This is a genomic window from Pseudomonas koreensis (assembly GCF_025447595.1).
GTDB classification, from domain to species: domain Bacteria; phylum Pseudomonadota; class Gammaproteobacteria; order Pseudomonadales; family Pseudomonadaceae; genus Aquipseudomonas; species Aquipseudomonas koreensis_H.
Window position 1 is genome coordinate 57,672 of sequence record NZ_JAOEJU010000008.1, and the last position, 56,349, is coordinate 114,020.

Below are 56,349 nucleotides of genomic sequence, written 5' to 3' on the forward strand. Positions count from 1 at the left end.
CCTGGCACAGCGCCGGCACCTATCGCACCGCTGACGGACGTGGCGGCGCCGGCTCCGGCCAGCAACGTTTCGCCCCGCTCAACAGCTGGCCGGACAACGTCAGCCTCGACAAGGCCCGCCGCCTGCTATGGCCGATCAAACAGAAATACGGCCGCAACATTTCCTGGGCCGACCTGATCGTTCTCACCGGCAACGTCGCGCTGGAATCCATGGGCTTCAAGACCTTCGGTTTCTCTGGTGGTCGCGCGGACGTCTGGGAACCGGACGAAGACGTCTACTGGGGCTCGGAAAACAAATGGCTGGGCGGCGACAATCGCTACGGCAAGGATCCGGAATCCATGCAGCCGCCGGGCGAAGGCACACTAGTGGCCGAGCCCGCCGAACACGGCAATGAGGAAAGCCGTACCAATCAGGGCGAACGCAACCTGGAAAACCCGCTCGCCGCCGTGCAGATGGGCCTGATTTACGTGAACCCGGAAGGCCCGGAAGGCAATCCCGATCCGGTAGCCTCAGCCAAGGACATCCGCGAAACCTTCGGCCGCATGGCCATGAATGACGAGGAAACCGTTGCCCTGATCGCCGGCGGCCACGCCTTCGGCAAGACCCACGGCGCCGGCCCGGCCGATAACGTCGGCCCGGAACCGGAAGCCGCCGGCCTCGAAGAACAAGGCCTGGGCTGGAAAAGCACCTTCGGCACCGGTAAAGGTGCGGACACCATCACCAGCGGCCTGGAAGTGACCTGGACCACCACCCCGACGAAGTGGAGCAACAATTACCTGGAAAACCTGTTCGGCTTCGAGTGGGAATTGACCAAGAGCCCGGCCGGCGCCCATCAGTGGAAACCGAAAAACGGCGCCGGGGCCGGCACCATTCCCCACGCCCACGACCCGAACAAACGCATCGACCCGACCATGCTCACCTCTGACCTGGCCCTGCGTTTCGACCCGGCCTACGAGAAGATTTCGCGGCGTTTCCTGGCCAATCCCGATCAACTGGCTGATGCCTTCGCTCGCGCCTGGTACAAACTGATCCACCGCGACATGGGCCCGCTCTCGCGTTATCTCGGCCCGGAATTGCCGCAGGAAGAACTGCTGTGGCAAGACCCGATTCCCGAGGCCAATCATCCATTGGTAGGCGACGCTGATGTAACCGCGCTGAAAAGCAAAGTACTGGCGTCGGGGCTGTCCGTTTCGGAACTGGTCTCCACCGCCTGGGCGGCCGCATCGACCTTCCGGGGTTCGGACAAACGCGGCGGCGCCAATGGCGGGCGTCTGCGTCTGGCACCGCAAAAGTTCTGGCAAGCCAACCAGCCGGAGCAACTGGACAAGGTGCTGAAAGTCCTCGAAGGCATTCAGAACGAGTTCAACGCCGGGGCGGCAGGCAAGCAAGTCTCGCTGGCGGACCTGATCGTGCTTGCGGGTAATGCCGGTGTCGAACAAGCGGCGAAAAACGCCGGGCACACGGTGACCGTGCCGTTCAATCCAGGGCGCACGGATGCAACTCAGGAACAAACCGACGTCGAGTCGTTCGGCTTCCTTGAACCGCACACTGATGGCTTCCGCAACTACGCTGCCAGCACCTATCGCGTGCCGGCCGAAGCATTGCTGATCGACAAGGCGCAACTGCTGACACTTTCAGCGCCAGAGCTCACCGTGCTGGTTGGCGGCCTGCGCGTGCTGGACACCAATGTCGGCAAGACGAAACACGGGGTGTTCACCGACAAACCCGGTTCATTGACCAACGACTTCTTCCGCAACCTGCTGGACATGGGCGTGGAATGGAAACCGACGTCGAAAACCGAGTTCGAAGGTCGTGACCGTAAAACCGGCAGCGTGAAATGGACGGCGACCCGGGTCGATCTGGTGTTCGGTTCCAACGCGATACTGCGGGCGCTGGCCGAGGTGTATGCCAGTTCCGATGCGAAGGAACAGTTCGTCACGGACTTCGTTGCGGCTTGGGCGAAGGTGATGGATCTGGATCGGTTTGATCTGAAGTAACTGAGGAAACGCATAACAACTGTGGGAGCGAGCTTGCTCGCGAAGAGGGAGTATCAGACACGGAGATGTCGTCTGAACTACCGCATTCGCGAGCAAGTCGAATCGTCGCACCGTCGCCCCCACAGTTTTAAGCGGTGCTATCCCGGCTTACGCAAGGCTTTTGCTGACCACTTCATACACATCACTGGACAGCTGACCGGACGCCAGAATCCGCTCCAGCTCCGCCTTCATCAACGCCTGACGAGCACCGTCATACTTGCGCCAGCGAGTCAGCGGCGCCAGTTGACGCGAAGCGATCTGCGGGTTGAAGCCGTTCAGCTCGATCACCAGATCCGCGAGGAAGCGATAGCCCGAACCGTCCGCCGCATGGAAGTTGATCAGGTTCTGCCCGGCGAACGCACCGACCAGCGCACGCACCTTGTTCGGATTCTTGATGTTGAACGCCGGGTGCTGCATCAACGCCTTCACGCGTTCCAGACCGCCCGGCAATGTGCTGCCGGCCTGCACGCTGAACCACTGATCCATGACCAGCGGATTGTCCTTGAAGTGCTCGGCAAAACTGGCCAGGGCCTTGGCCTTCTCGTCTTCAAACGGCGAGTTGACCAGCACCGCGAGTGCGGTCAGGCGTTCGGTCATATTGTCGGCGCTGTCGAATTGCTCCAGCGTCGCCGCCAACACTTCCGGTTTGCCGCTGAGCATCAGGTACGACAAGGCAATGTTCTGCAATGCGCGACGGGCGAAGTGCTCGGCCTCGGCCACGTACGCGGTTTGCTTGGACAGGTCACGGTTGGCCTGGTAACGCAACCACAGCGCTTCGAACAGATCTTCCGAAAGTTGCTTGCGGGCGAACTCGCGGGCGTTGTGGATCGCATCGACGTCAGCCGTTTCGCTGATTTCCGTCAGATAGGCTTCACCCGGCAGCGAGAGCATTTCCGCAACCATCGCCTGATCCAGCGACTCGTCCGACAGCACAGTGCGCAGAGCGGAAACCAGACGTGGGTCGAGCACCAGGCTTTCGCCCTTCTGCTGCTGGCCGATCAACTCTTGCAGCACCTGCACCGACAGTTGCTGGCCGGCATCCCATCGGTTGAAACCGTCGGTGTCGTGCTGCATCAGGAACATCAACTGATCGCGGTTGTACGGGAAGCTCAGCTTCACCGGCGCCGAGAAACCGCGCAGCAGCGATGGCAGCGGCTGTTCGGCAATGTCGACGAAGGTGAACGTCTGCTCGGCTTCGGTCACCGAGATCACTCGGCTAGTGCCTTGGGCCGAGGCTTCGCCGGCCAGACGCAGGGCAATCTCGTTGCCCTGGCTGTCGAGCAGGCCCAGCTCCACCGGGATCACGAACGGCAGCTTTTCAACCTTGTCCGGGGTTTCCGGGCAGCTCTGGCGGAAGGTCAGGCTGTAGGTTTTCGCGGCGGCATCGTAAGACTCGCTCACCGCCAGACGCGGTGTACCGGCCTGGCTGTACCAGCGCTTGAACTGGGTCAGGTCGACGCCGTTGGCATCTTCCATGGCCTTGATGAAGTCATCGCAGGTCACGGCCTGGCCGTCGTGGCGTTCAAAGTACAGGTCGCTGCCCTTGCGGAAGCCTTCGGCGCCCAGCAGGGTGTGGATCATGCCGACCACTTCCGAACCCTTTTCGTACACGGTCAGGGTGTAGAAGTTGGAAATCTCGATGAAGCTGTCCGGGCGCACGGCGTGGGCCATCGGGCCGGCATCTTCGGCGAACTGGTGGGTACGCAGGTACGCCACGTCCTGAATGCGCTTGAGCGTGGCCGAATTCATGTCGGCGGAGAAGCCGGAATCGCGGAAGACGGTGAAACCTTCTTTGAGCGACAACTGGAACCAGTCGCGGCAGGTCACGCGGTTGCCCGACCAGTTGTGGAAGTATTCGTGAGCGACGATCGCTTCAACGCGCTGGTGCGCGGCGTCGGTGGCGGTTTCGGCACGGGCCAGCACGGCGCTGGAGTTGAAGATGTTGAGGCCCTTGTTCTCCATCGCGCCCATGTTGAAGTCGTTCACGGCGACGATCATGAAGATGTCCAGATCGTACTCGCGACCGTAGACCTCTTCGTCCCAGCGCATCGACTTCTTCAGGCTGTTCATGGCGTGCTGGCACTTGTCGATGTTTTCCGGCTCGACGTAAATGCGCAGCGCCACGTTGCGATTGGTCATGGTGGTGAAGCTGTCTTCAACGCACCACAGGTCACCGGCCACCAGCGCGAACAGATACGCCGGTTTCATGAACGGATCTTCCCAGGTCGCCCAGTGCCGGCCGTCTTCGCCGGGGCCGCTGGCGATCGGGTTGCCGTTGGACAGCAGCACCGGATAGCTGTGCTGCTCGGCGACCACGGTGGTGGTGAATTTGCTCATCACGTCCGGGCGGTCGAGGTAATAAGTGATCTTGCGGAAACCTTCGGCCTCGCACTGGGTGCAGAACATCGTGCCGGACTTGTACAAGCCTTCCAGTGCGGTGTTGGTTTCCGGGTGGATCTTGACGCTGGTGTCGACCGTGAAGGTTTCGCTGGCCGGTTGCAGGGTCAGGTGGTTCTCGGTCAGTTGATAATGGTCGGCGCTCAGTTCCTGGTCTGCCAGGGTCACCGAGAGCAATTCCAGCTGCTGGCCATCGAGCACCAGCGGCGGCAGGCCCGGGCCACGGGCCGGGTTGCGGCGCATCACCAGTTGCGCGTGGACCAGACTGTGGTCCTCGAACAACTCGAAGGTCAGGTGTGTTTCATCGATCAGGTACTCGGGCGCCTGATAGTCCTTCAGGTAAATCATCTTCGGTTGTTCGGTGCGCATGCTGAAGTCCTTATTGATGCACGGCGAGCTGATAGGCCGTGTACTTGCGAATGTTGATCACGCCGGTGTCGAAGATCAGGTACTGGCCCTTGATCCCCAGCAGCGTGCCTTCGGCAATCGGGTTCTTGTCCAGGTTGAAGCTGACGATCTTGGCCGGGTACTGCTCGACCGGGTAACGGATTTCCAGCGGCTCGACATCGGTGAGCGGCTGAATCGCCTGCAAGCCGAAACGTTCCTGCAAGCCCTGCAAACCTTCGGCGCAGCTGGCGAACAGCTGATCGCGCACTTGTGCCAGATCCACCGCCGCCGCATCGCCCTTGAGCAGCGCGCGCCAGTTGGTCTTGTCCGCCACCTGACTGCGGAACAGGTCTTCGACGAACCCCGACTGCTGCCGCGTGGAAACGCGCATGATCGGCAACGCCTGACTGGCGCCCTGATCGAGCCAGCGAGTCGGCAACTGGGTGGCGCGGGTGATGCCGACCTTGATGCCTGACGAATTGGCCAGGTAGACGACGTGGTCGGTCATGCAGAACTTCTCGCCCCACTCAGGTTCCCGGCAGGTGCCGGCCTCGAAGTGGCAGCGTTCCGGGCTCATGATGCAGAGGTCGCACTGGGCCAGTTTGGTCATGCACGGGTAGCAATAACCCTGACTGAAACTGGTCTTGGTCTTGCGCCCGCAATGGGTGCAGTGGATCGCCCCCAGGTATTCCAGACGCACCGTCGTGCCGATCAACGGGTTGACCGGCACCTCGACGTCATCCAGACGAAACGCGTATTGCACGTTCGGCCCGTCCAGGCGCGCCGACATTTTGCTGATTGCACCGCGGCCGATCTCGATCAATGGATGGCGTCCGACTTGAACAGGATGTTCGGCACTTCGATCGACTTCGACGCACATTCCTGCGGGCCCATGTAACCGGTGCGCTCTTCCTCGGGCAGGTTTTGCATTTCCCAGGCGATCATCGCCTGCAACGACAGTTCACGCTGTTCGGCGGTGAGTTTGCCACCGTCCGACCATTTGCCGATCTCTACGGCCAGTTTCAGGCTCAGGTAGATGTCCGGGGTGATGTTCTTGATCAAATCGTTAAAAGAGGACATCAGGGTCTCCGTGCTCTTTATTCAAAAAATTCAGGCGGCCAGTTTACGGCGGTTGTACAAACCGCCCAACAAACCGGTGAAGCATCCGATGAGTAACCCGCCGACGTGGGCGGCGTTGGCGATTTCGCCGAAACCGATCATCGAGATCAGCCCCGACATGCACACCAGCAACCACACCAGCATCATCACCAGCACGCCGCGCGGCAGGCGATAGGCCGGGTTCGGCGCCAGCAGCTGGAAGATCCAGCAGTGACCGAGCAATCCGTAAAGTACGCCAGACAGGCCGCCGAACAGGCTCGGGCCGCCCCACGCGAACTGCGCATAGTTGGAAACGAGGCCGAACAGCAGCGTCAGGCCGATCAGGTTGACGCTGCCCTGGCGCGACTCGATGCGCCGCCCCAGTTCCCAGTACCACATGCCGTTCATGGCCAGGTGCAGGATGCCGAAGTGAATCAGCATCGGCGTGAACAGGCGCCACCACTGCCCCGCCGCCAGGCTGTCGGCCAATGGCGTGAAGTGGATGTAGTCGCCGACCACGCGAAAATCGAGGAAGGTCAGCCAACGCATGGTTTCGAGGTTATCGCCAAGAAAGGTCAACCCGCCGACGATCAGGCTCAGCAGCAGAATCAACCCGGTGGCCTTCGCGTGCTTCAGTTGCTCGGCGAAGCTTGGACGCTTGAACGTCGGCGCTACGGGAATTTCCAGTTGCTGATCCGGGTCGCCCGCCGGGAAACGCTCGTACAGCGAACGCACGTCTTCGCTGATCTCTGACGGCACCCACAGCACCTGTTCCCCAGACTCTTCGCTGACACGGTGCGGCACCTGCATGCGTTGCAACAGTTTGACGAAACCACTCAGGTCCGCTGCCAACGGCACACGCAAGACGGCTATGGCACTCATCGCAGCACCTCCGGCCGCTCGACGTCGACCCAGACAAATTTATGCGGATCGAGGCGGGTTTCCTGATCCAGACGATAGGCCACCAGTTTGCCGTACAACACCGCGCTGTAATCCAGGCACGCGAGGTTCGGGCGGATCGGCGCCGGTTTGCCGCTGCGCCAGTAATGGCCGACGAACAGCAACGGCTCATCGACGCCGTAGCGCAGCAGGGAATTCTTTTCACTGGAGGTCAGCGGCTTCTGCGCCACCGGCTCCGGCAAGGCATCGGGCTGGAACACAATGTCGCCGTAGGTCTGCGGATCGTCTTCCCAGAACTTGGTGCGGAAGAACGAACGCACCAGGCCGTCACCGCTGGTCATGGTCAGACCATCCGGCAGACGCATGTCGGTGCCGCGCAGCAGGCGATCGAACACCGTGCAGGCAAAGCTGCCCGGTACGGCGGAAGCCTGGAGAAAGTGTTCATCGATGCAGCCATCGGGAAACAGCGCGCGCAGCGGCTCGATCAGACCGGCATCCCAGCAGGCATGCACGACCCGGAAGCGTCCCGCGTCGACGAACAACGGCAGTTCATAGAACCAGCGCTGGAAGTCGTGCCAGTCACCTGGATGGTTTTCGAACTGGGTCAGGGTTTCATGCAGCAGACGGGCATGGCGCGGCGTGTGTTCACGGACGAACTGCTTGCCGCTGCCCGGAGGCGCCGGGGTGCTCCAGCCGAGCGCGTTGAATTCGTGGTTGCCCATGATGCACAACGCCTGACCTGCCTCGACCATGTCATGGACGATGTGCAGCGCCTCGCGAATCCGCGGGCCACGGTCGATGATGTCGCCGACAAACACGGCCATGCGCGATGGATGCCGCCAGACCCCGCCCTGCTTGTGATAACCGAGACGGTCCAGCAGGTGTTCCAGGGTCAGGGCGCATCCGTGCACGTCACCAATCAGGTCATAACTGCGCGCGGGATCGAGCATCAGTCGCCTCCACCACCCAACTTGCTGCCCCAGCCGAGCTTGGTGCGGCAGACTTCGTAGTAGTTGTGGTCGAGCGGATGGATCAGCCGCAGCTTCTGCGCTTTCTTGCTGACGGTGATGGTGTCGCCCGGCGCGCAGGTGAAGTGGTTCTGCCCGTCGCAGGACACCTGCGGGTAGATCTGCATATCTTTGGACACGACGATTTTCAGCTCACTGTTGCCATCGACCACGATCGGTCTGCCCGACAAGGTATGGGGGTACATCGGCACAATCACAATAGCGTCAAGCTTGGGATGCATGATCGGGCCACCGGCGGACAGCGCGTACGCAGTGGAACCGGTCGGGGTCGACACGATCAGGCCGTCGGCCTTCTGGCTGCAGACGAACTGGCCGTCGATGTACAGCTCGAACTCGATCATCCGCGTCGATTTGCCCGGGTGCAGCACCACGTCGTTGAGCGCATCGCCCTGGCCGATGGCCTCGGCGTGGCGACGGACTTCGGCCTGCAGCAGGAAGCGGTTTTCCACCAGATAGTGGCCGTCGAGCACCTCGGCGACCTTGATTTCCAGCTCGTCGGGGCGGATGTCGGTGAGAAAGCCGAGGCTGCCACGGTTGATCCCGAGCACCGGAATATTGTGCTTGGCCAGTGCCCGCGCCGCGCCGAGCAGGCTGCCGTCACCGCCGACCACGATGACCATGTCGCAGACTTCGCCGAGCATCTTGCGCGACGAGGTCTGCAGGCCATGGCCCGGCAGGACTTCGGCGATGGTGTCTTCGAGAATCACATGCAGGTGACGATCGAGCAGGAAGCGTTTCAGTCGGCGGACGGTATCCAGCACCTGGGAGCTGCCCAGGCGACCGATGATGCCGATATTACGAAATTGCTCCATGGGACTCCTGCGGGGGACTGAGACGGCGAAGAGCACGATTATGGGCGAAAGCGCCGGATAGACAAAATCCTTTCAGCCCCGAGGATGCACCGGTGTTTGAGGCTATGCTCGCAAGATGATCCTATTTCCCGATTTGCTCCAGTTGCCCCACCAGTTACGCCACCCCGAGGTGCGTGATCTGGCGTGGGTGATCCTTGCCCCGCCGATGCTCGCCGCCACCCCGTGGCCGCAGCGCCATCCGCTGGCGGGCAGCGACTGGGTCAGCGACCCCGAGCGCCTGGAACACTGGCTGCGCCAACTCGACCGCGACAGTTATGGCCTGCTGCACTGGCTGTCCCAGGCCCGCACCCGGCGCCTGGGTCTGTATTACGAGCGGTTGTGGCAATTTGCGGTAGAACACGCGCCGGGCATCGAACTGATCGCCGCGAATCTGCCGATCCGCCGCGAAGGCCACACCCTCGGCGAGCTGGACATGCTGATGCGCGACCGCGACGGCGTGCATCACCTGGAACTGGCGATCAAGCTCTACCTCGGCCCGCAGAATGGCGGCGGGCATGATCCGGCGTCGTGGCTGGGGCCGGGTTGTCATGATCGGCTGGATCGCAAACTGGCGCACCTGAGCGAACATCAGCTGCCGATCTCCGCGCGCCCGGAAAGCCGCGAAGTACTGGCGGCGCTGGATGTCGGATCGTTCAGTGCGCAACTGTGGCTTGGCGGGTACCTGTTGTATCCATGGCCCGGCCAATCCGTGCCACCCAGCGGCGCCCACCCGCAGCATTTGCGTGGCAGCTGGCTGCATCAGAAAGACTGGCCGGCGTTTGTCGCCCAGCGCCCGGACGGACGCTGGCAACCCCTGCCCCGCCACGCCTGGCTGGCGCCGGCGCACTACCCGGCGGACCAGACCTGGAGCAACGGCCACTTGCAGGCCTGGCTCGATGAACTCGAACCGCTGGCCCCGGCGCAACTGATGGTGCGCCTGACCGAAAACGCCCGGGGTGAGTGGGAAGAAGCCGAGCGGCTGTTTCTGGTGTCGGATCTTTGGCCGAATGTGCCCGGCCAATCCTGATTTCTGTGGCGCCTGATCTGGCCCCTTCGCGAGCAAGCTCGCTTCCACAGTGGAATATGTTTCAAATGTGGGAGCGAGCCTGCTCGCGAAGGGGCCGACTCGGTCTAAATGGAAAGTCTCACAGCGAGTGCCGCCAGGGTAACCAACAGAACCGGCACCGTCAGAACGATCCCGACCTTGAAGTAATACCCCCAGCCGATCCGGATGTCCTTGCGCTCCAGCACATGCAGCCAAAGCAAGGTCGCGAGACTGCCGATCGGGGTGATTTTCGGCCCCAGGTCGCTGCCGATCACGTTGGCGTAGATCATCGTTTCTTTCACCACACCGCTGGCCTGACTGGCATCGATCGACAGCAGGCCGACCAGCACCGTCGGCAGGTTGTTCATGATCGACGACAACAAGGCCGTCAGCACCCCGGTGCCCATCGCCGCGCCCCACACACCGTAACCGGCGAACACATCGAGCCACCCCGCCAGATAATCGGTGAGCCCGGCATTGCGCAGTCCGTAGACCACCAGGTACATGCCCAGCGAGAAAATCACGATCTGCCACGGCGCCTCTTTCATGACTTTGCGCGTGGAGATCTTGTGCCCGCGCGCGGCAATTGCCAGCAACAGCGCCGCGCACACCGCCGAGATCGCACTGATCGGAATCCCCAGCGGTTCCAGCGCGAAGCAACCGATCAACAGAATCAGCAGCACCGCCCAACCGGCATAGAACGTGGCCTTGTCGTGAATGGCGGTTTCCGGATGTTCAAGCTGTTCCGGGTCGTAACTCTTGGGAATGTCACGGTGGAAGAACCACAGCAACATGCCCAGCGTGGCCGCGACGCTGACGAAGTTGACCGGCACCATCACCGCCGCATAGCGGTTGAATCCGATGTGGAAGAAGTCGGCCGAGACGATGTTCACCAGGTTCGACACCACCAGCGGCAGGCTCGCGGTGTCTGCAATGAACCCCGCGCCCATGACGAACGCCAAAGTCGCCGCCGGGGAAAAACGCAGGGCCAGCAACATTGAGATCACGATTGGCGTGAGGATCAGCGCCGCGCCATCATTGGCGAACAGCGCCGACACCAGCGCGCCGAGCAGCACCATGAAGGCAAACAGCTTGCGCCCGCTGCCCCGCCCCCAACGCGCTACGTGCAAAGCAGCCCAGGCGAAAAATCCGGCCTCGTCGAGCAGCAGACTGATGATGATCAGCGCCACGAACGTGCCAGTGGCGTTCCAGATGATTTGCCACACCAGCGGGATGTCACTCAGGTGCACCACACCGAAAATCAGCGCGACGATGGCGCCGAACGTTGCACTCCAGCCGACCCCGAGGCCTTTGGGTTGCCAGATCACCAGGGTAATGGTCAGCAGGAAAATCAGTGACGCAGCGAGCATTCGCGACAGCCTTCAATAAAAGAGAAAAATTGAGCCACACCACAAAACCTGTGGGAGCGAGCTTGCTCGCGAAGAGGCCATCAGCCATACATCATGGGTGACTGATAGTCCGTCTTCGCGAGCAAGCTCGCTCCCACAGGGTATCGATTTTTGTCAGTAAAACCGCTGGTTCACTTCTTGTGCTGCGCCACCCACTCACCAAAGGCATTGATGAAACTTTGCAGGAACGGCTTCACCGACTCATTCAGTTTGCCCGACTCATCGAACGCCGTGCCCGCGCCGCCCAGGTAGGCTTCCGGCTGCTGCATGCAAGGCACGTTGAGGAAAACAAAGGACTGACGCAGATGCTGGTTGGCGCCGAAACCACCGATGGCACCCGGCGAAACGCTGATCACCGCGCCCGGTTTGCCGCTCCAGACACTCTTGCCATACGGTCGCGAACCGACGTCGATCGCGTTCTTCAGAGGCGCCGGCACCGAGCGGTTGTACTCCGGGGTGACAAACAGCAGAGCGTCGGATGAACCCACTTTTTGCCGGAAAGTGCTGTAGGCTGCCGGCGGTGAATCGCCGTCGATGTCTTCGTTGTAGAGTGGCAGATCGCCAATTTCGACAATGTTCAGCTTGAGATTGGCCGGTGCCAGTTCCGCCAGCGCCAGGGCGACCTTGCGGTTGATGGACGCCTTGCGCAGGCTGCCGACCACTACTGCGACGTTATAGACATTGCTCATTGGAAGACTCTCGACTGTCCGTGGGAGGAGCCAGTAGTTATAGATGATCCGGCGACGATTCCACCAGACGCTGAAGGTAATTTCCCGCGTCTGGAATATTTTTTTCCTGTAGGAAAACTTACCAAGCTCGATGACGGTCTACCAAGCCGCAAATCAAGCGTTTTATCTCCAGAGGTTCTAAGCAGATGGCAGCAGTACTCGTCGGTCAGTTCCATGCAAGAGATGCGGAAGGCCGCGTTTATTCCGTGCATGAGTTCCAGGAATCCAATCCGTCGGCAGACGGTTTCACCGGCACGGAGCCCGTTACCACCTACAAACTGGCGATTGGCGACCGCATCAATAAAATCGACGAAAACGAGTTTCTGCTGGTTCAGTCGGGCATTACCCTGATCCGCGAGCCCGAGCCGAGCGTTGCTTCATAACTGATCGTTATGAGCAGAAGTCATGCGCGCCGAGTTGGGGTAGGATTCAGCCACTGACCCCAACGGCCGGACATGGATTTCACGCATGCGTTTACGTCATATCGAGGTGATTCAGGCGCTTTTGCAGACCGGTCACGTCGGCACCGCTGCCGAATGGCTGCAACTACAGGCATCCGAGGTCGAAGATCGTTTGCGCGAAGCCGAGAGTCAGCTCGGTTTCATGCTGTTCGCCAGCGTACGCGGCCGGCTTCAAGCCACCCCGGAGGCCCGGGCGCTGCAAGTCGAAATCGGCCACATCTATGAAGCGCTGGAGCCGGTGCAACGGCTGGCCAGCAGCCTCAAGCAATACCTCGCTCCTCCCCTGCGGATCATCGGCACCCCGCCGCTGGCCCAGCAACTTTTGCCGCAAAGTCTCGCCGCCCTGCGCCGACGCCTGCCCGACGTTCCCTGCACCCTGCTCAGCGAACCGACCCGCGACATCGTCCGCCACCTGTTGCTGCGCGACAGCGATCTGGGGCTGAGCCTGCACGATCCACAACACCCCGACATTCACTGCCAGCCGCTGGCCCAGGGCAAATTGCAGTTGCTCGCGCCCCACGGCTGGCTGCAGCCGAAGCAGAAGTACATTTCCCTGCAGGATCTGGCCGGCCAGGCCATGGTCGGACTCGAAGGCCAGGACCCGCTGAGCCCGGCCCTGGAAAACAAACTGCATGCCCTGCGCCCCGCGCCGACTATCCAGACCCGGGTGCAGACCCATCAGATGATGCGCAGCATGGTCGAGGCAGGCGAAGGCCTGGCGATCGTCGACCCGTTCACCGCCCTTGGCGCACGGGCGGGCGGTCTCGATGTCTGCCCTCTGTCGCCGGCGGTACCGATCAGCCTCTATGCCCTGACCTTCAGACACGCCACGCCGTCAGCGGCGATTCAGACGCTGCTCGGGATCGTCACGGAACAAGCCGAGGCGATGCTGGCGAACTGATCGGATGCTCCAGCGGGTTATCGAACAATCGATACCAGAACAACGCCACTTCGGCGGTGTTCGGATCGATGCCGCGATAACGCAGGTGGTCGATGCCGCCAATCACGTAGCCGCAACGCTCATACAGGCGACAAGCGCCGAGATTGTTGTTCTGGGTTTCCAGCATGATCCCCGGCAGCTTTTTCTTGCGACTCCAGAACTGCGCCACGTCGAGCAAAGCCCTGGCCACACCATGGCGCCGCGCCGGGGCGTGTACCGCCAGTTCATCGATATGGGCGAAGCCGTTCCAGTTAGTGCTGATCACCAGATGACCGACCGGTTCGTCCTCCAGATACGCCATGAAAATCGCGCTGTCGGCAGCATCGCGAAAACTGCTGAACTCCTCCGGATCGATACCGTAGCACTTGCGATACGGCACGATGGGCGTCACAACCCACTGCGCCACGGGTTTGCCGATGTCGGCCGCGCCGTAGGCGGCCACCTCGAAACTGAAATCGCTGCCCCAGATATACGCGGCAAAACCGTCATCGGCGACCCGCACCGACAACCCTGGGTATTTCGGATTCATGACCGGTTGCATACTCGGAAAAGCCCTCATTCCTTGACGCAATCGACGGTGTATTGCCGCCCATTGCCCTCATCTTCATGTTGCAAACCGTGCACATCGACCACGAACCCCGGAAACGTTGCGTCGAACGTGCGGGCAAACCTGAGGTATTCGATGATCGAGCGCGTGGATTCGGTAAAGCGTTCGCCAGGCATGATCAACGGAATGCCCGGCGGGTACGGCACCAGCATCACCGCCGCCACCCGGCCTTCCAGCTCATCGATCGGCACCGCTTCGACCTCGCCGCGCACCAGTTGGTCGTAGGCATGGGCCGGTTTCATGGCGATTTCCGGCAGTACGGTGTACATGCGCTTGAGGTGTTTGGCGGTGGCGTTGCTGCGATAGCAGACGTGGAGCTGATCGCACAGATCGCGCAGGCCCATGCCGCGATAACGCACAGGATCTTCCTGGGCGACACACTTCAGGCAGGTGTCGAGGCTGACGTTGGCGTCGTAGCTGCGCTTGAACTCCAGCAGTTCGGTCAGCAGCGTGCTCCACTTGCCCTTGGTGATGCCCATGGAAAACAGCACCAGAAATGAATACAGACCGGTTTTCTCCACCACCAGTCCGCGCTCCCAGAGGAAGCGGCTGACGACAGCCGCCGGAATGCCCTTGTCGCTTAAAGCGCCGCCGGCGGTCAGGCCCGGCATGACCAGGGTGACCTTGATCGGGTCGAGCAATACGTAGTCGTCACTGACCTCGCCGAAACCGTGCCAGTCCGCATCCGGTTGCAGCAGCCAGTCCTCGGTCTGCACCCGGTCGATACCCTCGACACCCGGCGGCTGCCAGATCGAGAACCACCAATCGTCAGCGGCGATGTGCTGGCGCAGATTGGCCAGTGCCCGGCGAAAGCTCAGGGCTTCGTCGAAGGTCTCCTGTAGCAGCGAGCGTCCAGCCGGCCCTTCCATCATCGCCGACGCCACGTCCAGCGAGGCGATGATGCTGTACTGCGGCGACGTCGAGATGTGCATCATGAACGCTTCGTTGAACCGGTCGCGATCTAACTGCCGCGCGCCGCCGTCCTGCACATGAATCATCGAAGCCTGGCTGAACGCCGCGAGCAGTTTGTGGGTGGAATGGGTGGTGAACACCAGCGGACTGTCCTCGCTGCGCGAGGTGGCCATGCCGTAACGGCCGGCAAAGAATTCGTGAAACGCCGCGTAGGCGTACCAGGCCTCGTCGAAATGCAGGACTTCGACGCTGTTGCCCAGACTCTGCTTGATCAGTTCGGCGTTGTAGCAGAGGCCGTCGTAGGTCGAGTTGGTGATCACCGCCAGTTTGACTTTCGGCTCGCGGCCCTTGGTCAGCGGACTGGCATCGATCTTGGCCTGGATCGATTCGCGGCTGAATTCACTCAACGGGATCGGACCAATGATCCCCAGCTCATTGCGCTCCGGACACAGGTAGAGCGGAATCGCGCCGGTCATGATGATCGCGTGCAACACCGACTTGTGGCAGTTGCGGTCCACCAACACCAGATCATCGCGGCCGACCATCGAATGCCAAACGATCTTGTTGGCGGTCGAGGTGCCATTGATCACGAAAAAGGTATGATCAGCGCCGAAATTGCGCGCAGCTCGCGCTTCCGCCTCGGCCAGTGGCCCGGTGTGGTCAAGCAACGAACCCAGCTCCGGCACCGACACCGACAGATCCGAACGCAGGGTGTTTTCACCGAAAAACTGGTGAAACGCCTGCCCCACCGGACTCTTGTGATAAGCCACCCCGCCGCCATGACCGGGGGTGTGCCAGGAATAGTTGGAATCGGCCGTGTGCTGCACCAGCGCCTTGAAGAATGGCGGCAACAGGCCGTCCAGGTATTTGCGCGCCGCCCGCGCCACTTGCCGGGCGAGAAACGGCACGGTGTCTTCGAACAGGTAGAGAATGCCGCGCAGCTGGTTAAGCTCGGCCATCGCATCGGCCGGGGCGTTTTCCAGGGTGACTTGTTCGCCGAGGGCAAAGATCGGCAGATCCGGCGCCCGCACCCGGGCCAGACCGATCAGTTCGGCCATGTTCTGCAACAGGTGGGAGTTGGTGCTGGCGTCTTCGGCGGCGATCAGCATGCACGCCAGACCATGATGGGTCGACGCCACCAGCCGGCCTTCGGTGTAGTCCGTGGCCGAAACGATACTGAAACCTTCCAGCTCCAGCTCTCGGGCGATTCCGCGGATGCGGTCACCGGCAACCGTGTCGGCCTTGATGTCGCGGTGAACGATCAATACCGGGAACTTCAGATCTTTGTACATGAGGCTCAGTGTCCTGAGGCGGCGGAGAATGATCTGCCAATGTCCTCAGGGTAGAGGGTCGGAGCGGATGTGGCGAGGGTGGCCAGTTGTCAGTACTTCCAAAAACAAAGGATCGTCCGGACACGGCTTGGGTGTCCGGACGATCCTTGTTTGTATTACGCCTGGGCTTCGGCTTCCAGCAGCTGAGTCCACAGCGCCGGGGCGCCGGCCGACTTGGCGATGATTTCCAGACGCACCTGGTGTTCGGCCAGCTCGGATTCGGTAGCACGAATGATCCGCCCCGGTTGACGATCCGCCGGCAGACGGCGGATTTCGGTAGCCGAGTTGTCCGCGCCCTCGCCCGTACCGTTGCCGTCCGAGGCATTGCCGGCCAGCGACAGGCTGGTCTGGCCACCAGTCATGGTCAGGTAGACGTCGGCGAGAATCTCCGAGTCGAGCAACGCGCCGTGCAGCTCACGACCGGAGTTGTCGACGCCGTAGCGTTTGCACAAGGCATCGAGGCTGTTGCGCTGACCCGGGTGACGTTCACGGGCCATCATCAGGGTGTCGAGGATCGTGCAGTGCTGCGTGATGTCCGCGCGATCCTGCTGGCCCATCAGGGCGAATTCGTTGTTGATAAAGCCAACGTCGAACGCCGCGTTATGGATGATCAGTTGCGCGCCGTTGATGAACTCGAAGAACTCGTCGGCCACTTCGGCGAAACGCGGCTTGCCGACCAGGAATTCGTTGGTGATACCGTGAACGCCGATCGCGCCCTCGTCACTTTCGCGATCCGGCTGCAGATAAACGTGAAAGTGCCGGCCCGTCAGGCGCCGACCGATCAACTCGACACAACCGATTTCGATAATCCGGTGGCCGTCGGTCACCGGCATGCCGGTGGTTTCGGTATCGAGTACAACGGATCTGGTGGCCATCAGTGTTCAGCTCTCAACGGGGTCAATCGTACAAAAGCGGCGATGTTAACACGCTCATCACAGACGTCGTCCTTTTGACTTTCAGGATGCTCAGCAGGCAATCATCAAATTTGAACCGTCGGAGGCTTTGGCTTCGGAGGATTGTTGTCCAGCCAAGCCTTCAATGATTGCAAGGTCGTAAAAGTCAAAGCCTTCACTACATCGTCATCTGGATGCTCCATAAGCAGCTCAAAGCGTCCATTATTATCACCAGCAAGCTCTTTCAACCACTGTATGTAGGAGCTAAACGCCGAATACTTTAGCCCTAACTTTGCGCTGAGCAAGTCATGAATAAATTCTACATCTTTGATTCGGCCTTGCTTATCCGGTGCCGACGCAGCCAGCCCACTCTCTTTCCAGATTTCGGCATTACATACCTCATCACAGTACTTATTGAGCAAAACGTCTGGATCATCTTCAGCGGTAGACCAGGCAATGAGATGGCATCCAACATGTTGCTTCATCCGAAACGAATCCGCTGATAGCGCCTTGCAGAGCTCCAGTCGCAATGGCTTATCAGCTTCATTGGCGATCTGAGGCTCTTGATACTTGAATTCTACAATCAGAAACTTGGTGCTTGCCGTTACAAACAAATCCGCCCCAAGTTCACGATCCTGGCCATCAAGAGGTGAAGACATGAAACGCTTATTTCTAGTGCGGGCGAGTTTTTCTGCACGCTTTCTGAAAATATCGATGACTGAATCTTCGTGTTTCCGTTCCAGAAACAAGTCAACATCCATGATCTATTCACTCCAAGAAAAAATAAAATTCAGAAAATTTTAATTGTTTTAACTGCTACGTAAAAGCCGTCCGAAAATCAAAACGCTCAAATGCAAACCCCGAAGGTCCCCATGGACATTCAAAATCGAGATCACAAAAAAACATGTTATCAGCGTCCTGAAAAGCCCCCGTACGTACGCGCGACTGTTTATCCGCCAGCAAAGGTTCTCCTAGCCATGTCATCTTTGCCAACGCCCCAGCCACATAGTCGGGCAAGCGCACAAACGGATCATACCAAACACCTTTTTGCGTACTTTGTCTGGACTGAGCAACCGTTCTGACTTTAAACCCCGCTTTATCTATTCCACGAGCGGCAATGTCATGCCGGACCATGTGATTCACTAAATCTCCATATAGCCCATCAAGCCAATCCGTCATTTTGTCTCTGTCGGGATAAAGATCTATTCGCTGAGCGCCAGTATCCCGAGCCAATAGCAATACAATAAAAGTAAACAGACTGCACAGCACCATCATGTCCATGTAAAGACGGGTATTGAAAGCTTTGGCTTGCGCGGCAACGCCCAGCGACTCGAAATTTTTCAACAACGCTTCAGTCGCATTTCCCTTGCGAAAAAAACGAACCATTTGGTCAATCTGGGCTTTTACATCTGAAGCACTGGCGTTGCGATGCTTATCGACGACAAATCCGAAATGGAAAAAACTTTCACTTCGTAGAAAGCTCAACATTTCTTCTGTGACATTCCGAGTCTTTTTAAGATCTCTAGGGAGTTTCTGAGTTATCTCATCCATGATTGTGAGTTCGGCTTTATTGAGCGGAATCACAGTAAACGCATAGGTCTGATTCGGCAGGCTCTTGTCAAAACAAAAATCTGCCGATATTGCCCACTCCTTGATATGGGCATGACGAGCAATGAACGTGTCGAATGTCTTCGACTTGCAACCGAACCATTCAATCAGATCATCAACCAGCGACTTGGTCATATCTCACGTCCCTGCGAAAATTACTCGTTTACGGAAATTGAACTCGAACCGTCATGTCTCAAAATGTCCTGTGCACCGAATATCTCAGTCCTGCTTGTAACCGCGAACCTCATCCACCCCACGATTGGCCAACTGGTCGGCCCGTTCGTTGCCGTGGTGGCCAATGTGGCCGCGAACCCACTTCCAGGTGACCTTGTGGCGGTTGACCTGCTCGTCGAGTTCCTTCCACAGGTCGGCGTTTTTTACCGGTTCCTTGGCGGCGGTTTTCCAGCCGCGCTTCTTCCAGTTGGCCATCCACTCGTTGATGCCTTTCATCACGTATTGCGAGTCGGTCACCAGCAGCACTTCGCACGGACGCTTGAGGGCTTCCAGGCCGCGAATCGCGCCGAGCAGCTCCATGCGGTTGTTGGTGGTGTTGGCTTCGCCGCCCCACAGTTCCTTTTCCACGCCCTTGCACACCAGCAAGGCGCCCCAGCCGCCCGGGCCGGGGTTGCCCTTGCAGGCGCCGTCAGTGAACAGTTCTACGCTATCGACGCTTTCGCTCATGCCAGTCTATCCAGAAAAATGCTTGGCCTTGCCGATCACGGATCGACAATGGCCGAGGCCGGGATTGACCCGGCCACAAATAAAAGAAGGTTTACGGTTCGATGCGCCGGCGGTTGACCTTGGCCATCGGCAGCGGAATCAGCTTGCCCATCGGCTCGCGGCGTTCCTGCCGCACCGGGCGCAGGCCGACCACGATCTTGCGCGCGACCAGTAAATAGAAGCCGCCGCCCGACAGTTGCCAGTCGCCGGCCTTGCGTTCCCAGCCGGCCAGACGGGCCTGCCACTTGGGTGACGCGAGCGGCGGACGATAGCACCCGAAGCGGCGTTTCTCCAGCGCGAAGCCCAGCAGGTTGAGCCAGTCGGCCACCCGTGACGGCGAGATGCAGCGGGCCTGACGCAAGGCGTCATGGGCGAACACATGTCGCAGGCCCCACGTGCTCCAGGGATTGATGCCGACAATGAGCAGATGCCCGCCGGGGCGCACGCTGCTGGCCGCCTCACGCAAAAGACCGTGGGGCGACAGGCAAAAATCCAGACCGTGCTGCAACACCACCACGTCGGCGGCGTGCTCGCTCAACGGCCAGGCTTGCTCTTCGCAGACGATCTCCACCCCCGGCAACGGCGCGCCGAGCCGCACGTTGCGCTGTACCTGCGGCGCCGACGGCGGCGTTTCGGCGGACGGCCCGTAATGCACCAGATAGCCGCCGAAGAACCGGCCCAGCTCGTCTTCGAGCATGCGGCGTTCTTCGTCCAGCAGAAATTGCCCGAGGGGGCCGGACAGCCATTCACGGGCCGCCCCGATCAGGGCCAGCCAGTCAGGATCGGCCTGAGCGAACGCTTTATCGATCATTGCATTCTCCAACACGCCAGGAACCTCTAAGATGCGCCAATGTTACCCGCTTGGCGAATCCGAAGATGATACAGATCAGTGCCCTGCCCGCCTTCACCGACAACTACATCTGGTTGTTACAGGATCATGCCACGCAGCGCTGCGCGGTGGTCGATCCGGGCGACGCCGCGCCCGTGCAGGCGTGGCTCGACGCGCATCCGGGCTGGGTGCTCGGCGACATCCTCATCACTCACCATCACCACGACCATGTCGGCGGCGTCGAAGCGCTGAAAAAGGCCACCGGCGCCACAGTCTACGGACCGGCCAGCGAGAGCATCCCGGCGCGGGACGTGGCCCTCAAGGATAACGACACGGTGCGCGTGCTCGGCTGGGACTTCGACGTCTATGCCGTGCCCGGCCACACCCTGGGACACATCGCCTACTACCATCACGGCCTGCTGTTCTGTGGCGACACCCTGTTCGCTGCCGGCTGCGGCCGACTATTCGAAGGGACGCCGCAACAAATGCACGCTTCGTTGAGCCGTCTGGCCGCACTGCCCGAAGACACGCTGGTCTACTGCACTCACGAATACACCCTGAGCAATCTGAAATTCGCTGCCGCCGTGGAGCCGGGCAACCCGGACATCGCCGCCCGTCTGGAAAAAGTTGCCCGGCAACGGGAGCACGGCGTCATGACGCTGCCCTCGACCCTCGCCCTGGAAAAACTCACCAATCCGTTTTTGCGTACCGCTGAAACATTAGTTACACAAAAAGTGGACGAACGGAACGGGCCTCAAAACCGGGCGCCGAGTGAGGTTTTTGCGGCTCTGCGGGCATGGAAAGATACGTTCTAAGTGGCTTACTGCCTGGTACAAAAATTCTGAATGGTTGACCGCAGGGGGTCCGCTTTCTAGAATCGCCCGACATTTTTGCCCGGAACTTACTTCCAGCCAATGTCGTCATCCATACGTAAGTCCGTCAATTCAGATGCGTTGACCCGCCTGGCACAAGCCATCGCGGTGGCTGTGTCCGCCACGCTGGCGGGCTGCTCCAGCCATGCTCCGCAGACTGAGGCGACACATACGCCGAACATTGCTGCGCGAGCCAAGCAGAAGCCCATCTGGTTATCGGAAAAGCCTAGCCCGCAAGTGCCCCAGGACATCTGGGAACGCATGCGCAGCGGTTTCCAGTTGCAGGAAGGTCTGGGCGTGAACCCGCGCATCGAGCAACAGCGCCTGTGGTTTGCGAGCAATCCGTCCTTTCTCGAGAACGCCGGCGAACGTGGCAGCCTCTACATTCATTACATCGTCGAGCGCCTCGAAGAACGCAACATGCCACTGGAGCTGGCGCTGCTGCCGGTCATCGAAAGCGCTTACAACCCGATGGCCTACTCCCGTGCCGACGCTTCGGGCCTGTGGCAGTTCATTCCGTCCACCGGGCGCTACTTCAACCTGCGCCAGACCCGTTTCTACGATGGCCGTCGCGACATTACTGCTTCGACCACCGCAGCGATGGACTACCTGACCCGCCTGCACGACATGTTCAACGGTGACTGGCTGTTGGCCCTGGCCGCGTACAACGCCGGGGAAGGCACGGTCAGCCGCGCCATCGAGCGTAACGAAAAACTCGGCCTGCCGACCGATTACTGGAACCTGCCGCTGCCCGCGGAAACCCAGGCTTATGTGCCGAAACTGCTGGCGCTCTCGCAAGTGGTACTGACGCCGGAAGCCTATGGCGTAAACCTCAACCCGATCGCCAACGAACCGTATTTCCAGGTCGTCGAAATCAACCAGCGCATGGACCTGTCCAAAGTCGCGGCGGTGGCCAACATCGACGAAGACGAACTGTTCCAGCTCAACCCGGCGTTCAAGCAGCGCACCACCATCGACGGCCCGCAGCACCTGCTGGTGCCGACCTCGAAGGCGCAACTGCTGACCGCCAGCCTGCAGACCATGCGTCCTGAAGAGCTGATCAGCCCGCGTTCGCTGAAACCGGTGTTCGAAGGCGCCGACCCGAGCGAGATCGCACAGGCCAAGCGTGCCTATCGGGTCAAGCGGGGCGACAACCTCGGTTCTATCGCCAAGGCCAACAAGGTCGAGGTCAAGGACCTGCAACGCTGGAACAAGCTGACCGGCAAGAACCTCAAGGTCGGCCAGACTCTGGTCATGCGCGACAACACCCAGCGCACGCCAACCCGCAAGAATGGCGGGCGCATCAATACGGTCGTTGCTGCCAACAGCAAGACCAGCAGCAAGGCCAAAGACAAGGACGACACCAAGCAGCAGACCCAGTACAAGGTCAAACGCGGCGACACCCTGTACGTGGTGGCCAAGCGTTTCAATGTCGAGATGCAGCACCTCAAGCGCTGGAATCCGGGCGCCGGCAAGGCGCTCAAGCCTGGGCAGATGCTCACGGTCTATCAGCCGCACTGACAAGGAGCCCCTGAATTTCAGGGGCTTTTTTTTTCGCCTGTCACTTTTCGCCTTCGGTGCAGACAACGCCCACAATTAACGGTGCATTAAGTCCCTGTCTTTTTCCTGTCCATACAAGCTGTTACTGTACGGCCCACAAAGCCCAAGCCGCCTGGATCGGATCTGACTTGAAGCGTCCCCTCCTCCTGCTCCTGATCAGCCTGGCCTTGAGCTCCCCCGTCAGCGCGACGATCACCGAAAGCCACGGTTATGCGCAGTTCGGCACGCTCAAGTACCCGGCCAGATTTACCCACTTCGACTGGGTCAACCCGCAAGCGCCCAAGGGTGGTACCTTGCGGGTGATGGCGTTTGGCACCTTCGATACGCTCAACCCCTATACCTTCAAGGGCACCAGCCCGGTTACGACGCCTAATTTCCTGCAGTACGGCATCAATGAGCTGAACGAGCCGCTGATGGTCGGCACCGGCCAGTATTCGCCGTCCGGGGACGAACCGGCGTCCAGTTACGGCCTGATCGCCCAATCGGTGGAGTACAGCGAAGATCGCAGCTGGGTGGTGTTCAATCTGCGCCCGCAAGCGCGCTTCCACGACGGTACGCCGATCACCGCATACGACGTGGCGTTCTCCTATCGCCTGCTGCTCAAGGAAGGTCATCCGCTGTACCGCACCGCCCTTCAGGAAGTGCTCCGCGTCGATATTCTCAACCCGCAGCGCATCCGGTTTGTGCTCAAGCGCAGCGGCAATCCGTTGCTGATCCTGCGTCTGGGCGAATTGCCGGTGCTGCCCCAGCATTACTGGAAAGGCCGCGACTTCAAGGCCACCACCTTCGAGCCGCCGCTGGGCAGCGGGCCGTACCGCATCACCTCGGTCACGCCGGGCCGGCAGCTGATTTTCGAGCGGGTCAAGGACTACTGGGGCAAGGACCTGCCGGTCAATCGCGGCAAGTACAACGTCGACCGTATGGAAGTCGAGTTCTACCGCGACAGCGATGTGGCGTTCGAAGCGTTCAAGGCCGGCGAGTTCGACATCTATATCGAGCATCAGGCCAAGAACTGGGCCAACGGTTACAACTTCCCGGCGATCCGTCGCGGCGACGTGATCAAGGCGCAGATCCCGCACCAGATCCCGACCCAGAGTCAGGGTCTGTTCATGAACACCCGGCGCCCGGCCTTTGCCGATATCAAGGTGCGCGAAGCGTTGGGCCTGATGTTCGACTTCGAGTGGACCAATCGCGCGCTGTTCAGCGACGCTTACAAACGCACCACCAGCTACTACCCCAACAGCGAATTCAGCGCCGTCGGCCTGCCGGTCGGTCATGAATGGCTGATGCTCAAGCCGTACAAGGATCAACTGCCGGCGCGCCTCTTCACCGAACCGTTCACGCTGCCGCAGACCGATGGGCGCGGCATTCCCCGGGAAACCATGCGCAAAGCCCTGGCGCTGCTGGCCGAGGCCGGCTGGAAGCTCAACGGCCAGCGCCTGCAGAACGCCGCCGGCCAGCCATTGCGTTTCGAGCTGCTGCTGGTCAATCCGAACCTGGAGCGGATCCTCCAGCCGTACATCGAGAACCTCAACAGCATCGGCATCGACGCGCGCCTGCGCACGGTGGATCGCGCCCAGTACAAACAGCGTCTGGACCAGTTCGATTTCGACATGATCCTGATGACCCTCAACCAGACCCTCAGCCCGGGGCTTGAACAGTGGCAGTACTTCCACTCCAGCCAGGTCGGGGTCAAGGGCAGCAAAAATTACGCGGGCATCGCCAACCCGGTGGTCGACCACCTGCTCGAGCAACTGCTCGCCGCCCGCACGCGCGATGAACAGGTCGCCGCCGGCAAGGCGCTGGACCGCGTGCTGCTCTGGCAGCACTACAGCATTCCCAACTGGTACCTCAATTATCACCGTCTGGCGTACCGCAACCGGTTCGCCTTCGTCACCACGCCGCCCTACACCCTGGGCCTGAGCGCGTGGTGGCTGAAATCTTCGGAGAAAGATCGATGAAGCCTATCCGCGCCCTGCTCGTGCAGGCCAGCGGTCTGCTGTTCGCCGGGCTGGCCTTTGCCGCCCCGCAACACGCCGTGACCCTGTACAACGAACCGCCGAAATACCCCGCCGACTTCAAGCATTTCGACTACGTGAACCCCGACGCGCCCAAGGGCGGAATCTTCCGCCAGGCCGGCTTCGGCGGTTTCGACAGCCTCAACCCGTTCATCAGCAAAGGCGTGCCGGCGGACGATATCGGCCTGATCTACGACACCCTGGCCAAACAGGGCCTGGACGAGCCGTTCACCGAATACGGCCTGATCGCCGCCAAGATCGAAAAGGCCCCGGACAACAGCTGGGTACGCTTCTACCTGCGTCCCGAAGCGAAGTTTCACGACGGCCACCCAGTACGTGCCGACGATGTGGTGTTCAGCTTCCAGACGCTGACCAAGGAAGGCGCACCGATGTATCGCGGCTACTACGCCGATGTTGAAGAGGTGATCGCCGAAGATCCGCTCAAGGTGCTGTTCAAGTTCAAGCACACCAACAACCGCGAATTACCGCTGATCCTCGGCCAGTTGCCGGTGCTGCCGAAACACTGGTGGGCCGAGCGTGATTTCAACAAGGGTAATCTGGAAATCCCGCTGGGCAGCGGCCCGTACAAGGTCACCGAAGTGAAGGCCGGACGCTCGGTGCGTTATGAGCGGGTCAAGGATTACTGGGGCAAGGACCTGCCGGCCAACCGTGGCTTCTACAACTTCGACGTGATGACCACCGACTATTACCGCGACAACACCGTCGCGCTGGAAGCGTTGAAAGCCGGGCAGTTCGACTATTGGCTGGAAATGGCCGCGAAAAACTGGGCCAACGCCTACAACGTACCGGCAGTGACCGAAGGGCGGCTGATCAAGGAACAGATTGCCAACAGCAACCCGACCGGCATGCAGGGTTTTGTCTTCAACCTGCGCCGCCCGGTGTTTCAGGACGTGCGGGTACGCCAGGCTCTCGGCCTGCTGTTCGACTTCGAATGGACCAACAAGCAACTGTTCAACGGTGCTTATGCCCGCACCCGCAGTTACTTCGAAAACTCGGAAATGGCCGCCACCGGCCTGCCTGATGCAGAACAGGTGACGATCCTCGATCCGTTTCGCAGCAAGCTGCCGGCGCAAGTGTTCAGCGAAGCCTTCGAGAATCCGAAAACCGACGCCAGCGGCATGATCCGCACGCAACAGCGCGAGGCGTATCAGTTGCTGCAAGAGGCTGGCTGGAAGATCGTCGACGACAAAATGGTCGACGCGACCGGCAAACCGGTGGTCATCGAATTCCTGCTGGCGCAGACCGAATTCGAACGCGTGTTGTTGCCATTCAAGCGCAACCTCGCTGACCTTGGCATCGATCTGGTGATCCGTCGCGTCGACGTCTCGCAATACGTCAACCGCGTACGTTCGCGGGACTTCGACATGATCGTCGGCAGCTTCCCGCAGTCCAACTCACCCGGCAACGAACAACGGGAATTCTGGATGAGCGCCGCCGCCGACAAGGCCAGCAGCCGCAACTCCATGGGCCTGAAAGATCCTATTGTCGATCACTTGGTGGAAAACCTGATCAACGCCGATTCGCGCAAAAGCCTGGTGGCCCACGCCCGCGCCCTCGACCGTGTGCTGCAATGGGGTTACTACGTGATCCCGAACTGGCACATCAAGACCTGGCGCGTGGCGTACTGGAACCACATCGGCCACCCGAAAGTCTCTCCCAAGTACGACATCGGCATTAACACCTGGTGGATCAAACCCGATGCGAAACCGGCAGTAGAAGTCGAAACCCAACTGCAAGCCGACCCTGCGGGCACGGAGTAATCAGATGCTGGCGTACATTTTTCGGCGACTGCTGCTGATCATCCCGACCCTGTTCGGCATTCTGCTGATCAACTTTGTGATCATCCAGGCCGCGCCCGGCGGGCCGGTGGAACAGATGATCGCCAAGCTCGAAGGCTTCGAAGGCGCCACCAGCCGCATCGCCGGTGGCGGTGCCGAAGTGTCGGTGGCCGGTTCGTCCTATCGCGGCGCGCAGGGCCTGGACCCGGCGCTGATCAAGGAAATCGAGAAGATGTACGGGTTCGACAAGTCGGCCCCGGAACGTCTGTGGATCATGGTCAAGAACTACGCCCGGCTGGATTTCGGCGACAGCTTCTTCCGCGACGCCAAGGTCATCGACCTGATCAAGGAAAAGATGCCGGTGTCGATCTCCCTCGGGCTGTGGAGCACGCTGATCATGTACCTGGTGTCGATCCCGCTGGGGATCGCCAAGGCCACGCGGCACGGCAGTCATTTCGACGTCTGGACCAGTTCGGCGATCATCGTCGGTTATGCGATTCCGGCGTTCCTGTTTGCGATTCTGCTGATCGTGGTGTTTGCCGGCGGCAGTTATCTGGACTGGTTCCCGTTGCGCGGGCTGACCTCGAACAACTTCGATGAGCTGAGCCTGGGTGGCAAGATACTCGATTACTTCTGGCACCTGGCGCTGCCGGTGACGGCGCTGGTGATCGGCAACTTCGCGACCATGACCCTGCTGACCAAAAACAGCTTCCTCGACGAGATCAACAAGCAGTACGTGGTCACCGCCAAGGCCAAGGGTCTGACCCGCAATCGCGTGCTCTACGGCCATGTGTTTCGCAATGCGATGCTGCTGGTGATCGCGGGGTTCCCGTCGGCGTTCATCGGCATCTTTTTCACCGGTTCGTTGCTGGTGGAAGTGATCTTCTCCCTCGACGGCCTCGGCCTGATGAGCTTCGAAGCGGCGATCAACCGCGATTACCCGGTGGTGTTCGGCACCCTGTTCATCTTCACCCTGCTGGGGCTGGTGGTGAAACTGATCGGCGACCTCACCTACACCCTCGTCGATCCGCGCATCGACTTTGCCAGCCGGGAGCATTGAGATGAACCTGTCCCCTCTCAACCGCCGGCGCTTCGAGCTGTTCAAGGCTAACAAGCGAGGCTGGTGGTCGCTGTGGCTGTTCCTGATCCTGTTCGGCCTGAGCCTGGGCGCTGAACTGATCGCCAACGACAAGCCGCTGGTGGTGCACTACGACAACAACTGGTACTTCCCGGCGATCAAGCGCTACCCGGAAACCACTTTCGGCGGCGAATTCCCGCTGGAAGCCAACTACAAGAGCCCGTACATCCGCGAACTGCTCAAGGCCAAGGACGCGTGGGTGCTGTGGGCGCCGATTCCGTTCAGCTACCAGAGCATCAACTACGACCTGAAAGTCCCGGCCCCCGCCCCGCCGTCGGCGGACAACCTGCTGGGCACCGACGATCAGGGCCGCGATGTGCTGGCGCGGGTCATCTACGGCTTCCGAGTGTCGGTGCTGTTCGCCCTGACCCTGACCCTGCTCAGCTCGATCATCGGCGTGATCGCCGGTGCCTTGCAGGGCTTCTACGGCGGCTGGGTCGATCTGGCCGGCCAGCGTTTTCTGGAGATCTGGTCGGGCTTGCCGGTGTTGTACCTGCTGATTATTCTCGCCAGTTTCGTCCAGCCGAACTTCTGGTGGCTGCTGGGGATCATGCTGCTGTTCTCGTGGATGAGCCTGGTGGATGTGGTGCGCGCCGAGTTCCTGCGCGGGCGCAACCTGGAATACGTGCGTGCAGCCAGAGCGCTGGGCATGCAGAACGGCGCGATCATGTTCCGCCACATTCTGCCCAACGCCATGGTTTCGACCATGACCTTCATGCCGTTCATTCTGACCGGCGCCATCGGCACCCTCACCGCCCTGGACTTCCTCGGTTTCGGCTTGCCGGCCGGCAGTCCGTCGCTGGGTGAACTGGTGGCCCAGGGCAAATCCAACCTGCAAGCGCCGTGGCTGGGCATGAGTGCGTTTGCGGTGCTGGCACTGATGTTGAGTCTGCTGGTGTTCATCGGCGAGTCCGCTCGCGATGCCTTCGACCCGAGGAAGTGACATGAATCAGGACAATCTGATCGAAATCCGCGACCTGGCCGTCGAATTCGGCATCGGTGATCGCGTGCAACGGGTGGTCGAAGGCGTGAGTTTCGACATCAAGCGCGGCGAAACCCTGGCGCTGGTGGGCGAAAGCGGCTCGGGCAAGTCGGTGACGGCGCATTCGATCCTGCGCCTGCTGCCCTACCCGCTGGCGCGACATCCGGCCGGCAGCATCAACTATTCCGGGCAGAACCTGCTGGAGCTGAGCGAAAAAACCATTCGTCACATTCGTGGCAACCGGATCGCAATGATCTTTCAGGAGCCGATGACCTCGCTCAACCCGCTGCACTCGATCGAGAAGCAGATCAACGAAGTGCTGGGCATCCACAAGGGCCTGACCGGCAAAGTCGCGACCAAGCGCACGCTGGAGCTGCTGGAAATGGTCGGCATCCCCGAGCCGCACAAGCGCCTCAAGGCCCTGCCCCACGAATTGTCCGGCGGCCAGCGCCAGCGCGTGATGATCGCCATGGCCCTGGCCAACGAGCCGGAACTGTTGATCGCCGACGAACCGACTACCGCACTGGACGTGACCGTTCAGCTGAAAATCCTCGACCTGCTCAAGGAATTGCAGGCCCGATTGGGCATGGCGCTGTTACTGATCAGTCACGATTTGAACCTCGTGCGAAGAATTGCGCATCGTGTATGTGTCATGCAGCGCGGTTGCATCGTCGAACAGGCATCGTGCGAAGAGCTGTTCCGTTCGCCGCAGCATCCGTACACTCGGGAACTGCTTGGCGCAGAGCCCAGCGGAGGCCCGGCGAGCAATAAAGTCGGGGCGCCGCTGCTTGAAGTCGAGGATCTGAAAGTCTGGTTCCCGATCAAGAAAGGCCTGCTCAAGCGCACGGTGGATCACGTCAAGGCAGTGGACGGCATCAATTTCAGCCTGCCTCAGGGTCAGACCCTGGGGATTGTGGGGGAAAGCGGTTCCGGCAAATCCACCCTGGGTCTGGCGATCCTGCGGTTGATCGGCAGCCAAGGTGCGATCCGTTTTGAAGGCAAGCAGCTAGACTGCCTGACGCAAAGCGAGGTCCGGCCGTTGCGTCGGGAGATGCAGGTGGTGTTTCAGGATCCGTTTGGCAGCCTGAGCCCGCGGATGTGCGTGAATGACATCGTTGGCGAAGGCCTGCGGATCCACAAGATGGGCACCGCCGCCGAGCAGGAAGCGGCAATTATTGCGGCATTGAAGGAGGTAGGTCTGGATCCGGAAACCCGGCACCGCTACCCCCACGAATTTTCCGGTGGGCAACGGCAGCGAATTGCCATAGCCCGGGCTTTGGTGCTCAAACCGGCGCTGATCCTGCTGGACGAGCCGACTTCGGCCCTCGACCGGACGGTGCAGCGGCAAGTGGTGGAGCTGTTGCGTTCACTGCAAGCCAAGTACAACCTGACGTATTTGTTCATCAGCCATGACCTGGCTGTTGTGAAAGCGCTGAGCCACCAACTGATGGTGGTCAAGCATGGCCAAGTGGTCGAACAGGGAGACGCGCAAAGTATCTTTGCCGCCCCCCAACATCCGTATACACAGCAGTTGCTGGAGGCCGCTTTCCTGGCACCAGCCACTGCGCAATAACCTGAAAGAGGAGCAACACATGGGTTTTCTCGCCGGTAAGCGCGTACTGATCGTCGGTGTCGCCAGCAAGCTGTCCATCGCATCCGGCATCGCTGCCGCCATGCATCGCGAGGGCGCTGAGCTTGCCTTCACTTATCAGAACGAAAAACTGAAAGGTCGCGTTGAAGAGTTCGCACAGGGCTGGGGTTCGAGCCCTGAGCTGTGCTTCCCGTGCGACGTGGCCAGCGATGCAGAAATCGCCAAGGTCTTCGAAGAGCTGAGCAAGAAGTGGGACGGCCTGGACTGCATCGTGCACTCCGTCGGCTTCGCTCCGGGCGACCAACTGGACGGCGACTTCACCGAAGTCACCACCCGTGAAGGCTACCGCATCTCCCACGACATCAGCGCCTACAGCTTCGTCGCCCTGGCCAAGGCCGGTCGCGAAATGATGAAGGGCCGCAACGGCAGCCTGCTGACCCTGTCGTACCTGGGCGCCGAGCGCACCATGCCGAACTACAACGTCATGGGCATGGCCAAAGCCTCGCTGGAAGCCGGCGTACGTTACCTGGCTGGCTCCCTGGGCCCGGAAGGCACTCGCGTCAACTGCGTATCGGCCGGCCCGATCCGCACCCTGGCCGCTTCCGGCATCAAGAGCTTCCGCAAGATGCTGGCCGCCAACGAAGCGCAAACCCCGCTTCGTCGCAATGTCACCATCGACGAAGTCGGCAACGTCGGCGCCTTCCTGTGCTCGGACCTGGCGTCCGGCATCAGCGGTGAAATCACTTACGTGGACGGCGGCTTCAACACCACCGCCATGGGCAACATCGAAGAGTAATCTTCGCGCTGCCTATAAAAAGCCCGCCTATTGGCGGGCTTTTTCATGCCTGCGATTCCAGGCAACGGACGAACAACTGTTGAATCGGTTGAGAGCGCTGGCTGTAGCGCTGCAAAACCACCATTTCCCGATAGAACGTCAGCTCTCCCAGTGCGATCACCCTCACCTTCAACGGATGCTCCAGCCACAGCCCGGCCCTGGGCAGCAATGAAACCCCGAGCCCGCACTCGACCATCTTCACGATCGCTTCCAGCTCATCCAGCTCCAGCGCTACGTGGACGTCGATTCGCTGTTCACGCAGAAACCGCGTCACCAGTCGTCCCCCAAACGAATTGCGGTCGTAGCGCACATGGGGATGCTCGGCGAGCAATTGCAGCGGATCATCGCCCTCAACCGTTGTCGGCACGATCAACACGAACGGCTCGCGACGAATCACCTGCGCCGACAGCTCCTTGGGCAATTCGAACGGCGGCTTGATCATGATCGCCAGATCGACTTCTCCGGCATCCACCTGGCTCAACAGGTTCAGCGACACACCCGGCACCAGTTTCGGCTCCACGCCGGGTGCCTGTTGCCGCAAGCGCAATAACGCCTGAGGCAACAGCCCGGTTTGCGCGGTCGCCACGGCGCCGATTCTCAGCTCGCCGCGAAACTCGCTGACATCTTCGCTGATCGCCATGCGGCTGAAAGTGGCGAGCATTTCCTGCGCCATCGGCACCGCGCGCTGCCCGGCCGGATTAAGGATCGCCTGTCGCCCGGTGCGATCGAACAGGCGCACGCCCAAAGCCTGCTCCAGGTTGCGAATCTGCGCGCTGACCGCCGATTGCGTCAGGCCGATATGCAGACCGGCGGCGGCAAACGTGCCATGCCGCGCAACTGCCAGAAAGGTTTTCAGTTCACGCAGCATGGGCGCCTCGACTGATCGAAATAATTTGAGCTCGGCGCAAAAACTATCGTCTTTCAATCGAAAAGCACAGCGCTAGACTCAACTCACCTCAACCCTTGATAGAGACCGCGCCTATGTCACTTAGCCCCTTCCATCTGGCCATTCCGGTGTACGACCTCGCCGCTGCCCGGCATTTCTACCGTGAGGTGTTCGGACTCGAAGAGGGTCGCTCCAGCGATCACTGGGTCGACTTCAATTTCTTCGGGCATCAACTGGTGATTCACCTGGCGCCGAAGAACGCCTCGCAGGAAGCGGCGCACACCAACGCCGTGGACGGGCATGACGTGCCGGTGCCGCATTTCGGTGTGGTGCTGGGGATGGAGGAATGGCATGCGTTGGCCGAGCGTTTGAAGTCACTGGGCACGCGGTTTGTGATCGAACCGGGAATCCGGTTTCAGGGACTGGTGGGCGAACAGGCGACGATGTTCCTGTTTGACCCTTGCGGCAATGCGCTGGAGTTCAAGGCGTTCAAGGATATCGGGCAGTTGTTTGCCAAATAGCAGCGCCTGTACATAAGCCTTCGCGAGCAAGCTCGCTCCCACCCTTTGAAATACGACTCCTGTGGGAGCGAGCTTGCTCGCGATGAGGCCAGGACTAACAACGCTTCAAAGCCTGCTTGTGCTCATACATCGCCGCATCCGCATCCGCCAGCAGCTTGTCTACCGTTTCATGCCGTCGCGGGTCGTATTCGATCTGACCGACACTGAACCGAATCGCGTAACCCCGGTGCAACGTAGCATTGCGCTCTTCGAGGATTTCCTTGAGCCGCGCCATGATTCTGGTGGTTTCAACGTGACTTGAGCCGGTCAGCAGCGCCACGAACTCGTCGCCGCCCAGGCGTCCGACCACATCGCTCTCGCGAAAGGCGATGCGCAGCACATCGGCAAAATTCTTCAGCGCGCTGTCGCCCTCGGCATGCCCATAAAGGTCGTTGATCTGCTTGAAGTCATTGAGGTCGAAAAACAGCAGCGTCGCCGGTTTTTCCAGGCGTGCGCAGGCATCCAGCGCGTGCTGGGCCAGCATCTTGAAGCCGCGACGGTTGGACAGCAGCGTCAGCTCGTCCATGCTCGCCATCTGCACGGCCATCAGCTCCTGCTCGGCCATGCCCGCGAGATCACGCAGCAAGGCACGCTCTTCGTCGTCGAGTTCGCGAGGTTTGGTGTCGATGAGGCACAGCGTGCCCATCTTGTTGCCGTTGGGCACGGTCAGCGGATAACCGGCGTAGAACTGGATGTTCGGCTCCCCGGTAACCAACGGGTTGTCGTGAAAACGCTCGTCCTCTCGGGCGTCAGGTACCAGCAGGAGCTCGTCCCTGAGAATCGCATGGCCACAGAATGAAACCGAGCGTGGCGTTTCGGTCGTGTCCAGCCCCACGCAGGACTTGAACCATTGCCGCTCCTTATCCACCAGCGTGACCAGTGCGATCGGCACGTTGAACAGACGCTTGGCCAGTCGCGTCAGCCGGTCGAAACGCTCTTCCGGTGCGGTGTCGAGCAGCTTCAGGTCCTGCAGCGCTTGAATGCGGACAGCTTCATTGGCGGGTTTGCCGGGTACCAGCATCACACACTCCTTTGTCGTCGATGCACTTGAGCGTAGACCGATTCAGCGATGACTCAACCTCTCACCCGCCGACCACCGGACATGGCCCACCCGCATCGGCCCACAGTTTGAACTGGGTCACGAAGATATCGTGCGGCACCGGAACCGGCGCGCGCCCTGCTCCGGGATTCCAGCCCCAGAGCACCAGTTTGTCCTCGTTGACGTGTTTGATCAGCGCGGCGAAATCCCGGTCGCCGTTGCTGGCGCGGTCCTTGATCATCGCGCACAAACGATCCGGCGGCAGGCCGATCCAGGCCATCTTGTGGGCGGCTGGCGGCAGGCTCCAGTGCGGCGCGCCCGGTGGCGCGTGAGGGCCGTAACTGGCCGGCGGATTGCTTTCGGCGTGGCAGGTGGCGCATGGCAGGCCGGCCGCGCCCTTGCCGTCCATGCCGCGGACCACGCTCATGGCGTGGGGAATGCCGGCGTCGAACTGCAAGGGTGAATCGCCGGGAATGTGACAGTTCTGGCAGCGCGGGCTCTGGAAGACTTTCTGCACCGTGCCAAAAGCCTTCAGGGCTTCCTGATCGTCAGCGAACAGATCCGACGCATAACCGCCCAACCCAAGCAGAATCACCGTGCCCAACAACAGATGTCGTTTCATCTCACACCCCCGACAAAAGCAGCGGCAGTTCCCGCAGACGCTGCCCGGTCAGGGCGAACACCGCGTTGGCCACCGCCGGCGCCGTGGGCGGCACGCCGGCCTCGCCGATACCGCCGGGTTTGTCGGTGCTCGGCACGATGTGCACCTCGACCACCGGCATCTCGTTCAGGCGCAGCACTTGATAGTCGTGATAGTTGGACTGCACGACATGGCCGTCCTTGAGGGTCAGTTTGCTGTGCAGCGCCATGCCCAGGCCGAAGGTGATGCACGACTCCATCTGCGCCGCGATGCTCTGCGGGTTGACCGCAATCCCGCAGTCCACCGCGCAGACCACGCGATGAACGCGGATCGCCAGATTGTCCTGGGACACCTCGGCCACCTGCGCCACGTAACTGCCGAACGATTCGTGCACCGCCACACCCAGCGCATGTCCGTCCGGCAGCGGGGCTTTCCAGTTGGCCTTCTCTACTGCCAGATTCAACACGCCAAGATGCCGGGCATGATCCTTGAGCAGCGTTCGTCGGTACTCCACCGGGTCCTTGCCCGCCGCCGTGGCCAGTTCATCGATCAGCGACTCCATGACAAACGCGGTGTGGCTATGACCCACCGAACGCAGCCAGAGCACGTTGATCCCCGTGGTCGGCGAGTGCAGATCGACCTGATGATGGGCCAGGCCCTTGATGTACGGGCTGTCCGAAACGCCTTCGACCGACGTCTGGTCGACGCCGTTCTTGACCATGGTTTTCTCGAGCATGGTGCCAGCCATGATCGACTGCCCGACCAACACATGCTGCCATGCCAGCGGCATGCCGTCGGCGCCGAGGCCGATCTTCGCCTGATGCAGGAACATCGAGCGGTAGTAACCGCCACGAATATCGTCTTCACGCGACCACACGGTTTTTACCGGCATCGCGGCAGCCTTGGCCACTTGCACCGCTTCGGCGACAAAGTCCGAGGTCGGGTTGGCCCGCCGGCCGAAACCGCCGCCGAGGAATTCGGTGTGGATCTCGACCTGCTCCGGCTTGAGCCCGGTGATTTTGCCGGCGACCATCTGATCCAGCGTCTGGAACTGGGTGCCGGTCCAGATCTCGCACTTGTCGGCGCTGATCTTCACCGTGCAGTTGAGCGGCTCCATCGGCGCATGGGCCAGGTACGGCACGCTGTATTCGACGTCGATTTTCTTCGCCGCCTTGCCGAAATTGCCCTTGGCATCGCCAGCCTGCGCCGCCGAGGTGCCCGGCGTGGCCGCCAGTTTGCGAAAACTCGCCAAGAGCTTTTCACTGCTCAGATCAGCGTGAGGCCCCAGGTCCCAATCGACCTTCAGCGCATCGCGCCCCAGTTTCGCCGCCCAATAATGCTCGGCGACTACCGCCACACCGGTTGGCACCTGCACCACTTTGTGCACGCCGGGGATCGCCAGGGCTTCTGCGCCTTCAAAGGATTTCACCGTGGCGCCGAAGGCTGGCGCCCGCGCGACCATCGCCGTCATCAGTCCGTCGAACTGCACGTCCATGCCGAACTTGGCGCGTCCGGTGATTTTCTCCGGGGTGTCGAGGCGTTTGGTAGGTTTGCCGATGACCTTCCAATCCTTGGCTTCCTTGAAGGTGATCGACTTCGGATCCGGCACCGGCAGTTGCCCGGCGGCGTCCGCCAGTTCGCCGTAGGTGGCGCGGTTGTCGCCGGCAATCACCACGCCGGATTCGGTGCGGATCGTCGACGGCGCCACGTTGAAACGCTTGGCCGCCGCTTCGATCAGCATCTGCCGCGCCGTGGCACCGGCGAGGCGGTAACGGTCGAATTCCATCCAGGTTGAAGTGGAGCCGCCGGTAATCTGCATCCCGCCAAAACCGGGCATGCCGTAATCGGCCGCCGAAGCCGGCGAGTGTTCGACACGGATCTTCGACCAGTCGGCGTCCAGCTCTTCGGCGATCAACATGGTCAGGCCGGTCCAGATGCCCTGGCCCATTTCCGAATGGCCAAGCAACACGGTGACGCTGTTGTCCGCCGCAATCCGCAGGAATGCGTTCGGCGCAAACACCTTGCCTTCATTCTCGGCCGCCATGGCGAACCGGTTGCCACCGGGCACCACGAAGGCCACCACCAGACCACCACCAAGCACAGCGCTGCCCTTGAGAAATCCGCGACGGGATACGGGACTGTTCATCACTCACCTCCCCTCGCTCAGCCGATGTCGGCGGCGCGTTTGACCGCTGCGCGGATTCTTGGATACGTGCCGCAACGGCAGATGTTGCCGGAGAGCGCCTGATCGATATCGCTGTCGGTGGGTTTGGGGATTTTCGCCAGCAACGCGGCGGCGGACATGATCTGCCCGGACTGGCAGTAACCGCATTGCACCACGTCCAGTTCGGCCCAGGCTTGCTGCACCGGGTGCGAACCGTCGCTCGACAGGCCTTCGATGGTAAGGATTTTCTGGCCGTGGGCGACGGCCGTGGCCGGTGTGATGCACGAGCGCAGCGGTGCGCCATCGACGTGCACGGTGCAGGCACCGCACTGCGCCATGCCGCAACCGAATTTGGTACCGGTCAGGTGCGCGACATCGCGCAGGACCCAGAGCAACGGCATGTCCGCGGGGACATCGAGCTCCTGATCCTTGCCATTGATGTTCAAGGTCAGCATCGGGGACTTCCTCAGACTCACGGTGTTCTGAAGGGCACTGCTACAGCTCTCGAAGCCTGTGCGCGCCTCGGCTTATCCCTTTCAGCTAAGCGCATTTTGACCCGACAACCAGCCGCTGCGACCACCGGTCATGCAGCACCGTTCGGGAATTCTTCGACCAAAGTGACGACTTTGCTCCTACAGTTGATCCGGTTGTCATCGCAAGACCTGCCCTTTCACATTTTCCAGGAGTCGCGAACATGGGATATGTCACAACGAAAGACGGCGTCGAAATCTTCTACAAGGACTGGGGCCCGAAAGACGCCCCGGTGATCCACTTCCACCACGGCTGGCCACTCAGCGCGGACGACTGGGATGCGCAGATGCTGTTCTTCCTCGCCCAAGGCTTCCGGGTCGTGGCCCATGATCGACGGGGTCACGGGCGTTCGAGCCAGGTCTGGGACGGTCACGACATGGATCATTACGCCGACGACGTGGCGGCGGTGGTCAATCATCTGGGGACGCAGAAAGCCGTGCACGTCGGTCACTCCACCGGTGGCGGAGAAGTGATTCATTACATCGCCCGGCATGGCGAGGATCGGGTCTCCAAAGCCGCGATCATCAGCGCCGTGCCACCGCTGATGGTGAAAACCGACAGCAGCCCCGGTGGTTTGCCCAAGTCGGTGTTCGACGATCTTCAGGCACAACTGGCGGCCAATCGCTCGCAGTTCTATCACGACGTGCCGGCCGGCCCGTTCTACGGCTACAACCGCCCGGGGGCCAAACCTTCGGAAGCTGTCGTGCTGAACTGGTGGCGCCAAGGGATGATGGGCGGCGCCAAGGCCCACTACGACGGGATCGTTGCTTTCTCTCAGACCGACTTCACCGCCGACCTGAAAAGCATCTCGATCCCGGTGCTGGTGATGCACGGCGACGATGACCAGATCGTGCCGTATGAAAACGCCGGTGTGTTATCGGCAAAACTGCTGAAAAACAGCACGCTGAAGATTTATCCGGGCTTCCCCCACGGGATGCCGACCACCGAGGCGCCGACGATCAACGCGGATCTGCTGGCGTTCATTCGCGGCTGATCAAATTGTCCGGGGTCAGGCGCCCTGCCTGGCCCCGGCTACTCTTCGGTTCGCTCCATTCCCTCGCGATCACGCACGTAATGTCGGCCCAATGGAAAGGCCGGCAGCCATGACTCGCGACGCACCGTCCATAGCTCATAGGTGGGCTGGAACTGGTCCGGCGCATCCAGCGCACCCAGATTCACCTCGACTTCATCGCCACTACGGCCGAACACCGACGAGCCACAGCGCGGACAGAAATGTCGCCCGGCATAGTCATGGGTCTCGCCGCTGATCGTCACCGCATCCTCGGGAAAGATCGCCGACGCAGCAAACAACGCACCATGGTGTTTGCGGCAATCCAGACAATGGCAAACGCCAACCCTGTAGGGCCGCCCTGACGCCTCGATCCGCACCTCGCCGCACAGACAACCGCCGGTCAATCGGCCCATGGGACACCTCGTCTGAAAATGGAATATCCGGTGAGTGAAAATAGCAGCCCTCTGGGGGAACGCTTACAATCGTGGCCCATTAACACTATTCAGGCAGACCCGTTCTTTCATGGCGCTCGATCCCCTCACGATGCTCACCATTTCCACCGCCCTGGCCGCGGCGGCCGCCCTGTATCTGGCGGTCGAATGGCGCAGCATCCGCGAACCTTCCCTGCTGTTCTGGAGCGCCGGTTTCGCCACCATCACCGTCGGTTCGAGCCTGGCCCTGCTGCGCGCCAATGGCTATCCGCTGATCGGGATATGGTTCGCCAACGGCTTGCTGGTGGTCGCGCACTGGCTGTTTCTGCTGGGGGTCGCGCGGTTTACGCAGAGGCGGTTATCGCGGGCCTGGTACTTGATGTTTCTGCTGTGGCTGGCGTTGCTGCTGTTACCTGAAAGTCCGTCGTGGTCGAAGATCATGCTGATGGCCAACTCGCTGCTGGTTGCCGTGTTGATGCTGCGGGCCAGCCTGTTGCTGCGTCCTCACGGCAAATCGTTGAGCGTTGGCGCGGTGCAATTGCGCTATGTGCTGCTGATCCACGGCGTGTTCTATTTCACCAAGGCGATCATCGCGGTGATTCCGGGCACGCTGATCGATCTGGCGTCTCTGCGCGGCGAGATCATTCAGATTTCCTTGGTCGAGGGCGCGATGGCGATCATGCTGATCGCGCTGTCGATGACCGGCACCGAGCGCTATCGGCGGGAAAAGCAGATCGCCGAACTGGCCGCCCGTGACCCGCTGACCGCGCTGTACAACCGCCGCGCCCTGGAAGTCCGCGCACCGCGTCTACTTGATGAAGTGTCCAATACCCGGCCCGGCGCCCTGCTGCTGATCGACATCGACAACTTCAAACAGATCAACGACCTGTACGGCCACACCGCTGGCGACCGCTTGCTCATCGCCCTCAGCGAAATGATCCGCGCGGTGCTGCCCAAAGGCGCGCTGGCGGCAAGGCTGGGCGGTGACGAATTCGTGATGCTGCTGGGCGATGCGTCCCACGCACAGATCATGGTGCTGGGCAGTGCGCTGCGCGAGCAGTTTCAGCAAATGACGTCCCAGACCTATTCCACCCCGCAAGCGGTCACCCTGAGCATCGGCGCCAAGGTGTTCGATCAGCCGCCGGCCAGCCTCGCGGCGTTGATCGAACAGGGTGACAGCGCGCTCTACGAATCCAAGCGCGGCGGTCGCAACCGGATTCAGCTGGCCGACTACACCTGACCTATCCTTGCCTGCATCCCGTAACGTCGGAGTTCGCAATGTCCTCGCCTGAATCCACCCTCCTCCAGAGCTGGCACCATAATGCCCGGGCCTGGACCGAAGCCGTACGCAGCGGCGCCATCGAGAGTCGCCGGCAGGTCACCGAACAGGCCATTCTGCTGGCGGTGATGGGGCGCCAGCCGGAGCGCGTGCTCGATCTGGGATGTGGCGAAGGCTGGCTGTTGCGGGCGCTGGCCGAGCGAGGGTTCGACGCGGTCGGCGTGGATGGCGATGCGACGCTGGTCGAGGCCGCGCGGGTGGCCGGTTCATCGGCCGTGCATGTCGCCAGCTACGAAGACCTGGTTGAAGCGAAGGTCGACATCGGCCGCGATTACGACCTGATCTGCGCCAATTTCTCTCTGTTGCATCAGGACATCATTCCGCTGCTCGCGGCGATGAATGCCCTGCTCGTGCCTGGCGGTGCGCTGGTGATCCAGACGCTGCATCCGTGGTCGGTGGCCGCCGGTGATTATCAGGATGGCTGGCGGGAAGAAACTTTCGACGGATTCCAGGGCGAGTGGTCGCCAATGCCATGGTATTTCCGCACCCTGTCCAGTTGGCTGAATGCGCTGGACATCGCCGGCCTGCAGTTGACCGGCCTGCGCGAACCGCAGCATCCGCAAAGCCCGGTGCCGCAGTCATTGCTGATGATTGCCGAACGTCGCAGTTAAAACGCTAGAGCCTCGGTTTGAGCAGAATCCCGGTGTAGTGCCGCAAAAACAGCGCGAACCCCGCACACCAGAGCACCACGGACAGCCCCAGCCCCAGACTGGAAAACGGCACCAGCAACACCCGACAACCCGCCGCAATCAGCACCAGCGCAAAGCCCAGCACCATGCCTTTCGAGGGCTGCAACAACCGGCCGGTATGGCCAAGGCTGACCCGCGCGATCATCGCCAGAATCAACCCGCCCACCCCGCCGACAGCCAATGCATGGGTCGCCAGGCTTTGCTGCCCGATCAAGCCCAGATGCCACAGCGCCATGGCCCAGGTTGCCAGCGCCATCCAGGCGTAAGCCAGGTACAACGACCAGAGCAGCGGCACCCGCCACATCCCCCGATCATGCCAGCGGATCAGCCGCATCAACTGAAGACTGCCGGTCAGCATGAACAAAACTGCCAGCCACAGCCGGGGCGAATCATTGAGGCCTGCCGCAAAAGTGACAGCGGTCAGCAGGCTGCCGATCAACAGCAAACGCGTTGTCAGTGGATTGGCGACAGGTGCCGGTGGGCGGTTCAAACTACGCTGAATGAAGAACGGAATCACCCGCCCGCCGATCACGGTCATCAGTGCCGCAATCAGCCACAACGCCCCCAGTACACCCTGGCGTTGCAGGCCGGCGTCGTCGTTGTACAGGCCGATCAAAGTCAGCGCCTGACAACCCGCCATCAACCCGAGCACCAACACAATCGGGTAGTTATCACGTTTGCGGGCGGCGACCAGATCCCGTCCCAGCATCACTGCCAGTAGCGGTAGAAAACCCCATTGCAGCGCCAGAATCAGCCCGGTCGACAACGGCAGCCACCAGGCCACACGCCCGAGCAGCCAGACCGACACCAAGGCGATCAAGGCACCGCCGCGCACACCGGGAATGCCGGTCCAGTTGGGCACCGCTGTCAGCAAAAAACCGGCAACGATCGCCGCCGCAAAACCGAAGGGCATTTCATGTCGATGCCAGGCGAGCATGCCGCCCACTGGTTGCAGATTGAACCAGCGACCGTAAAGCCACAGCCCCCAGATCAAAATCGCCAGCGCGGCGAATCCGGCCCCGGCCAGAAACAGCGGCCGAAAGCCCAGGCTGAACAACGGTGCATCGGCGAGTCTGCGCATGTTCAAGCCACCACGGCGGCGTGATGTTGGCCGAGCCGATACTGAGACAGGAGCCGCATCACATAGCCGATCTTGATCAGCGTCGGGCCGACGATGGTCATGGCGTGCATCGCCACCAGCAACGCAATCGGCATGTGGCCCTGATACAGATAAGCGCCATAGATCCCGGCCAGCAACATGACCAGACCGGCGACGAGCACTTTGCTCGACAGGTGCAGAACGTTCAGCGGATTCTCGAAGAAAGTGAACATGCTTCGTACTCCTGAGCGGATCAGTTTGTACGTAAGGCAATTCAATTGGCGTGCCAGATTTTTAGTCCAGCGATATCAGTCAGTTGCGAAAATACGAGTCAATATGACACAAAACAAAATGAGTCAAATTGACAATCCAACAAGTCAATACGACTACATTCCATCTACTCAACAGCCAACCACTCGATCCATAGCACCGCCAGCCGACCACAGACTGACTACGCTAATAATCCAGCGTGTCTAACCTGCCGAGGATGACTGCCATGCAACGCTTTCAAAAGCTGACGCCTTGCCTGTGGTTCGACGATCAGGCCGAAGCGGCGGCGAAGTTTTACTGCTCGATCTTCGATCACTCGAAAATCACCGCCCTCACCCACTACAGCAAGGTCGGCCAGGAGTTTCACGGCCGCCCGGAAGGCTCGGTGATGACCGTCAGTTTCGAACTCGACGGCCACACCTTTACCGGCCTCAATGGCGGGCCGGTGTTCAAATTCAATGAAGCAATCTCATTTCAGGTCAATTGCCAGAATCAGGAAGAGGTCGACCATTTTTGGGGCAACCTGAGTGCGGGCGGGCCGGTGGAGGCGCAGCAATGCGGCTGGCTCAAGGACAAGTTCGGCGTGTCGTGGCAGATCGTGCCGGTGGCGTTCATGCACATGATGACCGACCCCGACCAGACCAAGGTCCAACGGGCGATGCAGGCCATGTTCGGGATGAAAAAACTCGACATCGCCGAACTCGAGCGAGCCTTCGCCGGCCAGAGCTAATACACTCGGGCACTGGCCTGCCGAGAACGACAACGATGAAATACGCTGCCGCCAAGAACCCCGAACAAGCCCCGCGCTTCTGGCGCGACGACGCCCTGCCCTTCATCGAAGCGCGGGGCATCGCCGATGGCCGTGAGGTCTGCTATTCACGGCACTCCCACGCGCATTTCTCCATCGGCGCGATCACCGCCGGACGCAGCACTTATGTGCATGAGCAGTCTTCGTTCGAAGTCGCGGCCGGCACCGTGGTGCTGATGAACCCGGGGGATGTGCACGCGTGCAATCCGATTGACGATCAGCCGTGGTCGTATCTGATGTTGTATGTGGAAACGCCGTGGCTGACGGACTTGCAGCATCAGTTGGGGTTCAGCGCGGAACTTGAGTTTCGGCGATTTTCCGATACGCACTTGAATGACGCCCGCCTGTTTCGCGACTTGAATGCGTTGTACGGCGTGTTGGTCGACGATCAGCAAGACGTGCTGCGCAAACAGAGCGCGGCGGTGGAGTTTTTCAGCGACCTGCAGTTGCGCCTGAATCCCATCGAACAACGGCTACGCGAGCCGAACTTCAAACTCGAACGCGCCGCCGACTTCATCCGCCAGCACTGTACCGATCTGCTCAGCCTTGATGACATCTGCGCCGCTGCCGAGCTGTCACCGTCCTACCTGATCCGCGCCTTCAAACAGCACTTCGGCATGACACCCCACGCATTTCTGGTTAACCAGCGCATTCAGTTTGCCCGTGAGTGTTTGCGGCGCGGGCAGTTGATTGCGGATGTGGCGCTGGAGGCCGGGTTTGCTGATCAGGCGCATTTTCAGCGGGCGTTCAAACAGCATCTGGCGGCTACGCCGGGGCAGTATCGGGGTTAAACGCAAAAACGGCCCGCATTGGGCCGTTTCGGTTTGGATCGTTCCCACGCAGAGCGTGGGAACGATCAGGTTACAGAGGCGCCTCGGCCTTCAACTCCAGATTATCCAGCACGCGATTCACCGCCAGTTCCCCCAGCATGATCAATTGCGCAATCCCCAGCAGCACGTGCCGGTGCGAGCCGTCCACCAGTCCGGCGAAGTCGGTGGCCATGGTTTTGGCCGAAGTCAGGGTTTCGCAGGCATCGGCCAGCAATTCTTCGCTGTCGATACCGGGGGCGATGAGGTAACGGGTGTTGGGTTTGAGCAGCGGCTTTCTGGGGAGCAGCGGACTGAGGTAGTGATCCAGGGCGCGGTCGGCGGCTTCGTGGAATTTCTTGGAATCGAGGGTTTCGTAGGGTGAGGTGGGGTCGGTTTCGGGTGGGTTTGGCGTTGGTTTGATCATGGTAAAACTCCCTGATTGATGGAGCTGCCACGGTTCGCTGCGAAACGAAGGAGGTGGCAGCTGTACGCGGGTTCGCAGACCGGGAATCAAGGAACCCGGCATACCCGAAGGTATCCCGCGCACAACCGCCATTACGCGATCAGCCAAAAAAAAACTGAACGGAAACGACGCGCTGGGCGCCTTGATTGATCCGGGCTGCGAAACCCGATCGCTGATTCGTCAGCGACCCGGCAACAATAGAACCCCGCCTCAAGGCCCACAAGCCGGCGGATTCTGGCGGATGCGTAGGCAATGGCGCAAGTTCGCGTGGCTTGTCGGAAGCATCCTTAAACACCTCTAAACCCGAGCCCCGCCACGCTTACGGCAGCAACAGATACCCCGCACTCACCGCCAGCAGCGACGCCATCACCCGGTTGAACAAACGCATCCCTGCCGGGTTACCGAGATAGCCTCGCAAGAACGTCCCGGCATAAGCCCAACAACCCACCGACAGATAGCAGATCACCAGATACACCGCCGCAAACTGCCACACCAACTGCGCCTCGCCATCGGCGACAAACGCGCCCATCCCCGCCACGCAGGCCAGCCAGGCCTTGGGATTGAGCCATTGCATCACCGCGCCATAGAGCATCGACGGCGCCCTGCCCGATTCTCCCGTATTCAACCGCCCGTCATCGGTAGCCAGTTTCCAGGCCATGAACAGCAGAAACGCCACCCCGGCCAGTTGCACGACGCGGGTCAGCGACGGCCAAAGTTTCAACACTTCATGCAGCCCCAGCCCCATCAACACCAGCAACAATACAAAACCCAGCGTTGCGCCCGCTACATGCCGCTGACTGGCGCGAAAGCCAAACTGCGCACCCGAACTCAACGCCACAATATTCACCGGCCCAGGGGTAATGGAAGCGGCCAAGGCAAACGCCGCCATCGACACAATCAGACTCATCGCACACCTGCTTCAAATCGAGGAACAAGGCGCTCACGGTAGCCGGCGCACAGCAGGCGGTATTGAAGGAAATTACCCCCGCGCGCGCAGACCCACTACGCTCTGGCTATGCGATCACTTTTGACCAGGAAGTCTGCCCTCGATGATTCTGATTCTGCTGCCCAGCGCCGATTACGATCCGACCGAAAGCAGCGTGCCCTGGCAGGCATTGCGCAAGGCGGGCATCGAAGTACGTTTTGCCACGCCCCAAGGCTTGCCCGCCCATGCCGACCCACGGTTGGTGGATATCGGTTTCGGCCTGTTGAGTTCGATGCTGATGACGCGCAAGGCCGACCTGGCCAGTTACACACAGATGATCGAATCCGATGCGTTCAAGCAGCCGCTGGCGTATGCCGATGTCGACGTGACCCGGTTTGACGGTTTATTGATTCCCGGCGGGCATGCCAAGGGAATGCGCACGCTGCTGGAATCGACGCAGGCCCAGCAGATCGCCCTGCAATTTTTCAAGGCCGAAAAACCCGTGGCAGCGGTGTGCCATGGCGTGCTGTTGCTGGCCCGGACACTTGATCCCGATACCGGGCGTTCGGTGTTGTTCGGGCGCAAGGTTACGGCGTTGCTCGCGGCAACCATGGAGATGCCGGCGTGGCTGATGACGGCTGCCTGGCTGGGGCGCTACTACCGCACCTACAAGCAGACCGTCGAAGCGGAAGTGAAGACCGCACTGGCCAGCAAATCCGACTTCATACGCGGGCCGCTGATCGCCAAACGCGATTGTGCGAATAAACTTCAATCGGGATTTGTGGTGCGCGACGGCCAACTGCTGACGGCGCGCTGGCCCGGCGATTGCCATCGCTTCGCCGCCGAATGGGTGGCCCTGCTGCAGGCCACCCATCGCGATCCGCGACTCAGTCCAGACGCGGCACCGTAAAGCGAAACTCGCTGCCCTGCCCCGGCTCACTCTCGGCAACGATCCGCCCCCCATGGGCCTCGACGATACCTTGCGTGATGTACAGACCCAGCCCGGTGCCGGTCGGATTGCCTTCCTTCACCGTCCAGTAGCGGTCGAACACGTGCGGCAAGTGATCCTTGGGAATGCCTTCGCCGCTGTCGCGTACCGTGAAGACGATCTCGTCACCGACCGATTTGGCATACACATCGACCGTGCCCAGGCGCGGGGTGAATTTGATCGCGTTGCCGACCAGATTCGACAATACCTGGAACAACCGCTCGGGGTCGGCATGGATGCTAAGGTCGGGATCAGCCTCGAACGAGATGCTGATGTCCTTGTCCAGCGCGAGCGGTGCGAGCAGTGATTGCGCCTCTTCAAACATCTGCGCGACATCGAGTTTCTGCGGCGCGATGGTGTAACGCCCGGCGTCGATCTTCGAGGTGTCGAGCAAGTCTTCCAGCAGCGTGTTCATGCGCCCGGCGGCTTGCTGCATGGTGTCGATGGCGGTCGAGATACGTCGTGAAGTGTGCGGCCCGTCCGAGCTGAAGGCCTTCTGCATCATGCCGCAGAGCATCGAGATCACGGTCATCGGGTTGCGCAGGTCGTGGGAAACCACCGCCACCAGCTCGTCGCGGGCGCGCACCGCTTCCTGCTCGCGGCGCACCTGACGGGCCAGATCATTTTCCAGGGCCGAGCGGCGCAGGTCGTTGGCGGCAAACAGATCGCCGTGGCTCCACTTGGTGGAAATCCCGGCCATCTCGACCTTCCAGATTTCGAACGAAGTACGCGGCCGCAGACGCAGGCCGGCGTCGGAGTTTTCCAGATCCAGCGGCTTGCGCGGGTCGCCGCTCCAGTTGATGTTCTCTTTGACTTCGGGGCGGAACCACAGCACGCCGTTGTCCACCGGTTTGGGCAGGCTCATGGCGAGCACACCGCTGGCGACCTGCTGATACTGCGCGGCCGGCGGATAAACGCTGGCCAGGTGATGACTGGCAAACACCGGCTCGCCGCGCTCCTGCAACCACTTGTGCAAAGCGCGAATTTCTTCCGGCTCCGGGCAATTGCCGTAACGGTGCAATTGCTTGTCTTCGATGATCGCGATGCCGCCGGCATTGGCCAGCGCCATCAAGACCTGCGGCTGATTGGCCAGGCCATCAAAGACGTTTTGTGGCGAATCGATCATCGCCTGATTGAGCAGCGCCAGCGCCTCGACCTTTTCTTCCCGTTGACGGCTGACTTCCAGCGATTCCATCGCGCTGATCTGCAACGACAGCACCTGACCAATGGTCTGGCACGCCGTGCGCAACTCGTGCGGAACGTGCAGCGGCTGTCGGTTACCGCAACTGATCAGGCCCCAGAGCCGGTCGCCCTTGAGCAGGGAAATGCTCATCGAAGACAGCACGCCCATGTTCTTCATGTACTGGCAGTGGATCGGCGACACGCTGCGCAATGTGGCGAAGCTCAGGTCCAGCGGGGTCTGGGTGTCCGGACGTAACTTGGGCACCAGCGGCACCGGTTGGTAGTCGGCATTCGGGATGATCCGCAGCCAGTTGGTGCGGTACAGCTCGCGGGCCTGCTCGGGGATGTCGGAGGCCGGGAAAAACAGACCGTTGAAGACTTCCATCGACGGATCGGACGCTTCGGCGATGACCTGACCGTGGCCCTCCTCCTCGAAGCGATAGATCAGCACCCGGTCGTAACCGGTCATGGCCTGGATTTCCTTGACGCTGATGTCGTACAGCGCTTGCAGGCTCTGGGCCTTTTGCAGACGTGCGAGCATCCGCCCCAAGTGGGTTTCGGTGCCGGCGACGTTGCGCGGCTGGAAGTTTTCGACGTGGATTTCCAGTTCCAGAATCAGCACGTCCTGATGCCGGTGCAGCAAGCCTTCGAACGCCGTACCGTTGAGTCGAAAATGCAGCGGCGGCGCGTCGGACAGGGTCGGTTGCTGCAAGGCCTCGCGAACCTGCGCGGCGTGGGCATCGCCGATCAGACTCTCCAGTGGCTGACCAGTCAGGCCTTGTGGCGGGCGCGAGAGCAACGTCTCAACGTTGGCGCTGATTTGAATGATCGAAAGCTCCGGTTCGCTCAGGGTCAACAGCAGACCGTGCGGCTGGATCGCGCCGGGAAAGCGGATCGGCTCGTCGGCGCAGTTGGCCAGCAACTCTTCAAAGGCTTCTTTGTCTTGCGGGTTCATACCAGAACCTCCTGGGTTTCGAGCCAGCGCTCGAAACAGCTGAATGTGGTGTGGGCGGCCGCCACGACGGCGTCACGCTCGTCGGCGTCCATCGGGCGACTGCCCAGGTATTCGATGAAATCACGCCAGCGCCGGCCGGTAGCTGCGCCGTAAATGTCCAGAAACGCTGCGCCGTTGTCCGCGCCGAGATTCAGCCGTGTGGCGATTTCCCGGCGCAGTATCTGCCCGCCGAGGGTTGCGCCTTCCAGCACGTACAGCACGCCCAGGCATGCGGCGGCGGAGTCGATGGCAGGCAACTGGTGGCAGATCGAAAGGTCCGCGCCATTTGCGCCCAACGCGTGCAGATCGCGTTGCAGGGTCGGGGCCTTGAGGCGTGAAACCAGATCGAAATCGGCGGGGATTGCGCCGCTGTCCTGCAACGCGGCTTCCAGTGGCTGATAGAAGCCGTAATAGGCGCGCATCAGCCGTTCGAAGGTATGCAGATCAAGGGTATCGGAGAAGAAAGGAAGGCGTTTTTCCAGTGCAATATGCAGTTCGGCGGTTCCGGCACGCAGGTCTTGCAACACGGGTGGCACATAAACTTCACGGGCCTTTTCTTGCATGTAGATCGCTCGTACTGTGGGCCGCCTGGGGCCATGAGGAAATGGAGAAGCATGGCGCGAAAGCTTACACGGCAATTGTCCTTTCTGACTCGATGGATGGTTTTTTCTGGCGGATTCATCACCCTGTGACCGATTCAGAGTTGACGGGGCGGCAGAAAGTTCGAACAGATTCACGCCCGATCATCGCTGTACCGCGACGCTGCCGCCTGACTGTACGGTTCGGGCCGACTCGATTGCATGATAAAAATAGCGCTCCCGCCACCGGAGCCCGCGCCATGGATCTCGCCACCCTCTCGCTGTTCCTGCCCGCCTGCTTCGCCTTGAACATGGCGCCGGGGCCGAACAACCTGCTGTCGGTCAGCAACGCCACCCGCTACGGCTATCGTCGCGCCTGCATGGCAGGTGTCGGCCGGTTGCTGGCATTCGCCGGGATGATCACCCTCGCGGCGGCGGGACTGGCGGTGGTGCTGCAAACCTCCGAGCTGTTGTTCTACGGGATCAAGATTGTCGGCGCGGGGTATCTGTTGTATCTGGCGTGGCAGCTGTGGCGGGCTAATCCTGCCGCCGAAGACACTGTCGCGGCGCCAGCAAACGGGCTTTTGGCACTGGCACGTCAGGAATTTTTGGTGGCCGCAGGAAATCCCAAGGCAATCCTTATCTTCACCGCATTCCTGCCGCAATTCGTCGACCCGAACCGCGCCATCACCCCGCAATTCATGTTGCTTGGCGTGCTGTTCCTGCTGCTGGAATGGATCGCCATCAGCGCCTACGCCTACATGGGCCTGCACATGCGCCGCTGGTTCGCCGAGCCGCGCGGCAAGCGGATTTTCAATCGCTGCTGCGCGGGGCTGTTGTCGGCGGCGGCTTCGGTGTTGCTGATGGCCAAACGGGCCTAAGCTTCGGACGGGCCTTTGAGTTCGACCTGATTGCCGTCCGGGTCGAAGCAGTACAACGACAAGCCGTTGCCCTCGGCGCCGAAACGGGTGGCGGCCTTGTCGACGCTCAAGCCACAGGACTGCAGATGGCTGACCAGCACCTCTTCGTCGAACGGTTCGATGCGCAGGCAGAAATGATCGACATTGCGCCGTTCGCTGCCTGCAGCGGCGCCGCCCTTGCGGCCGATTTCCCCGTCAAGGTCGACCAGATCGATCATCGACGTACCGGCGCGCAGGTGCACCAGACCGAACTTTTCGTTGCGTTTGACCACTTCGGCGCCGAAGACCCGGTCGTAGAAATCAATGCTGCGTTGCAGATCGGCGACGCGCAGCACGATGTGATCGATGTGTTGAATCGTGAACGGTGGCATACCTTCATTTCCCTGATTGAAGCGACCCGGTCACTGTAGTGCAGCGGCCCGAAAATTCACTGTCGATTTTTCGGTGGAGCCATTGAAAAACTGGTTTTATCCTCGGCCCATGAACATACAAACCGCTCCCCTGCCCCCTCACGCCGAAATGGTTCGCGCCATGCTCGCAAGCGACACTGCCTATGAAGGCGTGTTCTTCACGGCTGTGAAAACCACCGGGATCTTTTGCCGCCCTACCTGCTCAGCGCGCAAGCCGAAACCGGAAAACGTCGAGTTCTTCGCCCACGCTGACGACTGCCTGTCCGCCGGCTACCGCGCCTGTTTGCGCTGCAAGCCACTGGACGCCGCGGCCATCGCCCCGGACTGGGTGCAACGGCTATTGAAAGCCGTCGACGCCGATCCGGAACTGCGCTGGAGCGATGCGCAATTGCTCGCCGAGGGCATCGAACCACTGAAGCTGCGGCGCTGGTTCAAACAGCACTTCGGCATGACCTTTCATGGGTGGCTGCGCACCCGCCGGCTCGGCATGGCACTGGGCGGAATCAAGCAAGGCACATCCATCGATCACGCCGCATTCGATTCCGGCTATGAATCCCTCAGCGGTTTTCGCGATGCGTTTCAGAAGTCGTTCCACATCACGCCGGGACGCGCGGCAGCCAGCGAACCGCTGCTGTTCACTCGCCTGACCACCCCGCTGGGACCGATGATCGCCATGGCCGAGCGGCGCGGGCTGGTACTGCTGGAGTTTCTCGACCGACCGGCGCTGACCCGGGAAGTCGAAGAATTGCAAAATCGCTACGGCTATGTCGTCGCACCGGGGCACAACGCGCATTTGCAGCTGATCGAGAACGAGCTGGCGCTGTATTTCGCCGGCAAGCTGAGCGAATTCAGCGTGCCGCTGCACCTGCCGGGTAGCGAGTTTGCCCGGCAGGTCTGGAGCGAACTGCGGCAAATCCCCTACGGCCACACCAGCACTTACGGCACGATTGCCGCGCGGCTGGGCAAACCGGGCGCCAGTCGCGCCGTGGGTCTGGCCAACGGTCACAATCGCTTGTCGATCGTGGTGCCGTGCCATCGGGTGATTGGTGCGGATGGTTCGCTGACGGGCTATGGTGGTGGACAACCACGCAAGGCATTTTTGCTCAGGCTGGAAAACGCCGCCGTGCAGCTCACGCAACCGCTGGTTTTCTGACAAACCGCCCCCGCCCTCCCGGCTTTCAAATCAACGGATCACTGAAGTTGCTGACACCCGCCCCCTATCAACCAGCCAGCGACTTTCTGGCCAGCCTCGACTCCGACTGGCAGCGCCACATCGCTGCGATCGGCCCTTGCCTGCATCAGCCACATCCGGCACGCGATCCCTATGAATCGCTGGTGCGGGCGATCGCCTATCAGCAACTGCACGCCAAGGCTGGCGATGCGATTGTCGGGCGGTTGGTGGGGTTGTTTCCCGAACAATCGTTTCCGCGTCCGGAGCAGATTCTGGCGACCGATTTCGACCGGCTACGCGGTTGCGGGTTTTCAGCGGGCAAAATTGCGACGATTCAGGGAATTGCCCAGGCAACTCTGGACGGCGTGGTGCCGGATTACGCCACGGCGCTGGCGATGGAGGATGAAGCGCTGATCGAGCGCTTGGTCAGCCTGCGCGGGGTTGGGCGCTGGACCGTTGAGATGTTGCTGATCTACAGCCTTGAGCGCCCCGACATTTTGCCGGCCGATGACTTTGGCGTGCGCGAGGGCTATCGGCGGCTGAAGGGCCTGGAGGTGCAGCCGACGCGCAAGCAGATGATTGAAATCGGATTGGCGTGGAGTCCGTTTCGCACCGTGGCGGCGTGGTATTTGTGGCGAGTAGCCAAGCCGTAGACCGCGTTATCGTTCATCGCGAGCAAGCTCGCTCCCACAGTTGGATCGCATTTCAAGTGTGGGAGCGAGCTTGCTCGCGATTGCGTCAGACTGTTCAATGTTGCATCAAAGGCCGGACTTCAACCGACTGAACGCCCGGATCAATGCCCGGTTGAAGGCTTTGCCATTGTCGTTCTTGCTATATAGCGAAGCCCTCACCGCCTCCGGCGGATAGGTCCCAGGATCATTGCGGATCGCCGGGTCTATCAAGCCATCCGCTGCCGTGATCGCGTTGGCGTAGTGAATGGTGTCGGTGATCGGTGCGATCACCTCGGGCGTCATCAGGTAATCCATCAGTGCCAGCCCGGCCTCGGGGTGCGGTGCATCCTTGGGAATGACCATGGCATCGAACCAGATCAACGTGCCCTCCTTCGGAATCCGGTAATTCAACTTGAACGGCTTGTGAGCCGCTTCGGCCTGACCCGCCGCGATGGCGACGTTGCCGTTCCACGACATCGCCACGCAGGTATTGCCGTTGGCCAGATCGCTGATGTTCAGATCATTGTCGAAATAGCGGATATACGGGCGGATCTTCGCCAGTTGCTGCTCGGCAAGTTTCAGGTCATCCAGGCTCTGGCGGTTGATATCCAGGCCCAGGTACTTCATGACCGCGGCGAACACTTCGTTCGGATCGTTAAGCAGACTCACCCCGCAATCGGCGAATTTCGACACCACCGCCGGATCGAACAGCATCGCCCAGCTATCCCGTGGCGCGTCCGGCAGGCGTTGCTTCACGGCCTCTTCCTGATAGCCGACACCGGTGGTGCCCCACGCGTAGATCCCGGCGTAACGATTACCCGGATCGAACACCGCCATGTGCTGACGGAACTCGTCACCGACCCCGGCAAAGTGCGGGAGCTGCTGCTTGTTCAGGGTCTGGATCGCGCCGCTCTCGATGGCCCGCGACAGGTGCTGGCCGGCGGTCAGCACCAGGTCGTAGCCGCTGCGGCCGGTGAGCAGTTTGGTCTCGACGGTTTCCAGCGAATCGAAGTGATCGGCGACCACCCGAATCCCGGTTTTCGCCTCGAAATTCTTCAGGGTATCCGGGGCCAGGTACTCGCCCCAGATGTACAGATTGACCACCGGTTTCGCCGTTTCGGCAGCCTGCACACACAGGGGTGCAAGCACCAGCAATAACGCTTTACTCAGTTTGTGCAGGCCCATGGTCAGGCTCCTTTTTTCTGGCCGGCGTATTGCGGCATGGTGATGCACGCGACGTTGCCGCCACCGAGCAGGATTTCCCGGGAGTTTTCGATGCCGACGATCTTGTGCTGCGGGAACAGTTCGGCGAGGGTCGCCAGCGCCACTTGATCGTTACGATCACCGAACAGTGGCACCACGATCGAACTGTTGCCGGCGTAGTAGTTGATGTACGACGCACAGATTTTGGTGCCGGCCTGGCGGGTGTGAGTACTGTCCTGCTGATCAAGGCCTTCGGCTTCTTCGGCGGTCCATTCCAGTACGTCCGGTTGCGGCAACTTGTGCACGATCAGTTCGCGACCACGGCTGTCGCGGGTGCTGCGCAGGATGTCGTAGGCCTCCTGGTAGATTTCCCACTGCGGATCGTCACGGTTGTCGGTCCATTGCAACACCACTTCGCCGGGGCGCACGAAGCACGCGAGATCGTCGACATGGCCGTCGGTTTCGTCGAACTTGCAACCACGTGGCAGCCAGATCACTTGCTCGGCACCGAGGTAATCGGTCAGCCGGCGGGTGACTTCATCCTTGCCCAGGTGCTGGTTGCGATTGCGGTTGAGCAGGCATTGCTCAGTGGTGAGGATGCTGCCCTGGCCGTCGCTCTGGATGCCGCCGAGTTCGGCAATCAATGGCGCGCGATAGCGGTCGAAGCGTTCGATTTCGAGGATCTTGCTGGCGATCTGGTCGTCTTTGTCCCACGGGTAGTAGAGCCCGCCGTTGAGGCCGCCGTAGGCGTTGAATTCGAAGTCGACGCCACGCACTTCACCGCTCTGGTCGTTGACCACAAAGCACGGGCCGCTGTCGCGAAACCAGGTGTCGTTACAGGTCATCTCCACCACGCGCACTTGCGGCGGCAACTGGCGGCGGGCTGTGGCGAACTGGGAGGCCGAAGCGCAGACCGTCACCGGTTCGCTCCGGGAAATCGCGGTGACGATCTGCACCCAGACTTTCTGCGCAGGTTTGGCGCCGTTGCGCCAGACGTCGGTGCGCTCCGGCCAGCCAAGCCAGCAACCGGACTTGGCTTCGAATTCGCCGGGCAGACGGAAGCCGTCCTGTTTCGGGGTGGTGTCGAGCAAACGTGCCATGGTCAAACCTCGTCATCGGGATGGGAATGACCTCAGGCTACGGTCGCGGGCGGTCGGCTCGCCAACGATGATTATTTCGGAACAGTTGAATTCAACTCATCAATCCGCGAGTTGATCGTTGAACCATTCCAGCATCTGCGCCACCGCCGGACGCTCCAGCCGCACCCGCTCGCAGACCAGCGCATATTGACCGAGGGCGGTCATGCTGGAGGTGAACGGTCGTACCAGACGCCCGTTCTGCAAGTCCTCCTGCGCGGTGAGGTTGTCGCCCATTGCCACGCCCTGCCCTTGCGCCGCCGCTTCCAGCGCCAGGCCGGCGTGGGCGAAATACAACTGGCGCTCCGGGCGCAGGTCGCCGGCATGGCTGGTGAGCCACGCGGTCCAGGTCTTGCCGTCCTGATCGTCGTGCAGCAGACAATGGCGGGCCAGGTCCTTGGGGGTTTTCAGAGTGCCCTGGTTGAACAGGCCGGGGCTGCACACCGGGAAAAACTGCAACGCCGGCAACGGGCGGACGAAATACGCGCTGCTGTCCACCGGACCGGTGCCGTAGGTGATCGCCAGGTCGATGTCTTCGCCGGGCGCGGTGGCGTCGATTGGTTGTTCGTAAAGGTGCAAGGTGATGTGCGGATAACGCGCGTAGAAATCGGTGAGACGGTTCATCAGCCACTTCTGCGCCAGCTCCGCCGTGACCGCCAGTCGCAACACCGCGAGCGAGGACGGATCGCGCAACTCGTCGCAGGCATCACCGATCAGTTCGAAGGCCTGTTGCAGGCTCTGCATCAGTCGCCCGGCGGCGATGGTCGGGCGAATCTGCCGGCCCTCGCGGATGAACAGCGACACGCCCAGTTGCTCTTCGAGCTGGCGGATCTGATGGCTGACGGCGCTGTCGGTGACGCACAGCTCGGCGGCGGCCCGACCGAAATGCGCGTGGCGGGCGGCGCATTCGAAGGTTCGCAGGGCGGCCAGGGAAGGTAGTCGGCGCATGGGTTTGGGTCCCGATTTTTTGCGGACATGCTGACCTTCGAATTCGTGAGCGTCCAGTTGTACCGCGTAATTGCTCATCGCGAGCAAGCTCGCTCCCACAGGGTTATTCGGAGTTTGAAAGATTGAGGGCACACCGCAAAACCTGTGGGAGCGAGCTTGCTCGCGATAGCGGCGGCACAGGCGCAACATCTTTTCTAGGCTGAACTGCATCGACAAAAAAGCCCAACCGGAGGCCACTCATGCACCTCGAAGGCTCCTGCCACTGCGGCGCGGTTTCGTTCACCCTGGACAGCGCCCACCCCTACCCTTATCAGCGCTGCTACTGCTCGATCTGCCGCAAGACCCAGGGCGGTGGCGGCTATGCGATCAACCTCGGCGGCGACGCAGCCAGCCTCAAGGTGCGCGGTCGCAAACACATCACGATCTACCACGCGAAAATGAAAGACGAAGGCGATGCACGCGCCCACCGCAGCACCGCCGAGCGGCACTTCTGCTCGCTGTGCGGCAGCGGTCTGTGGCTGTTCAGCCCGGAGTGGCCGGAGCTGGTCCATCCGTTCGCTTCGGCCATCGACACGCCGTTGCCGGTGCCACCGGAACACACCCATCTGATGCTCGGCTCCAAGGCACCGTGGGTCGAAGTGCAAGCGAGCGCCAAGGACCTGCAGTTCGAGGTCTACCCCGAAGAATCCATCGCCCAGTGGCATGAACGCCTTCACTTGCAACGCACGGATAGCCCCCTGTCGAATCCGGCAAAAGACTGATTAGATAGCGGCTCCCACCGATTTGAACGTGGAACGCCCCTTGAGCAGGACACCCCAACAGGATTTGCCCCGACCGGACTCCGTCAACCTGCGCCAGGCCTGGCGTTTCTGGCTCAAACTCGGTTGCATCGGCTTCGGCGGTCCGGCCGGGCAGATTGCGATCATGCATCAGGAACTGGTCGAGCGGCGGCGCTGGATTTCCGAGCGGCGCTTCCTGCATGCACTGAACTACTGCATGTTGCTGCCCGGCCCGGAAGCCCAGCAACTGGCGACCTACATCGGCTGGCTGCTGCACCAGACCCGTGGCGGCGTGCTGGCTGGCGCACTGTTTGTGTTGCCGTCTCTGCTGATCCTGATCGCGCTGTCGTGGGTGTATATCGCGTTCGGTAACGTACCGGTGGTGGCCGGGGTGTTTTACGGGATCAAACCGGCGGTCACCGCGATTGTTCTGCACGCAGCCCATCGAATCGGCTCGCGAGCGTTGAAGAACAGCTGGTTATGGGCGATTGCCGGGGCAGCGTTCGTGGCGATTTTCGCCTTCAACGTGCCGTTCCCGCTGATCGTGCTAGGCGCGGCATTGATCGGCTATTTTGGCGGACGCTGGGCACCGCAACGCTTCAGCAACGGCGGCCATCGCGGCAGCGAAAAATCCTTCGGCCCGGCGTTGATCGATGACGACACACCGCCGCCCGAGCATGCGCGGTTCAGCCTGCCGAGGCTGTTGCGCCTGGCACTGATCGGCGCGTT

General features: G+C 61.0%; 55 protein-coding genes (2 of these 55 running past the window's edge). 24 read left to right on the plus strand and 31 right to left on the minus strand.

The window, feature by feature from the left end:
* Positions 1-1,997, plus strand: partial view of a catalase/peroxidase HPI gene (gene katG / locus N8H71_RS12430; protein ID WP_262194193.1) — the 3' portion only. It extends 268 nt beyond the left edge of the window; 1,997 of the gene's 2,265 nt are visible here — the last part of the coding sequence; its start codon lies beyond the left edge, outside the window; it ends in the stop codon at positions 1,995-1,997.
* Positions 1,998-2,144: 147 nt separating this feature from the next.
* Here the strand turns inward: katG and pepN are convergent, their stop codons facing one another.
* From pepN to N8H71_RS12460, 6 genes are read right to left on the minus strand one after another with little or no spacing between them, the layout of a single operon-like run.
* Entirely contained in the window at positions 2,145-4,802 is a 2,658-nt protein-coding gene (gene pepN, locus N8H71_RS12435) for an aminopeptidase N (protein ID WP_262194194.1), read from the minus strand.
* 10 nt (positions 4,803-4,812) lie between these two features.
* Positions 4,813-5,643, minus strand: a complete 831-nt coding sequence (locus N8H71_RS12440) for a DUF2797 domain-containing protein (protein WP_262194196.1) — start codon at positions 5,641-5,643, stop codon at positions 4,813-4,815.
* Complete coding sequence (locus tag N8H71_RS12445; protein WP_262194198.1) at positions 5,640-5,900, minus strand: YeaC family protein; 261 nt, start codon at positions 5,898-5,900, stop codon at positions 5,640-5,642. The genes N8H71_RS12440 and N8H71_RS12445 overlap by 4 nt, the downstream gene beginning before the upstream one ends.
* A 30-nt stretch (positions 5,901-5,930) precedes the next feature.
* Positions 5,931-6,800 carry a rhomboid family intramembrane serine protease gene (locus N8H71_RS12450; RefSeq protein ID WP_262194199.1) on the minus strand — a complete coding sequence of 290 codons (870 nt, stop codon included), beginning with the start codon at positions 6,798-6,800 and terminating at the stop codon, positions 5,931-5,933.
* A complete protein-coding gene (locus N8H71_RS12455; RefSeq protein ID WP_431768311.1) occupies positions 6,797-7,771 on the minus strand; it encodes a metallophosphoesterase in 975 nt (324 codons plus the stop codon). Before N8H71_RS12455 ends, N8H71_RS12450 begins: the two co-directional genes overlap by 4 nt.
* Complete coding sequence (locus N8H71_RS12460; RefSeq protein ID WP_007956919.1) at positions 7,768-8,658, minus strand: NAD(+) kinase; 891 nt, start codon at positions 8,656-8,658, stop codon at positions 7,768-7,770. The genes N8H71_RS12455 and N8H71_RS12460 overlap by 4 nt, the downstream gene beginning before the upstream one ends.
* A gap of 115 nt (positions 8,659-8,773) precedes the next feature.
* Between N8H71_RS12460 and N8H71_RS12465 the strand changes: the two genes are divergently transcribed.
* Entirely contained in the window at positions 8,774-9,724 is a 951-nt protein-coding gene (locus tag N8H71_RS12465) for a DUF1853 family protein (RefSeq protein ID WP_262194202.1), read from the plus strand.
* Between the two features lie 104 nt (positions 9,725-9,828).
* On the opposite strand, the gene N8H71_RS12470 is transcribed toward N8H71_RS12465, so the two are convergent.
* Positions 9,829-11,112 carry an arsenic transporter gene (locus tag N8H71_RS12470; protein ID WP_262194203.1) on the minus strand — a complete coding sequence of 428 codons (1,284 nt, stop codon included), beginning with the start codon at positions 11,110-11,112 and terminating at the stop codon, positions 9,829-9,831.
* Positions 11,113-11,282: 170 nt separating this feature from the next.
* On the minus strand, positions 11,283-11,840 hold the full coding sequence (locus tag N8H71_RS12475; protein WP_262194204.1) for an NADPH-dependent FMN reductase: 558 nt from the start codon (positions 11,838-11,840) through the stop codon (positions 11,283-11,285).
* Positions 11,841-12,025: 185 nt separating this feature from the next.
* Between N8H71_RS12475 and N8H71_RS12480 the strand changes: the two genes are divergently transcribed.
* Both N8H71_RS12480 and N8H71_RS12485 read left to right on the plus strand, forming a co-directional pair.
* Positions 12,026-12,262 carry a hypothetical protein gene (locus N8H71_RS12480; protein WP_262194206.1) on the plus strand — a complete coding sequence of 79 codons (237 nt, stop codon included), beginning with the start codon at positions 12,026-12,028 and terminating at the stop codon, positions 12,260-12,262.
* 85 nt (positions 12,263-12,347) lie between these two features.
* A complete protein-coding gene (locus N8H71_RS12485; protein ID WP_262194207.1) occupies positions 12,348-13,241 on the plus strand; it encodes a LysR family transcriptional regulator in 894 nt (297 codons plus the stop codon).
* Here the strand turns inward: N8H71_RS12485 and N8H71_RS12490 are convergent.
* The 7 genes from N8H71_RS12490 to N8H71_RS12520 form a co-directional block, all read right to left on the minus strand.
* Positions 13,207-13,821 (minus strand): GNAT family N-acetyltransferase, encoded by a 615-nt coding sequence (locus tag N8H71_RS12490; RefSeq protein ID WP_262194208.1) that lies wholly within the window; start codon positions 13,819-13,821, stop codon positions 13,207-13,209. The genes N8H71_RS12485 and N8H71_RS12490 overlap by 35 nt on opposite strands.
* 14 nt (positions 13,822-13,835) lie before the next feature.
* Positions 13,836-16,091 carry an Orn/Lys/Arg decarboxylase N-terminal domain-containing protein gene (locus N8H71_RS12495; protein WP_262194209.1) on the minus strand — a complete coding sequence of 752 codons (2,256 nt, stop codon included), beginning with the start codon at positions 16,089-16,091 and terminating at the stop codon, positions 13,836-13,838.
* A gap of 155 nt (positions 16,092-16,246) precedes the next feature.
* Complete coding sequence (gene dnaQ / locus N8H71_RS12500) at positions 16,247-17,005, minus strand: DNA polymerase III subunit epsilon (protein WP_262194210.1); 759 nt, start codon at positions 17,003-17,005, stop codon at positions 16,247-16,249.
* Positions 17,006-17,109: 104 nt separating this feature from the next.
* On the minus strand, positions 17,110-17,784 hold the full coding sequence (locus N8H71_RS12505) for a hypothetical protein (RefSeq protein ID WP_262194211.1): 675 nt from the start codon (positions 17,782-17,784) through the stop codon (positions 17,110-17,112).
* Between the two features lie 55 nt (positions 17,785-17,839).
* Positions 17,840-18,766, minus strand: coding sequence for a hypothetical protein (locus N8H71_RS12510; RefSeq protein ID WP_262194212.1), 927 nt, complete (start codon positions 18,764-18,766; stop codon positions 17,840-17,842).
* 84 nt (positions 18,767-18,850) lie between these two features.
* Positions 18,851-19,312 (minus strand): ribonuclease HI, encoded by a 462-nt coding sequence (gene rnhA, locus N8H71_RS12515; RefSeq protein WP_039770807.1) that lies wholly within the window; start codon positions 19,310-19,312, stop codon positions 18,851-18,853.
* A gap of 91 nt (positions 19,313-19,403) precedes the next feature.
* Positions 19,404-20,162: a methyltransferase domain-containing protein gene (locus N8H71_RS12520; protein WP_007956935.1), complete on the minus strand. Its 759-nt coding sequence runs from the start codon at positions 20,160-20,162 to the stop codon at positions 19,404-19,406.
* Between the two features lie 65 nt (positions 20,163-20,227).
* Here N8H71_RS12520 and gloB point away from each other — a divergent pair, with 65 nt between their 5' ends.
* The 8 genes from gloB (at position 20,228) to fabI (ending at position 30,936) form a co-directional block, all read left to right on the plus strand.
* The gene (gene gloB / locus N8H71_RS12525) at positions 20,228-20,995 is read left to right on the plus strand and encodes a hydroxyacylglutathione hydrolase (RefSeq protein ID WP_262194213.1); all 768 of its coding nucleotides are present in this window, start codon (positions 20,228-20,230) and stop codon (positions 20,993-20,995) included.
* A gap of 99 nt (positions 20,996-21,094) precedes the next feature.
* Positions 21,095-22,573, plus strand: a complete 1,479-nt coding sequence (locus N8H71_RS12530) for a LysM peptidoglycan-binding domain-containing protein (protein WP_262194214.1) — start codon at positions 21,095-21,097, stop codon at positions 22,571-22,573.
* Positions 22,574-22,740: 167 nt separating this feature from the next.
* Positions 22,741-24,573, plus strand: a complete 1,833-nt coding sequence (locus tag N8H71_RS12535) for an extracellular solute-binding protein (RefSeq protein WP_262194215.1) — start codon at positions 22,741-22,743, stop codon at positions 24,571-24,573.
* A complete protein-coding gene (locus N8H71_RS12540) occupies positions 24,570-26,411 on the plus strand; it encodes an extracellular solute-binding protein (RefSeq protein ID WP_262194216.1) in 1,842 nt (613 codons plus the stop codon). Before N8H71_RS12535 ends, N8H71_RS12540 begins: the two co-directional genes overlap by 4 nt.
* Positions 26,412-26,415: 4 nt before the next feature.
* Positions 26,416-27,489: a microcin C ABC transporter permease YejB gene (locus tag N8H71_RS12545; RefSeq protein WP_085686478.1), complete on the plus strand. Its 1,074-nt coding sequence runs from the start codon at positions 26,416-26,418 to the stop codon at positions 27,487-27,489.
* A gap of 1 nt (position 27,490) precedes the next feature.
* Positions 27,491-28,510: an ABC transporter permease gene (locus N8H71_RS12550; RefSeq protein ID WP_262194217.1), complete on the plus strand. Its 1,020-nt coding sequence runs from the start codon at positions 27,491-27,493 to the stop codon at positions 28,508-28,510.
* Position 28,511: 1 nt separating this feature from the next.
* Positions 28,512-30,122: an ABC transporter ATP-binding protein gene (locus tag N8H71_RS12555; RefSeq protein ID WP_262194218.1), complete on the plus strand. Its 1,611-nt coding sequence runs from the start codon at positions 28,512-28,514 to the stop codon at positions 30,120-30,122.
* A 19-nt stretch (positions 30,123-30,141) separates the two neighbouring features.
* Positions 30,142-30,936 (plus strand): enoyl-ACP reductase FabI, encoded by a 795-nt coding sequence (gene fabI / locus N8H71_RS12560; RefSeq protein ID WP_262194219.1) that lies wholly within the window; start codon positions 30,142-30,144, stop codon positions 30,934-30,936.
* Between the two features lie 43 nt (positions 30,937-30,979).
* Here fabI and N8H71_RS12565 read toward each other — a convergent pair whose 3' ends face one another.
* The gene (locus N8H71_RS12565) at positions 30,980-31,843 is read right to left on the minus strand and encodes a LysR family transcriptional regulator (protein ID WP_262194220.1); all 864 of its coding nucleotides are present in this window, start codon (positions 31,841-31,843) and stop codon (positions 30,980-30,982) included.
* Between the two features lie 113 nt (positions 31,844-31,956).
* Here N8H71_RS12565 and N8H71_RS12570 point away from each other — a divergent pair, with 113 nt between their 5' ends.
* The gene (locus N8H71_RS12570; RefSeq protein WP_064595490.1) at positions 31,957-32,382 is read left to right on the plus strand and encodes a VOC family protein; all 426 of its coding nucleotides are present in this window, start codon (positions 31,957-31,959) and stop codon (positions 32,380-32,382) included.
* A gap of 94 nt (positions 32,383-32,476) precedes the next feature.
* Here N8H71_RS12570 and N8H71_RS12575 read toward each other — a convergent pair whose 3' ends face one another.
* From N8H71_RS12575 to N8H71_RS12590, 4 genes are all read right to left on the minus strand, one after another.
* Positions 32,477-33,442, minus strand: a complete 966-nt coding sequence (locus tag N8H71_RS12575; protein WP_262194221.1) for a sensor domain-containing diguanylate cyclase — start codon at positions 33,440-33,442, stop codon at positions 32,477-32,479.
* A gap of 61 nt (positions 33,443-33,503) precedes the next feature.
* A complete protein-coding gene (locus N8H71_RS12580) occupies positions 33,504-34,082 on the minus strand; it encodes a hypothetical protein (RefSeq protein ID WP_262194222.1) in 579 nt (192 codons plus the stop codon).
* A gap of 1 nt (position 34,083) precedes the next feature.
* Positions 34,084-36,246 (minus strand): xanthine dehydrogenase family protein molybdopterin-binding subunit, encoded by a 2,163-nt coding sequence (locus N8H71_RS12585; protein ID WP_262194223.1) that lies wholly within the window; start codon positions 36,244-36,246, stop codon positions 34,084-34,086.
* Positions 36,247-36,263: 17 nt separating this feature from the next.
* Positions 36,264-36,719, minus strand: coding sequence for a (2Fe-2S)-binding protein (locus N8H71_RS12590; RefSeq protein ID WP_007956954.1), 456 nt, complete (start codon positions 36,717-36,719; stop codon positions 36,264-36,266).
* A 239-nt stretch (positions 36,720-36,958) separates the two neighbouring features.
* Here N8H71_RS12590 and N8H71_RS12595 point away from each other — a divergent pair, with 239 nt between their 5' ends.
* Positions 36,959-37,789 carry an alpha/beta fold hydrolase gene (locus tag N8H71_RS12595; RefSeq protein WP_085608972.1) on the plus strand — a complete coding sequence of 277 codons (831 nt, stop codon included), beginning with the start codon at positions 36,959-36,961 and terminating at the stop codon, positions 37,787-37,789.
* Between the two features lie 38 nt (positions 37,790-37,827).
* Here N8H71_RS12595 and N8H71_RS12600 read toward each other — a convergent pair whose 3' ends face one another.
* On the minus strand, positions 37,828-38,220 hold the full coding sequence (locus N8H71_RS12600; protein WP_262194224.1) for a GFA family protein: 393 nt from the start codon (positions 38,218-38,220) through the stop codon (positions 37,828-37,830).
* A gap of 109 nt (positions 38,221-38,329) precedes the next feature.
* Between N8H71_RS12600 and N8H71_RS12605 the strand changes: the two genes are divergently transcribed.
* Both N8H71_RS12605 and N8H71_RS12610 read left to right on the plus strand, forming a co-directional pair.
* Positions 38,330-39,478, plus strand: a complete 1,149-nt coding sequence (locus N8H71_RS12605; RefSeq protein WP_262194225.1) for a GGDEF domain-containing protein — start codon at positions 38,330-38,332, stop codon at positions 39,476-39,478.
* Positions 39,479-39,516: 38 nt separating this feature from the next.
* Complete coding sequence (locus tag N8H71_RS12610) at positions 39,517-40,188, plus strand: class I SAM-dependent methyltransferase (RefSeq protein WP_262194226.1); 672 nt, start codon at positions 39,517-39,519, stop codon at positions 40,186-40,188.
* A gap of 4 nt (positions 40,189-40,192) precedes the next feature.
* Here the strand turns inward: N8H71_RS12610 and N8H71_RS12615 are convergent, their stop codons facing one another.
* Together N8H71_RS12615 and N8H71_RS12620 are read right to left on the minus strand one after the other, a co-directional pair.
* Entirely contained in the window at positions 40,193-41,347 is a 1,155-nt protein-coding gene (locus N8H71_RS12615; RefSeq protein WP_262194227.1) for an NnrS family protein, read from the minus strand.
* Between the two features lie 2 nt (positions 41,348-41,349).
* Positions 41,350-41,598 carry a transmembrane sensor/regulator PpyR gene (locus N8H71_RS12620; protein WP_262194228.1) on the minus strand — a complete coding sequence of 83 codons (249 nt, stop codon included), beginning with the start codon at positions 41,596-41,598 and terminating at the stop codon, positions 41,350-41,352.
* A 263-nt stretch (positions 41,599-41,861) separates the two neighbouring features.
* Here N8H71_RS12620 and N8H71_RS12625 point away from each other — a divergent pair, with 263 nt between their 5' ends.
* On the plus strand, positions 41,862-42,365 hold the full coding sequence (locus tag N8H71_RS12625; protein ID WP_262194229.1) for a VOC family protein: 504 nt from the start codon (positions 41,862-41,864) through the stop codon (positions 42,363-42,365).
* Positions 42,366-42,400: 35 nt separating this feature from the next.
* Positions 42,401-43,234, plus strand: coding sequence for a helix-turn-helix transcriptional regulator (locus N8H71_RS12630; RefSeq protein ID WP_262194230.1), 834 nt, complete (start codon positions 42,401-42,403; stop codon positions 43,232-43,234).
* Positions 43,235-43,304: 70 nt separating this feature from the next.
* On the opposite strand, the gene N8H71_RS12635 is transcribed toward N8H71_RS12630, so the two are convergent.
* Together N8H71_RS12635 and N8H71_RS12640 are read right to left on the minus strand one after the other, a co-directional pair.
* Complete coding sequence (locus N8H71_RS12635) at positions 43,305-43,676, minus strand: DUF6124 family protein (protein WP_262194231.1); 372 nt, start codon at positions 43,674-43,676, stop codon at positions 43,305-43,307.
* 358 nt (positions 43,677-44,034) lie between these two features.
* On the minus strand, positions 44,035-44,622 hold the full coding sequence (locus N8H71_RS12640) for a LysE family translocator (protein ID WP_262194232.1): 588 nt from the start codon (positions 44,620-44,622) through the stop codon (positions 44,035-44,037).
* 142 nt (positions 44,623-44,764) lie between these two features.
* Between N8H71_RS12640 and N8H71_RS12645 the strand changes: the two genes are divergently transcribed.
* Complete coding sequence (locus tag N8H71_RS12645; RefSeq protein WP_262194233.1) at positions 44,765-45,550, plus strand: type 1 glutamine amidotransferase domain-containing protein; 786 nt, start codon at positions 44,765-44,767, stop codon at positions 45,548-45,550.
* Here N8H71_RS12645 and N8H71_RS12650 read toward each other — a convergent pair.
* The gene (locus N8H71_RS12650) at positions 45,528-47,765 is read right to left on the minus strand and encodes an ATP-binding protein (RefSeq protein WP_262194234.1); all 2,238 of its coding nucleotides are present in this window, start codon (positions 47,763-47,765) and stop codon (positions 45,528-45,530) included. The genes N8H71_RS12645 and N8H71_RS12650 overlap by 23 nt on opposite strands.
* Entirely contained in the window at positions 47,762-48,367 is a 606-nt protein-coding gene (locus N8H71_RS12655) for a biliverdin-producing heme oxygenase (RefSeq protein ID WP_262194235.1), read from the minus strand. The genes N8H71_RS12650 and N8H71_RS12655 overlap by 4 nt, the downstream gene beginning before the upstream one ends.
* 275 nt (positions 48,368-48,642) lie before the next feature.
* Between N8H71_RS12655 and N8H71_RS12660 the strand changes: the two genes are divergently transcribed.
* Entirely contained in the window at positions 48,643-49,263 is a 621-nt protein-coding gene (locus N8H71_RS12660; RefSeq protein WP_262194236.1) for a LysE family translocator, read from the plus strand.
* On the opposite strand, the gene N8H71_RS12665 is transcribed toward N8H71_RS12660, so the two are convergent.
* The gene (locus N8H71_RS12665) at positions 49,260-49,673 is read right to left on the minus strand and encodes a VOC family protein (protein WP_262194237.1); all 414 of its coding nucleotides are present in this window, start codon (positions 49,671-49,673) and stop codon (positions 49,260-49,262) included. The genes N8H71_RS12660 and N8H71_RS12665 overlap by 4 nt on opposite strands.
* A 109-nt stretch (positions 49,674-49,782) precedes the next feature.
* Here N8H71_RS12665 and N8H71_RS12670 point away from each other — a divergent pair, with 109 nt between their 5' ends.
* Complete coding sequence (locus N8H71_RS12670; RefSeq protein ID WP_262194238.1) at positions 49,783-50,865, plus strand: bifunctional transcriptional activator/DNA repair enzyme AdaA; 1,083 nt, start codon at positions 49,783-49,785, stop codon at positions 50,863-50,865.
* A 50-nt stretch (positions 50,866-50,915) separates the two neighbouring features.
* The gene (locus tag N8H71_RS12675) at positions 50,916-51,536 is read left to right on the plus strand and encodes a DNA-3-methyladenine glycosylase family protein (protein ID WP_262194323.1); all 621 of its coding nucleotides are present in this window, start codon (positions 50,916-50,918) and stop codon (positions 51,534-51,536) included.
* A 105-nt stretch (positions 51,537-51,641) separates the two neighbouring features.
* Here the strand turns inward: N8H71_RS12675 and N8H71_RS12680 are convergent, their stop codons facing one another.
* The 3 genes from N8H71_RS12680 to N8H71_RS12690 form a co-directional block, all read right to left on the minus strand.
* Entirely contained in the window at positions 51,642-52,739 is a 1,098-nt protein-coding gene (locus N8H71_RS12680) for an extracellular solute-binding protein (protein WP_262194239.1), read from the minus strand.
* A 2-nt stretch (positions 52,740-52,741) separates the two neighbouring features.
* Positions 52,742-53,857 (minus strand): agmatine deiminase, encoded by a 1,116-nt coding sequence (gene aguA / locus N8H71_RS12685; RefSeq protein WP_262194240.1) that lies wholly within the window; start codon positions 53,855-53,857, stop codon positions 52,742-52,744.
* A gap of 99 nt (positions 53,858-53,956) precedes the next feature.
* Positions 53,957-54,841 (minus strand): LysR substrate-binding domain-containing protein, encoded by an 885-nt coding sequence (locus tag N8H71_RS12690; RefSeq protein WP_207985767.1) that lies wholly within the window; start codon positions 54,839-54,841, stop codon positions 53,957-53,959.
* Positions 54,842-55,080: 239 nt separating this feature from the next.
* On the opposite strand from N8H71_RS12690, the gene N8H71_RS12695 reads away from it, so the two are divergent.
* Together N8H71_RS12695 and chrA are read left to right on the plus strand one after the other, a co-directional pair.
* A complete protein-coding gene (locus tag N8H71_RS12695) occupies positions 55,081-55,602 on the plus strand; it encodes a GFA family protein (RefSeq protein WP_262194241.1) in 522 nt (173 codons plus the stop codon).
* A 40-nt stretch (positions 55,603-55,642) separates the two neighbouring features.
* Positions 55,643-56,349, plus strand: the 5' portion of a protein-coding gene (gene chrA, locus N8H71_RS12700; RefSeq protein ID WP_262194242.1) for a chromate efflux transporter. It continues 640 nt past the right edge of the window; only the first 707 of its 1,347 coding nucleotides appear in the window; the start codon lies at positions 55,643-55,645; its stop codon lies off the right edge, out of view.

What these genes read in the sequence shown, in the direction of transcription:
- N8H71_RS12595 (WP_085608972.1), top strand. Translation starts at nt 36,959, where the DNA reads ATGGGATATGTCACAACGAAAGACGGCGTCGAAATCTTCTACAAGGAC.
- N8H71_RS12640 (WP_262194232.1), bottom strand. Translation starts at nt 44,622, where the DNA reads ATGAGTCTGATTGTGTCGATGGCGGCGTTTGCCTTGGCCGCTTCCATT.
- N8H71_RS12550 (WP_262194217.1), top strand. Translation starts at nt 27,491, where the DNA reads ATGAACCTGTCCCCTCTCAACCGCCGGCGCTTCGAGCTGTTCAAGGCT.
- N8H71_RS12665 (WP_262194237.1), bottom strand. Translation starts at nt 49,673, where the DNA reads ATGCCACCGTTCACGATTCAACACATCGATCACATCGTGCTGCGCGTC.
- N8H71_RS12510 (WP_262194212.1), bottom strand. Translation starts at nt 18,766, where the DNA reads ATGACCAAGTCGCTGGTTGATGATCTGATTGAATGGTTCGGTTGCAAG.
- N8H71_RS12695 (WP_262194241.1), top strand. Translation starts at nt 55,081, where the DNA reads ATGCACCTCGAAGGCTCCTGCCACTGCGGCGCGGTTTCGTTCACCCTG.
- N8H71_RS12490 (WP_262194208.1), bottom strand. Translation starts at nt 13,821, where the DNA reads ATGCAACCGGTCATGAATCCGAAATACCCAGGGTTGTCGGTGCGGGTC.
- N8H71_RS12475 (WP_262194204.1), bottom strand. Translation starts at nt 11,840, where the DNA reads ATGAGCAATGTCTATAACGTCGCAGTAGTGGTCGGCAGCCTGCGCAAG.
- N8H71_RS12580 (WP_262194222.1), bottom strand. Translation starts at nt 34,082, where the DNA reads ATGAAACGACATCTGTTGTTGGGCACGGTGATTCTGCTTGGGTTGGGC.
- N8H71_RS12625 (WP_262194229.1), top strand. Translation starts at nt 41,862, where the DNA reads ATGCAACGCTTTCAAAAGCTGACGCCTTGCCTGTGGTTCGACGATCAG.
- N8H71_RS12575 (WP_262194221.1), bottom strand. Translation starts at nt 33,442, where the DNA reads ATGCTGGTACCCGGCAAACCCGCCAATGAAGCTGTCCGCATTCAAGCG.
- N8H71_RS12555 (WP_262194218.1), top strand. Translation starts at nt 28,512, where the DNA reads ATGAATCAGGACAATCTGATCGAAATCCGCGACCTGGCCGTCGAATTC.
- N8H71_RS12660 (WP_262194236.1), top strand. Translation starts at nt 48,643, where the DNA reads ATGGATCTCGCCACCCTCTCGCTGTTCCTGCCCGCCTGCTTCGCCTTG.
- N8H71_RS12670 (WP_262194238.1), top strand. Translation starts at nt 49,783, where the DNA reads ATGAACATACAAACCGCTCCCCTGCCCCCTCACGCCGAAATGGTTCGC.
- N8H71_RS12590 (WP_007956954.1), bottom strand. Translation starts at nt 36,719, where the DNA reads ATGCTGACCTTGAACATCAATGGCAAGGATCAGGAGCTCGATGTCCCC.
- N8H71_RS12480 (WP_262194206.1), top strand. Translation starts at nt 12,026, where the DNA reads ATGGCAGCAGTACTCGTCGGTCAGTTCCATGCAAGAGATGCGGAAGGC.
- N8H71_RS12505 (WP_262194211.1), bottom strand. Translation starts at nt 17,784, where the DNA reads ATGGATGTTGACTTGTTTCTGGAACGGAAACACGAAGATTCAGTCATC.
- N8H71_RS12520 (WP_007956935.1), bottom strand. Translation starts at nt 20,162, where the DNA reads ATGATCGATAAAGCGTTCGCTCAGGCCGATCCTGACTGGCTGGCCCTG.
- N8H71_RS12540 (WP_262194216.1), top strand. Translation starts at nt 24,570, where the DNA reads ATGAAGCCTATCCGCGCCCTGCTCGTGCAGGCCAGCGGTCTGCTGTTC.
- pepN (WP_262194194.1), bottom strand. Translation starts at nt 4,802, where the DNA reads ATGCGCACCGAACAACCGAAGATGATTTACCTGAAGGACTATCAGGCG.
- N8H71_RS12655 (WP_262194235.1), bottom strand. Translation starts at nt 48,367, where the DNA reads ATGCAAGAAAAGGCCCGTGAAGTTTATGTGCCACCCGTGTTGCAAGAC.
- aguA (WP_262194240.1), bottom strand. Translation starts at nt 53,857, where the DNA reads ATGGCACGTTTGCTCGACACCACCCCGAAACAGGACGGCTTCCGTCTG.
- N8H71_RS12530 (WP_262194214.1), top strand. Translation starts at nt 21,095, where the DNA reads ATGTCGTCATCCATACGTAAGTCCGTCAATTCAGATGCGTTGACCCGC.
- N8H71_RS12585 (WP_262194223.1), bottom strand. Translation starts at nt 36,246, where the DNA reads ATGAACAGTCCCGTATCCCGTCGCGGATTTCTCAAGGGCAGCGCTGTG.
- N8H71_RS12610 (WP_262194226.1), top strand. Translation starts at nt 39,517, where the DNA reads ATGTCCTCGCCTGAATCCACCCTCCTCCAGAGCTGGCACCATAATGCC.
- gloB (WP_262194213.1), top strand. Translation starts at nt 20,228, where the DNA reads ATGATACAGATCAGTGCCCTGCCCGCCTTCACCGACAACTACATCTGG.
- rnhA (WP_039770807.1), bottom strand. Translation starts at nt 19,312, where the DNA reads ATGAGCGAAAGCGTCGATAGCGTAGAACTGTTCACTGACGGCGCCTGC.
- N8H71_RS12445 (WP_262194198.1), bottom strand. Translation starts at nt 5,900, where the DNA reads ATGTCCTCTTTTAACGATTTGATCAAGAACATCACCCCGGACATCTAC.
- N8H71_RS12450 (WP_262194199.1), bottom strand. Translation starts at nt 6,800, where the DNA reads ATGAGTGCCATAGCCGTCTTGCGTGTGCCGTTGGCAGCGGACCTGAGT.
- N8H71_RS12620 (WP_262194228.1), bottom strand. Translation starts at nt 41,598, where the DNA reads ATGTTCACTTTCTTCGAGAATCCGCTGAACGTTCTGCACCTGTCGAGC.
- N8H71_RS12615 (WP_262194227.1), bottom strand. Translation starts at nt 41,347, where the DNA reads ATGCGCAGACTCGCCGATGCACCGTTGTTCAGCCTGGGCTTTCGGCCG.
- N8H71_RS12650 (WP_262194234.1), bottom strand. Translation starts at nt 47,765, where the DNA reads ATGAACCCGCAAGACAAAGAAGCCTTTGAAGAGTTGCTGGCCAACTGC.
- N8H71_RS12635 (WP_262194231.1), bottom strand. Translation starts at nt 43,676, where the DNA reads ATGATCAAACCAACGCCAAACCCACCCGAAACCGACCCCACCTCACCC.
- N8H71_RS12470 (WP_262194203.1), bottom strand. Translation starts at nt 11,112, where the DNA reads ATGCTCGCTGCGTCACTGATTTTCCTGCTGACCATTACCCTGGTGATC.
- N8H71_RS12465 (WP_262194202.1), top strand. Translation starts at nt 8,774, where the DNA reads ATGATCCTATTTCCCGATTTGCTCCAGTTGCCCCACCAGTTACGCCAC.
- N8H71_RS12570 (WP_064595490.1), top strand. Translation starts at nt 31,957, where the DNA reads ATGTCACTTAGCCCCTTCCATCTGGCCATTCCGGTGTACGACCTCGCC.
- N8H71_RS12680 (WP_262194239.1), bottom strand. Translation starts at nt 52,739, where the DNA reads ATGGGCCTGCACAAACTGAGTAAAGCGTTATTGCTGGTGCTTGCACCC.
- N8H71_RS12485 (WP_262194207.1), top strand. Translation starts at nt 12,348, where the DNA reads ATGCGTTTACGTCATATCGAGGTGATTCAGGCGCTTTTGCAGACCGGT.
- N8H71_RS12605 (WP_262194225.1), top strand. Translation starts at nt 38,330, where the DNA reads ATGGCGCTCGATCCCCTCACGATGCTCACCATTTCCACCGCCCTGGCC.
- N8H71_RS12645 (WP_262194233.1), top strand. Translation starts at nt 44,765, where the DNA reads ATGATTCTGATTCTGCTGCCCAGCGCCGATTACGATCCGACCGAAAGC.
- N8H71_RS12600 (WP_262194224.1), bottom strand. Translation starts at nt 38,220, where the DNA reads ATGGGCCGATTGACCGGCGGTTGTCTGTGCGGCGAGGTGCGGATCGAG.
- N8H71_RS12460 (WP_007956919.1), bottom strand. Translation starts at nt 8,658, where the DNA reads ATGGAGCAATTTCGTAATATCGGCATCATCGGTCGCCTGGGCAGCTCC.
- N8H71_RS12495 (WP_262194209.1), bottom strand. Translation starts at nt 16,091, where the DNA reads ATGTACAAAGATCTGAAGTTCCCGGTATTGATCGTTCACCGCGACATC.
- fabI (WP_262194219.1), top strand. Translation starts at nt 30,142, where the DNA reads ATGGGTTTTCTCGCCGGTAAGCGCGTACTGATCGTCGGTGTCGCCAGC.
- N8H71_RS12630 (WP_262194230.1), top strand. Translation starts at nt 42,401, where the DNA reads ATGAAATACGCTGCCGCCAAGAACCCCGAACAAGCCCCGCGCTTCTGG.
- N8H71_RS12545 (WP_085686478.1), top strand. Translation starts at nt 26,416, where the DNA reads ATGCTGGCGTACATTTTTCGGCGACTGCTGCTGATCATCCCGACCCTG.
- dnaQ (WP_262194210.1), bottom strand. Translation starts at nt 17,005, where the DNA reads ATGGCCACCAGATCCGTTGTACTCGATACCGAAACCACCGGCATGCCG.
- N8H71_RS12565 (WP_262194220.1), bottom strand. Translation starts at nt 31,843, where the DNA reads ATGCTGCGTGAACTGAAAACCTTTCTGGCAGTTGCGCGGCATGGCACG.
- N8H71_RS12690 (WP_207985767.1), bottom strand. Translation starts at nt 54,841, where the DNA reads ATGCGCCGACTACCTTCCCTGGCCGCCCTGCGAACCTTCGAATGCGCC.